This is a genomic window from Planomonospora sp. ID91781, assembly GCF_015711595.1.
Classification (GTDB): domain Bacteria; phylum Actinomycetota; class Actinomycetes; order Streptosporangiales; family Streptosporangiaceae; genus Planomonospora; species Planomonospora parontospora.
In genome coordinates this window covers 3,726,682-3,783,237 of the sequence record NZ_JABTEY010000001.1, presented here as the reverse complement: position 1 = coordinate 3,783,237, position 56,556 = coordinate 3,726,682, and the positions used below count along the sequence as shown (strand labels likewise).

Below are 56,556 nucleotides of genomic sequence, written 5' to 3'. Positions count from 1 at the left end.
TCCCGCCGCCTGACCCACCCCCCGTTTCACCCGTTCTCGTCGAAGTGGAGATCTCCCATGTCGTTTTCCGCCGCGCGCCGCGCCCTGGCCGTCACCGCCGGTGCCGCCGCCCTCACGCTCGGTCTGGCCGTACCGGCCCTGGCACACGTCACGATCAGCCCCGGCAGCGCCGAGCAGGGCGGCTTCACCAAGGTCGCCTTCCGGGTGCCGAACGAGCGCGACGACGCCTCGACCAGCAAGGTCGAGGTGACCTTCCCCACCGACCACCCGCTGGCCTTCGTCTCGGTCAAGCCGGTGCCGGGCTGGAAGGTCGAGGTGACCGAGGGCGAGCTGCCCAAGCCGGTCACCACCGAGTACGGCGAGCTGACCGAGGCCGTCACGAAGGTCACCTGGTCGGGCGGGAAAATCGGACCCGGCCAGTTCCAGGAGTTCGAGGTGTCGATGGGCAGGCTGCCCGCCGACACCGACCGGCTGGTCTTCCCCGCGACCCAGACCTACAGCAGCGGCGAGGTCGTGGCCTGGGACGACGAGCCGAAGGCCGACGGCTCCGAGCCCGAGCACCCGGCCCCGGTCCTGATGCTCACCCCGGCCGCCGCCGGGAGCGACGGGCACGGCGGCCACCCGGCCTCCCCGGGGGCGCACGCGACGCCGTCGGTCGCCCCGGCCGCCGTCGCCGCCGGCGCGCCGGCCGGCTCCTCCGACGGCACCGCCCGCCTGCTCGGCGGCGCCGGCCTGGCCGCCGGACTGGCCGGGCTCGCGGCAGGGCTGGTCGGCCTGCGCCGCGGGAGCCGTACGGCCCCCGCGGCCGGTCCGGAGGCGAAGCGCCCCTGAGACGGCGGTCCCGCGGAGGGCACGGCGCTCCGCGGGACCGCGCCGTCCCCGCCGGGGGCCTCAGGCTGCGCCGACCTCGTCGGGGTCCTCAAGCTGCGCCTTCCCCGCCGAGGCCTCAGGCGGTGACGTCCCTGCCGGTGAAGCGGGCCCAGGCGACCGAACCGAAGATCACGGTGTAGGCGGCGAAGACCAGCAGGCCCTGCCCCATCTCCGCGGTCGCCACCGGGTCGCGCAGGACCCCGTCGAACCCGCTCCACCAGTGCGTCAGCAGGTACGGCTGGAGCCCCGACAGCTGCGGGATGGCGCCGACGACCTGGGCGGCGATGACCAGCACCACGGTGGCGGCGATGGCCCCGACGGCCACCTCCGTCAGCGTCGACAGGGCCAGCGAGACGGCGGCCAGGGCGGCCATCCCCGCCGTGGCGTAGAGGACGACGACGCCGATCCTGAGCAGCCCCTCGGCGAAGGGGATCGTCGTGCCCGACAGTAGCGTGATCGGTCCCGCGGGGAACAGCGCCAGCCCGGTGAGCAGCGCGGACAGCGCCACCAGGGCGACCGCCGCCAGGCTGAAGAGGACCGCGCCCGCGTACTTGACGGTCAGCAGCCTGGTCCGGCCCGCCGGGGCGGTGAGCAGGTAGCGCAGCGTGCCGCCGCCCGCCTCCCCGGCGATGCCGTCCCCGGCGACCACCGCGACGGCCACGGGCAGCATCAGCTGCACCAGCAGCGCGAGCGCGGCGAAGGTGAGGAAGAGCCCGTTCCCGGCGATCTGTGCGAAGATCGCTCCTCCACCGCCGGCCTCGCCCTCGTCCGGGCCGCCGAACAGGCGCAGCGCCACGCCCAGCAGGACCGGCACGAGCGCCAGGACGGCGAGCATGGCGACGTTGCGCGGCCGCCGGAAGATCAGTCCGGTCTCCGAGACGAGCAGCCGCGACCAGGCCCGCACCGCGCCCGGCCGTCTCGCCGGCCCCTCGGTGACCCCGGCCGGAGCCCCGGCCCGCGTCCCGGCGGCCGGCCCGGCTCCCGCCCCGGTTCCCGGCCCGGTTCCCGTCTCGGCGGCCGGCCCGGCCTCCGTCGTCTCCGGCACCGCCCCGGCCGCCGTCCCCACCGCCGGATCAACCGCCGCGTCAGCCGTCGACATCGAAACCCTCCCCGGTCAGTCCCACGAACACGTCCTCCAGGCTCGGCCGGTGCACGGCCAGCCCGCGTACCGCGACGCCGCCCGCCACCAGGGCGGCGGTGACGCGCTCGGGCGGGAGCGCGCCGAGCGCCGCGCCGGCCTCCGCCGCACCGGTCCGGACCTCCGTCAGCCCGAGCCCGGCCAGTACGGCGGCGGCCGCGGCGGGGTCCGGCGTCTCCACCCGGACCCTGGCCTCCTCCCCCGCCCGGAGCTCGGCGACCGGGCCCTCGGCCACCAGCCGGCCGGCGCGCATGACGCCGACGTGGGTGCACATCTGCTCGATCTCGGCCAGCAGGTGGGAGGAGACGAAGACGGTCGTCCCGCCGGAGGCGACCTCCGCGACGAGCGAGCGCACCTCGCGGGTGCCCTGCGGGTCCAGCCCGTTGGTCGGCTCGTCGAGGATCAGCAGTTCCCTCGGGCCGAGCAACGCGGCGGCGATGGCGAGCCGCTGGCGCATGCCCAGCGAGTAGGCGCGGTAGCGCTTGCGGGCCGCCGCGGTCAGCCCGACCCGCTCCAGGGCCAGGCCGATCCGGCTCGCGGCGGTGCGCGGGTCGGCGGCCGGGTCGGCGGCGTCGTAGCGGCGCAGGTTCGCCTCGCCCGACAGGTAGGGGTAGAACGCCGGTCCCTCGACCAGCGCCCCCACCCGGGGCAGCACGGCGCCGATCCCGCCGGGCATCGGCGTGCCGAGCAGCTCCCAGGTGCCCGCGGTCGGGGCCACGAGCCCGAGCAGCATGCGGATCGTCGTGGTCTTGCCCGAGCCGTTCGGGCCGAGGAAGCCGAAGACCGAGCCGCGCGGCACGGCCAGGTCGAGGCGGTCCACGGCCACCTGCCCGCCGCGGAAGCGCTTGGTCAGTCCCCGGATCACGATCGCGTGGTCCGCCGAGGTCCCGGTCGGCGGGGACGGCGCGGCGCCTCCGCCGGCCGGGGCGGCCCCCTCCTCGCGGGCGGTCCGGCCGGTGCGGGCGGTCTCCTCCCCCGGGCCGGCGCCGGCCGTGCGGGGGGTCTGGTCGGTGCGGATGGTCACCACGGGTGCTCCTTCGGTCGTCCGGTCCTGAACGGGAGGCGGGGACGCCGCGACGGGCGCCCCCGGGGTCACGCTCACTTCCGGCCGGCCACCTCGACCAGCTTCTCGGGGGTGACCGCCCCGACGAGCAGGCGGCCGTCGTCGGTGAGCAGCGCGGAGACCAGCTTGGTCCGGATGACCTTGCCGTTGCCCCACGGCCCGCTGACCGGGGTGGCGGATTTCAGCAGGGCCTCGGCCACGGCGTCCGCGTCCCTGGCGGCCTCGGCCGCCTCGCCGCCGGGGGCCTGCTCCGGCCTGCCCTCCTGGAGGTCCCGCAGGGAGAAGGGGAGCACGGCGACCGCCGTCCAGCCCTTGCCGACGATCTCGGCCTCGCCCTTCATCTCCTCACTCTTGTCCTGCCGCTCCGTGAGCCCGGGGGCGAGGTCGGAGAGCGACTTCTCCTCGACCTCGGCTCCCGGCGGCGGGGTGAAGGCGAAGTTCTCCGGAGCGGGCGGGGTGAAGGTCACCGTGGTGAAGCCCACCTCGAAGGCCGGTTCGGCCGAGCCATCGGCGTAGACCTGGACCCGCAGCGGGGTCAGGGTCTCCCCGTCGAGCGCCAGCCTGATCTCCTTCACCAGGGACGAGGCGTCCTTGGGCGCGAGGGTGAGCTGGTAGGCGTCGCGGCCGGCGACCTTCTCGTTGCTGGTCACGCCGACCGCGGTGTCGGCGTCGGCCCGCTTGAGCAGTTCCTGCGCGATCTGCTGCGGCGTGGCCCCCTGGGGCAGCGCCCCGGTGGGCCCGGGGCCGTGCGTCCCCCGCCCGGGCCCGTGTCCGGCACCGTGCTCGGCGAGCTCCGCGGGGTCGGCCTTGACGCGGGTGGCCCTGTTCGCGTCGCTCTCCCAGAGCCAGGCCTGACCGCCTCCGACGATCAGGTCGGTCTCGCTCATCCGGCCGGGCAGCGCCAGGCGGACCTTGTCGGCGCCGCCGTACCAGACCTTCAGCTCGTGGGAGCCGGCGAGCAGCGCGGTGGGCGAGCTGCCGCCCGTCCCCGTCACCTGCGGCAGCCCCGGCAGGCCGAAGGAGGAGGTCTGCACGAGGGTGCCGGACATGGGCTTCAGCCCGGACTCGCTCGCCCGGACGGCGTCGGCGAGCAACTGCTCGGCGGTGCGCTCGGGCAGCGCCGGGTCCCCCTGGACCGCCGCGATGACCGGGCCCGCGCCGACGGCTCCCGCGACCACCGCGACCGCGGCGATCGGCACGCCCCACCTCACGGCGCGGCCTCTTCGGGCCCGCCGGTGTTCCTGCTCTGACATGTCACTCCCTTACGGTATGTCTTTCATGTCCGTCTGTGCCTTCACCAGCAGCCTGCACGGGCGGTCCTGTGCGGGAGCTGAGACGAGCTGAGAGCCTCCACAGGCTTCTCAGCCGCCTCTCAGCGGTGCTGGCCGAAGATGGGGCGGACGAAGAGGAGGCAGGGATGAGGGTTCTCGTCGTGGAGGACGAGCGGCGGATGGCCGCGGCGCTCCAGCGCGGGCTGCAGGCCGAGGGGTTCGCGGTCGACCTCGCGCACGACGGCGAGGACGGCCTGCACCTGGCCAGGCAGGGCGACTACGACGTGGTCGTGCTGGACATCATGCTGCCCAGGCTCTCGGGCTACAACGTCTGCAAGCAGCTCCGGGCCGAGGAGAACTGGGTGCCGATCCTGATGCTGTCGGCCAAGGACGGCGAGTACGACATGGCCGACGGCCTGGATCTGGGCGCCGACGACTACCTCACCAAACCGTTCTCCTACGTGGTGCTGGTGGCCAGGCTCCGGGCCCTGCTGCGGCGCGGCGCCGGACGGCGGCCCGCCGTGCTGCGGGCCGGGGACCTGTCGCTGGACCCGGCCCGGCGGAAGGTCAGCCGGGGGCGGACGCCGGTGGAGCTGACGCCCCGGGAGTTCGCCCTGCTGGAGTACCTGCTCCGGCGGCACGACGAGGTGGTGTCGAAGACCGAGATCCTGGAGCACGTCTGGGACACCTTCGACACCGATCCGAACGTCGTCGAGGTCTACGTGGGCTACCTGCGCCGCAAGATCGACGTGCCGTTCTCCCGTAACGCGCTGCAGACCGTGCGGGGAGCCGGATACCGGCTGGCCGGCGATGGCGGCTGAGCCCTCCGGAGCCCTCGGTGTTCCCGGTGCTCCCGGCGTTCCCGCTTCTCCGGGGGGTCCCGGATCCACCGGGTCTCCTCGCGGGGCCGCCCGCGGCGACGGGCGGAGGCGGGGCTCGGGCGCCCGCCGTACGGCCGGGTGGTGGCGGCGCAGGAGCCTGCGCTTCCGGCTGACCGCGGTCGCCTCGGCGGTGCTGGCGGTGGCGCTGGCCGTCTCCGCCTACGTGATGATGGGGGTACTGGCCCGGGCGCTGCTGGACCGGATCGACGAGTCGCTCTACCAGCGGGCCCGGGAGATGGTCTCGCTCGCCGACGCCGGGCGGCTGCCCGGCGAGCTGACCTCGCCCGACGGCACCCTGATCCAGGTGCTCGACGCCGCCGGGCGGATCACCCACGCCACCACCGGCACCGACCGGCTCGTGCCGCTGCTGGACGCCCGGGAGCGGGCCGCCTCGCTGGCGCAGGGCCGCGCGCGTTTCCTGGGCGGCGAGCCGTACGGGATCCCGCACCTGCTGCGGGTGCGGGTGCTCAGCGCGGACCGGGGGCAGACGGTGATCGCGGCGCGGGTCTTCAGCGAGGTGGAGACCAGCATCTCCACCGCCGGGCGGGTGCTGCTCGTCGGCACTCCCCTGCTGCTGGTGCTGCTGGCCGCGGTCAGCTGGGTGATCGTCGGCCGGACCCTGCGGCCCATCACCGCGCTGCGCCGCGGCGCCGAGGAGATCACCGGCACCGCCCGGTCCCGCCGCCTGCCGGTGCCCGAGTCGCGCGACGAGGTCTACAGCCTGGCCACCACGCTCAACGCCATGCTGGACCGGCTGGAACGGGCCGACGCCCGGCAGCGCTCCCTGGTCTCCGACGCCGCGCACGAGCTGCGCAGCCCGCTGGCCAGCATCCGGCTCCAGCTGGAGGTGGCGCTCGGCCACCCGGGCGGCGCGGACGACTGGAGGGAGACCGCCGAGGGCGTGCTGGAGGACACCACGCGCCTGACCCGGCTGGCGGAGGACCTGCTCGCGCTGGCGCGCCTGGACGAGCGGGGCGGCGCGCTCGCACGCCGCGAGCCGGTCAGGCTGGACGAGCTGGTCCCGCAGACCGTCGAGCGGTACGGCGCGGCGGTCACGGTGAGGATCGTCGGTGCTCCCGGCAGGCCCGGCGGCCCCGGTGGCCCCCGCGACCCCGGCAAGCCCGGCGACCCCGGTGCTCCCGGGGAGGCGGGACGGGCCGGTGCCCCGGCGTTCCCGGTGGCCCCGGCCGGCGTGCGGGGCGGCGGGGCGGACGGCGCGGCCGTCGTGGTGGCCGGGGACGCGCTGGACCTGGGGCGGGTGGTGGTCAACCTGGTCGACAACGCGCTGCGGCACACCGTCTCGCCGGTGGTGGTCGAGCTGCGCACCGAGGGCGCGGACGCGGTGCTGACGGTGGCCGATGACGGGCCCGGCATCCCCGAGGCCGACCGGGAGCGGGTCTTCGACCGGTTCACCCGGCTGGACAGCGCACGCAGCCGCGACGAGGGCGGGGCGGGCCTGGGTCTGGCGATCGTCCGCGAGACGGTCGACGCGCACGGCGGCGCGGTGCACCTGGAGGACGCCGCCCCGGGCCTGCGCGCGGTGGTGCGCCTCCCGCTCTCCTGACCAGGCGGGCGACCGCCGCGGCCCCGGCGCCCCCGCCGTGCGCCGTTTCCGCGCGCACCTGCACCGCACGGTCGACCAGACCCTCGGCCTGCCCGGCGACCCGCCCTGACCCCCTCCCGGCGCGGTGCTCGACGCGCTCCCGGCCGACCGGCGGGAGGCGGTGCCGGTCCGCTTCCTCCCGGCGGGCCACGGCCGGCCGGGAAGGCGTCCATAACAAATCGATTCACCCGAGTCAGGATCTTGCGGTAAACGGCCGGGCGGTCCACTATGGGTGCACCCCCTCCCCCCGGGAGAGCCCGCGAGAGGGGTCGGAGCCACCATCGCCGAGGCGTCCCCCCGCCTCGTGGTCGGGCCGCCCGCCTATCCCCCCAGGCGGGCGGCCCGCTTCCGTTCCGGCCGCCTCTCCCGCGCCCGCTCCCGGCCCGATCTCCCCGCCCGGGCTCCCGGCTCCGCGCCCGCTCCCCACCGGGCCCCGCTTCCGCCCGGCGGAGCCGCCCCCGGCCGCCTCAGGGAAGCTCGGCGAACCGCTCCACGTCCTCGATCTTCCCGGCGATGATGATCACGTCGCCGTAGCCGAGGACGGTGTCGGAGCCGGCGTAGGTGAACTCCTCGTGCTCGCCCTTGACGCAGACCACCGTCACGCCGTACTTGCGGCGCAGGTTGGTCTCCCCGAGCGGCACGCCGGTGTAGTCCCTCGGCGGGCGGGTCTTGACCAGGGCGTAGTTGGCGTCGACCTCCATGTAGTCGAGCATCCGCCCGTTGAGCAGGTGCGCCACCCGCTCCCCCATGTCGTGCTCGGGGAGGATCACGTGGTGGGCGCCGACCCGCTCCAGGATGCGCCCGTGGTCACGGCTGATCGCCTTGGCCCAGATGTCCTCGATCTCCAGCTCCACCAGCAGGGAGGTGGTCAGGATGCTGGACTCCAGGTCGGTGCCGATGGCCACCACGGCCCGGTAGAAGTCGGGCACGCCGAGCTGGCGCAGCGCCTCCAGGTCGGTGGAGTCGGCGGCGACGACGTGGGTGAGCCTGCCCGACATGCTCTGCACCACCTTCGGCCGGCTGTCGATCGCCAGCACCTCGGTGCCCCGCCGCACCAGCTCCGCCGCCAGCGAACTGCCGAATCGGCCGAGCCCGATCACCACGACCGGGTCGTTCCTCGTGTCAGGCAACGATCGTCCTCTCCTGGGGTTCACCGCGGGGATGGCGCCACGGGTCGCGGGCACGCCCTGCCCGGACCGGCGGGCACGGGTGCGCGGCCGGCGGCTCCCGTCGGGGCGGAGGCGGGCCCGTGGACACGCCCACCGTAGCGAACCCCGGAACCGTCCCGTACGGGGTGCGCCCGTACGGAGTACGTTCCCCGAGGCCGCCGGAGAAGTCGGCCCGCCGGACCGGTGCGCCGGTGACGGCGTGGACGGGGTCCCACGCGGCCCCGGCGGTCCCGGGGCGTCCGCCGGGCCGGCACCCGCACGATCCGGACGCATCGCGGAACCCCCGGATCCGGACCGACAGGTACGATCAAGGCATGACGGCCCCTGATCGCGGACAGGTGTGATGCGTTTCCGCATGCTGGGCCCGCTGGAGGTCCGGAACGGAGAGCGGGCGGCCGCGCTCGGCGGGGCCAGGCAGAAGTCGGCGCTCGCCCTGCTCCTGCTGCACGCCAACCGGACGGTGGCGACGAGCAGACTGCTGGACGCGCTCTGGCCTGCGGGACAGGCTCCCCCCTCGGCGCGCAAGATCCTGCAGAACGCCGTCTCGGGCCTGCGCGGGACCCTGGCCGGCGACGGGCGGGCGGCGGGCGGGGCGGTGCTGGTCACCCGTCCTCCCGGATACATGCTCACGGTCGATCCCGAGCAGGTCGATCTCCACGTGTTCGAGCGACTGGTCGCCCAGGGCCGTGCCCGGCTCGCCCGGGGCGAGTACGCCCAGGCCGCCGCGGCCCTCCGGGAGGCGCTCGACCTTTGGCGCGGCCCCGCGCTCGCCGACCTGGCCGAGACCGGCGTCTCCTGGCCGGAGCTGGCGGCGGTGGAGAACGCCCGGCTCGACGCGACGGAGGACTACTTCGAGGCGGCGCTGGCCTGCGGCCGGCATCACGAGGTGGTGCGCGAACTCGAGGCCGCGGTGCGGAGCGAGCCGCTGCGCGAGAGGTCCTGCGGCCACCTCATGCTCGCCCTCTACCGGTGCGGGCGCCAGGCGGACGCCCTGGAGACGTACGAGCGGACACGCACCGCGCTGGTCGAGGATCTGGGCGTCGATCCCGGCCACGAGCTGCGGGCGCTGCAGCGGGCGATCCTCAACCACGATCCCGCCCTCCGCCCGGCCGCGGCCGCCGGGCTCCCCGCTCCGGTCGAGGCGGCCGGGGCGGCGGGCGCCTCCCGGGACGGCACGGCCTCCGTGGAGGAGTGCCTGACCGCGCACTCGCTGCCCATCGTGGACCGCGAGTACGAGCTGGCCGTCGTCCAGGGGATGCTGGAGCGGGCCCGGCACCGGCGCAGGCCGCACCTGGTGACGGTGCTGGGCGGGCCCGGCCTCGGCAAGACCCGCTTCCTGATCGAGGTCGAGCGCCGGCTCGTCAGCCGGACGCAGAGCGCCCGCTATCTGGTGAGCCGGTGCCCGGCCACCGGCGTCACGATCCAGAGCCTGGGCGGCGCCCCCCGGCTGCCGGCCTCTGAGCTCACCCGCCTGGAGGGGATGCTGGCGGTGGACGGCGCCCAGGACGCCGCCCGCATGGCGGCGGTGTGGAAGGAGTTCCTCGCCGGGCACCCGCTGGACCTTCCGCTGGTCCTGGTCATCGATGATCTGCACCAGGGGCCGGACGCCCTGCTGGAGTTCGTGGACGGACTGGCCGCGGGTTCCGATCCGGTTCCCGTGCTGGTCGTCGCCGCCGCCCGCGCGGACCTGCTGGACCGCAGGCCCTGCTGGGGCGGCGGCGGGTCCGACTCCGCCGTGCTCACGCTGGACCGGCTCTCCGACACGGCGGTGGACCAGCTGCTCGACTTCCTGTGGCTCACCGGCGCGGTGGAGCCGCACGGCCCGCCCGGCGACCGGCGCGACCACCTGCGCGGACTGCTGCGGGCGGCCGTGCGGCCGCCGGAACCGCTGAGCCGTTGAACCCGGAGGGAGGGACCGTCCGGCCCGGCCGGCCTCCCCATGGCCGTCCCGGCGGCGACGGGTCCTACCGTTCGCGCATCTGCTCGATCAGCCGGGCGTAGCCGTCGGCGGCGTGACCGTCGGCGATCGCCCGTTCGACCATGGCCCTGGTCCGGCCGGGCGCGTCGGCGTCGACGCCCCGGATCCGGCTCTCGTGGATCAGGTGGCCGAGCGGCGACAGGTGGGTCTCCAGTGTCGCGTCGTGCGCCGCGTACTCGCCCGCGTCGATCTGCTCGGCCATGGGGGGCAGGAACGAGGCCACCCCGCCCAGCCAGCCGGTGGCGAACGGCACGAACGCGGTCGCCGGGATCTTCTCGGTGCCGACCAGCGCCGCGGCGTGCAGGAACCCGTTGAGCGTCGACCACATGATGTCCAGCAGGGCCACGTCGTACAGCGCCGGGATGCCGGTGTCGGGACCCAGGTATGTGGTGCCCCCGCCCAGCCGTTCCAGCACCGCCCTGCTCTCGTCGAAGAGCTCCTGCTCCCCGCCGTAGAGGATGACGGCCTCGGGCGTGCCGATGCCCTGCGGGGTCATCATGATCGCTCCGTCGAGGTAGCCGATCCCGTGCCCGGCGGCCCAGCCGGCCAGGCCGCGCGCCTCCTGCGACGTCCCGGAGGTCAGGTTGACCACCACCCGGCCGGCCAGCGCCGCGCTCACCGGCTCCAGGATCTCCCGTACCGCGTCGTAGTCGCGGACGCAGACGACGACCACCTGCCCGGCCGCGACCGCGTCGCCGACCGCGGCCGCGCGCACCGCACCCTGTGCGACGAGGTCGTCGCCCCTGCCCGCGGAGCGGTTCCAGACCGTCGTCGGGTGACCGCCGGCGAGGAACGCGCCGGCCAGGGCGGCGCCCATCATGCCCAGACCGAGGACGGTGACAGCTGGACGCTCACTGTTCATGTGCATGCTCCGAATCATTCGAGGGATCGCGGGAGGCCGGGCAGCCGCTCGGCGCTCGCCGGGACCGGGCCGGCGAGGCGGCCGGTCCCGAGGGCTCCACCCTGCACGGGCGTGTCCACCGGACGCCCACCGCTCCGTGCCGGCGCCCTCCGGCGACCGGTTACCGGTCCGTTACCGGCACGCACGGACCCCGGACCGGCACGCGCGTCCTCCGGCGACGTGTCCGTACGGGTCCACCGCGCCAGACCGGCTCCCGCCGGCGGACCGTTGCTCTCAGGCGGGGCGGGAGCCCTGTCGCAGCGCGGTGACGGCGGCGAGGGCGGCGCGGGCGGAGGAGGCGTCGTGGACGCGGAAGACCCGGGCGCCCTGCCAGGCGGAGACCGCCAGGGTGGCCATGGTCCCGGCGTGCCGCTCGTCGACCGGGAGCCCGCCCAGGGTCTCGCCGACGAAGTCCTTGTTGGAGACCGCGACGAGCACCGGCCAGCCGGTGGCGACCATCTCGTCCAGGCGGCGGCCCACCTCCAGGGAGTGGTAGGTGTTCTTGCCGAAGTCGTGGGCCGGGTCGATGAGGATCGACTCGCGGGCGACCCCGGCCGCGACCGCCCGCTCGGCCAGGTCCACGGTGTAGCCGATCACGTCGGCCACCACGTCGGCGTAGGCGATGCGGTGCGGGCGGGTGCGCGGGGCGACGCGCCCGGCGTGCGCGCAGACCAGGCCGATGCCGTGCGCGGCGGCGACCTCGGCGAGAGCGGGGTCCACGCCGCCCCAGGTGTCGTTGAGCAGGTCGGCGCCGGCCTGCGCCACCACCTCGCCGACCTCCGCGCGCCAGGTGTCGACGCTGACGATCAGATCGGGATGGCGTCCGCGGACCGCCGCGACCAGGTCGGCCACCCGGCGGATCTCCTCGGCCGGGTCCACCTCGTCGCCGGGGCCCGCCTTGACCCCGCCGATGTCGACGATGTCGGCGCCGCCGGCGACCGCCCGGTCCACCGCCTCCAGGGCGGCGTCGAACCCGTAGGTCCTGCCTTTGTCGAAGAACGAGTCGGGGGTGCGGTTGACCACCGCCATGATCGCGAACTCGCCGGGCCGGAACTCACGGCCGCGCAGACGCAAGATAGTCATCGGGACCGAGCCTACCGCCCGGTGCCGGAGAGGCCGGCGCTCCCACCTGCGCCGCCTCTGTGGGTTCTGCTGACAACCGACGTGCCAGGCGTTCCTAGGCGGCCGACCCACCCTCGGCCACGGTCAGGAACTCCTGCGCGATGGCGGGCAGACGCCGCCTCGCGTGGACGAGCGCGATCACCCGGCGGAGCGAGGGATCGAGCGACCGGACCACGAGTCCGGCCCGGACGGCCTGCTCGGCCGTCCCGCGGTACCAGAGCAGGGAGGCCGCGCCCGCCCGGACCGGCTCCAGCCGGTCGTCGCGCCCGTCGGTCTCCAGGGCCGCCACGGGGGCGACGCCGTACTTGGCGAACAGGGAGTCGAACTCCCTGCGCCGGATGCCGCCCGGAGCCGGGAGGACCAGCGGCATGCCGTCGAGCATGCGCACCGGCACCGGGTCGGGCAGGTCGAGGCCGGGCGGGGAGATCAGCACGATCTCCTGCCGCTCCAGCGGGTGGCTGATCAGGTCGGCGGGGACGGGCAGGTCCGTGAGGCCGAGGTCGGCCCGCTGGTCCCTGATGGCGCTGACCACGCCGTCCCGTCCGTCGCAACGGACGATGTGCACGCGCACCTTGGGGTGCTCCGCGCTGTAGGCGCGGAGGATGCGGCCCGCCACCCCCGGCTCGAGGCCGGGTGGGGAGGCGATGCGCAGTTCCGCCTCGGGCGACCGGCCCTGGGCGGAGAGCGCCTCGATCTCGTGGACGGCGTCGAGCGCCTCCCGGGCCAGCTTGACCACCCGGCGCCCCTGCGCCGTGACGATCACGCCGCGCCCGGAGCGGGCGAACAACGTCATCCCGAGCTCGCGTTCCAGATCCCTGATCGCACGGGAAAGCGCAGGTTGTGCGATGTACAGCGACCTGGCCGCATCGGTCATGGTGCGGTGCTCCGCCGTCGCGACCACGTAGCGGAGCTGCTGCAGATTCATGGCTCCGAAGCTAGGACACGGCGACCGGCCCGGTCCTGCACATCGCGGAGATCACCTCAGATGATTTCGGACGGTAGCCGAATACGGTCACATCCGTGACGAATGATAAATCAGTATGCTTACGCCCCAAATTCGACAGGGCATCAGGCCGACCGGCTCGATCGGACTCCTGGTGCACGGGGAGACACGGGGAGACAGAGTGACAGCCAGCGGGCAGTACCCTCCGCCGCCACCGCCGCCTCAGGGGCATCCGCATCCCGCCCCGCCCCCGCCCGGCCACCCGCCGCAGGGTCGGCCGTACCCGGCTCCTCCGCAGGGCCCGGCCGCCGGACAGGGCTACCCGCCTCCGCCGAACGCGCCCTACCCGCCCGCGGGACACCCGCAGGGACCTCCGCCCGGCCACGGGCACCCGCAGGGACCGCCGCCGGGCCAGGGGCGCATGCCGTACGGCCAGCCGCCCCCGCCGCCCGGCCCGCACCACCGGCAGCCCGCCCACCCGCCGCCCGCCTGGCAGCCGCCGCGGCGCAGCGGGGGCGGGGCCGGGATGGTGGTCGGCGTCGTCTTCGGTCTGCTCGCGCTGACCTTCACCGGGCTCGTGCTGGTCGGAGCGCTGATCAAGAGCAGCCGCGACTCGGTCTCGGTCTCGCCGGTCGCGATCCCCACCTTCACCCCGCCCGAGCGGTCCACGGAGCGGCCCACCGAGCGGCCCGGCGACGGCAGGAGCGACGAACCGGAGCCCCGCACGTCCCAGCCGTCCGCGGAGCCGTCGGAGACCTCCGAGACCTCGCAGCCCCGCCGGACCCTCAACACGAGCCTGAAGAACAACTCGCTCTACTCGAACCGGGGCCTGCCCCGGGTGAACTGCCCGGCGGGGTCCGGCAGCATCTACAGCCACAGCCAGCTCAAGTCACTGATCCTCAAGACCTCCCGGTGCATGGACAAGGTCTGGTCGAAGACCCTGCAGGACAGGGGCATCACCTGGCACCGCCCGGGGTACGCGATCACGTCGCGGCGGGGCCGCGGCGCCTGTGGCGACTTCCCGCAGGCCGGGAGCATCGTGCCGTACTACTGCCCGCGCAACACCACGATCTACGCCTCCACCACGGCGATGGCCAGGGGGTCGGGCAACGCGCTGGGCTACGGCCAGATCACCGACTGGCACGGCGCGATCATCAGCATGATGGCCCACGAGTACGGTCACCACGTCCAGCAGCTGTCGGGTCTGTCCAACACGTGGTGGCAGCAGACGCTCGAGTCGGGCAGCCGGAGCGGCAAGCTCGCGCTGAGCCGCCGGTTCGAGCTCCAGGCCACCTGCTTCGGCGGGATGTTCATGCGCGCGGCGGCGGCCAGCTACCCGGTCACCCCGGCCCGGCGCAACACGCTCTACTACTTCTACTCGCGGGTGGGCGACCACCCGGGCTGGCCCCGCGACCACGGCTCCCCGGCGAACAACAACCGCTGGTTCCGCCAGGGTTACGAGAAGAACAAGACCTTCCAGTGCAACACCTGGCTCGCCCCGTCCTCCACGACCTCATAGGTTAAACCTCCCTTCACCCGGAATTGCCCAGCTGTCTGTCATGCCCAGATATGGGGGCTAGAATCCAGGGCAATTCTGTGCAATTGGGGGACCTCGGCTGTCATGCCAGGTGGACCGGGCCAAACCATAGGAAGCGGTGTGACGATGCACCTTGGGCAGGACTCGGGGGATCTCACCGACGGGGGCGGGAAACGCCGCCCCCGCCGACGTGCGAGCCGGGCGGCAGGCCCCGGCGGCGCGCCCGCCGGGCACCCACCCGACACGCCGGGCGCGGCCGGTACGCCCGGCACGGCCACTACACCGGGCGCCGCCGCCGCGGCCGGTGCCACCGCCACCGCCACCGCTCCCGGCGCCTCCGCCGTCCCCGGCCCGCCGCCCACGACCCCGCCGCCCGCACCCGCGCCGCGGCCCCGGTTCGCCCGGCCTCTGACCACCGGGGCGCTCATCGGCTGGACCGCGCTCTCAGTGATCCTGCCCGGCGCGGCGCACCTGCGCGCCGGGCGGCGCCGCACCGGCTACATCCTGCTAGGTGCCTTCGGCGTGCTGCTGCTCCTGGGGCTGATCACCGCGATCACGCTCTCCGGCGAGGGCAACACCGGCCTCGCCACCCGGGACGGCTTCCTAGGCCTGGCCGCGAGCCTGGCCGGACTCGGCGCGCTCGGCTGGTTCCTGCTGGTGCTCGCCTCCTACATCACGCTCGGCCCCAGCAGGCTCAACGGCACCGGCCAGATCGTCTCCGGCATCGCCATCGGCACGCTCTGCGTGGCGGTCACGGCCCCGTTCGCGCTGGCCGCCAACACGGTGCTGACCGTCAAGGACACCGTCAACGCCATCTTCCAGACCGATCCGCAGGACCCCGCCGCGCCCACGTTCAAGCCCGAGGACCCCTGGGACGGGCGCGACCGGATCAACTTCCTGCTCATCGGCGGCGACGGCGCGGGCAACCGGGAGGGCATCCGCACCGACAGCATGAACGTGGCCAGCATCCACATCAAGACCGGCAACACCGTCATGTTCAGCCTGCCCCGCAACCTGCAGCACGTGCGCTTCCCGCCCACCAGCCCGCTCGCCAAGCAGTTCCCCAACGGCTTCATGCGCGAGCTGCCCAACGGCGGCCTGCTCAACGAGGTCTGGCAGTACGCCGAGGACCATCCGGAGGTCATGGGGCGCAAGCACCAGGGCCCCCGGGCGCTCATGGACGCCATCGGCTACACGCTCAACCTGAAGATCGACTACTACGCCCTGATCAACATGTACGGCTTCGCCCACCTGGTCGACGCCATCGGCGGGCTGAAGATCAAGGTGGAGCAGGACGTCAAGTACGGCGGCTCGTTCGGCACCGCCGGCACGATCAAGGCCGGCCACCAGACGCTCTCCGGTGAGGAGGCCCTCTGGTACGGCCGCTCGCGCGTCGGCAGCGACGACTTCTCCCGGATGGCCCGCCAGCGCTGCGTCATCGGCGCGTTCGCCCAGCAGGCCACCCCCGCCGTCGTCCTGACGAACTTCACCAAGATCGCGGGCGTGGCCAAGCGGATGGCCCAGACGAACATCCCGCGCGACATGCTGGAGCACCTGACCGACCTGGCCCTCAAGGTCAAGGACGCGAGGATCACCAGCCTCCAGTTCGTGCCGCCGGAGTTCTACACCGGCTCCCCCGACTGGCAGAAGATCCGCGCCGCGTCCGCCAAGGCGCTGCGCCAGTCGACCCAGCCCCGCCGGAACTCCCTGGCCGGCCGCGGGACGGCCACGCCCGGCGCGACCGGATCCTCCCCCACCCCGGTGCTCAGCGCGCCCGCCAGGCCGACGGCGAGCAAGAGCCCGACGGCCAACAAGAGCGCCCAGTCCCTCGACGAGCTCTGCGGCCTGTAGCCGCCGCGCCGTACGTCCCGGGCCCGGGCTCCCGCACGGGGGCCGGGCCCGGACGCACGGCGCCGCCCGGCCGTCGTGTCCGGGTCGCTCGGCGCATCCCGGGCCGTCCGGCGCATCCGGGCCGTCCGGCGAGAGCAGGCGGCCCGGCGTGCTCAGGCGGCCCGGGCGGTCCTCGGCAGCAGCGCGAACGCCCCCAGGTAGAGCAGGCCCGCCACGGCCAGCAGCGCCTGGTAGCCGATGACCAGCGCCAGGTACTCCAGGCAGCCGCCGACCATCGCGCCCAGCAGGTTGGCGCCGAACGCGGTCGTGCCGTCGGCGGAGTCGGCGAAGCGCTTGGCGAACACCACGTTGGCCGCGAAGATCGGCAGGAACGCCACCACCACGGCGACCACCGCCCGCGCCGGCACCGGCAGGCCCAGCAGCCAGGAGTCCGGCACCAGCCAGGCCAGCACCAGCCCGGCCAGCAGCACGCCGTACATGACGGGCAGCGACGGGGTGCGGAAGCGGCGCGTCACCTCCACCGCGGCCAGCACCGCGACCAGCACCCCGGCGAACACGATCGCGTTGACCACCCAGGTGGTGCCGAACAGCAGCGCGAACCCGGTCACGCTCTTGGTCTCCAGCAGCAGGAACGCCACGCCGAGCAGGAACAGGTCCGCGTAGGGGCGCATCCGGCGGTACGGCCCGGCGACCAACCGGACCGCGAGCAGGCTGACGATCAGGATCAGCAGCAGGGTGACGACGTAGATCTGCGGGATCGTCCGGTCCTTGAGGTAGAGGAAGGGCCGGTCGTCCCCCGAGGGCGGCGGGGTGGCGGCGGTCGCGCCGGCCCACTCGGCGCCGCAGGACTGGGCCCGCTCGGTGACCCCCGCGGTGATCACCGCCTGCTGCCCGGCCGTGCTCACCACGTCCACGCACGGCTTGTGCCCGAAGGCGGCCTGCACGGTCGAGGCGAGCCGGTCCACCAGCCAGCTCTCCCGGTAGTAGTTGTACATCGAGAAGGCGCCGCCGGGCTTGAGGTGCTCGCGGGCCGCCTCCATCGCCTCCCGGGTGAACAGGTAGCTCTCCAGCCGGAGCGAGCTCGCCCCGGAGACCAGGGTGAGCGAGTCGGGCAGGGCGAACAGGATCAGGTCGTACCTCTTCGCCGTCTGCTCCAGGAAGGCGCGGCCGTCGGTGATGTGGGTGGTGACGCGCGGGTCGGCGTAGGGCCGGTCCGGGTGGTGGGCCCCGCCCAGCTCGCGGAGCCGGGGATCGATCTCCACCGCGTCCACCCGCTTCGCCCCCTTGGACAGCGCGATCGCCACGTCGGTGCCGCTGCCCGCGCCCACGATCAGCACGTCGTCCAGCCGCCCGCCGGCCGCCCGCTCGTACGGCAGGGCGTACTGCCGCTCCCACTCCAGCCGGTTCACGGCCGGGACGGCCCGCTGGTGCGGGATCCCGTTGACCTGGATGTCCATCACCGGCACGCCCTCCTGCTCGAAGCGGCTGTGGGTCACCTTGTAGTACGGCGACCACAGGGCTCCGGCGGTCAGCGTCTCGACCGCCAGCGCCCCGACGACCACCAGCGACGGCACGGCCAGCGCGACCCGCGGCCAGAGCCCGCGCGGCCGGAGCAGGACGGCGTAGGCGAGCGCGGCGATGGCGCCCCACACCACCGGGGGCGCGCCGAGGAACGACAGCGCGGTGAACAGGCCGATGCCGGTCAGGCTGCCGACCAGGTCGTAGCGGTAGGCCTCCAGCCGGTCCAGCTCCGGGAAGCAGCGGCCGACCAGCTCGGCCGGGCCCATCAGCACGACCGCCGCGGCGACGAAGACCACCGGCAGGATCAGCCAGGGCGGCGGCCCGCCCGCGCTCAGGCTGGTCCAGTACAGGACGCCCTCGGTGTGCCGGTCCACGGTGACCGGGAACAGCAGGATGACGGCCACCAGGGCGGCCAGCGCGATCGGCGAGTAGTACGGCGGCCGGTCCGTCCGCCCCACCCGCAGGAAGCCCAGCCCGATGCCGAGGAACGAGCCGAGCAGCACGAAGTTGGTGAAGTAGCTCAGGTGGACGATGTTCGACCCGGTCCACCTGATCAGCGCCAGCTCCAGGAAGAGCATGAAGGCGCTGGCCACGACCAGCCTCGGCCGGGTGTCCAGCCAGTGCTCGGAGCGGGTGTCGGGACGGTGGGGTGGCGTGCTCTGCGCCGCGGCGGTCATGCCGTCCAAACGTAGTGATCCCGGCCCTCCCGCGGAAGGAGAACCGGCCGCGGTGATTTGCCAGGATTGACATGCAGACGCTGGTGGCGGGCGGTTTACGGGACTGGACGCGACCGCGGGGATGCAGGAACGTGGGGAGGTTCGCCGTCCTCGAAATCCCTTCAACCCTCGGTGGTGTGCAATGCGGGTCCTGATCCAGCTCCGCCCCTCTCCGGACGTCGTCGCGGCCGTGGCCGACCCCGGCCGGACCGCGGCCGCGGCCGACGTCGCCGACGGCCTGCCCGGAGTCCTGCTGGACCCCTCCTTCGCACCGGTGGCGGTGCCGCGCCCGGTCCCGCCCGCGGGCGGCGACCCGCTCTCGCTGAACCAGCCGCTGCGTTTCTCGCTCGCCGCGGAGGACGCCTCGGTCCTGGTCCGCGGGGAGATCTCCGACGACGAGGCCGCGGTCCGGCTGGCCCTGCTCCCGGCGCTCCGGCCCGACGTCGTCGGCGTCTTCGCCGACCCGGTGATCGAGTCCAACCTCACCTGCGGCGGCGACGCCCCGGTGGGCGACTGGCACGACGTGGCGCGGCTGCTGGCCGTGGACGAGCTCGCGGGCGAGGGACTGGACGGCGCGGGGGTCGCGCTCGCCGTACTGGACACCGGGATCAACGCCGCGCACGTCGCCCGCCACCTCGGCCGGGAGTTCACGCTGGACGCCGCGCGCAGCTGGAACCCGGCCGGGGTGACGGGCAAGGCCGGTGAGTTCGAGGTGGACCACGGCACGATGTGCGCCTTCGACACGCTCATCGCCGCCCCGAAGGCGACGCTGCTCGACGTCCCCGTGCTGCTCTCCCGGCGGCCGGGCGGCTCGGCCATCGACGGCCTGCTCTCGGACGCGGTCGCGGCCTTCGCCCACCTGCGCACGGTCCTGGAGGCCCAGCCGGAGGAGTCGCGGGCCCTGGTGATCAGCAACAGCTGGGGCTCGTTCTCCCCCCGCTGGGACTTCCCCGTCGGCAGCCCGGGCAACTACTCCGACAACCCGGCCCACCCGTTCAACCTGATCGTGGCCAGTCTGGACGCGGCCGGAGCCGACGTGCTGTTCGCGGCGGGCAACTGCGGGCGCGACTGCCGCGACGGCCGGTGCGCCTTCCCCGACCGGCCGATCGTCGGCGCCAACTCCCACCCCCGCGTCCTGTCGGTCGGCGGCGTCGACACGGGCGGCGAGCGGGTCGGCTACTCCTCGCAGGGCCCCGGCCGCCTGGAGGGGCGCAAACCGGACCTGTGCGCCTACACCCACTTCTCCGGCTCGAAGGCGTTCGGCGACGACCAGCCCGACTCCGGCACCTCGGCCGCCTGCCCGGTCGCCGCCGGACTGGTGGCCGCCGTCCGCACGCGGTGGTCCGCCTCCCGGCTCTCCCCCGCCCAGCTGCGCACCCTGCTCCGCCGCACCGCCGACGACCGCAGCACGGTGGGCTTCGACCACGACTACGGCTACGGCGTCGTCGACCCGCGGGGGATACTCGCCGCGCTGCGCCGCAGGAGCAAGGCCTGACGTGTGCTCTCCGGGCCGGACCGCAGAGGCAGGGCCTGACCTGCTCTCCGGGCCGGACCGGCGCCGCTCCCGGTCGCGGGCGGCGCCGCCGGGTCTTCCCGCCCCGCGGGCCGGTCCGCTCCCGGGCGGGCCTTCGCCTCCGGGCCGGAGACCCGCCCGGGCCCGCGTTTCGGTAGCGTCGGAGACATCGGCCCGGAGCCGGGCCCCTACGTCGCGGACGATCGGTGGTCTCATGCGGATGGTGACGGTGCGCCTGGCGGCCGGGGCGACGCTGGCGCAGGCCATGGAGGAGCTCGGGCTGCCGGAGGAGGAGGTCGACACCGGCTACGGCCTGGTGGCGATCGACCCGGCCCAGGGCCTGTACGGCCTGCGCGTGACGGAGGCCGGCGCCCGCCGGATGGACCCGGAGGCCGGGGGCGGTCCCTACTCCGACCCGCCCATCGAACCGTACGGCCCGCCGCGGTAGGACGGCGGACCGCCGCACGGCCGGTCCCGCACGGCCGGTCCGTCGCGGCCGGGCGGTGGACCGGCCACCAGCACGTCGCGGTGCGGCCGTGGGCTGCGAACCGTACGGCCCCCGACCGGCGGGCGGTCGGGGGCCGGGTGCGGTGCGGGGCCGGTCAGCCGTTCGTGACGGTGCTGAGCCTGGCGGCCTGCTCCTTCAGCGCCGCCGCGGCGGCGAGCACGGTCTCGGCGGCCCGGGCGGCGGACTGCCCGGACTCGGCGACCGCGACCATCCCGCGGGACATCTCCGTGCTGGTCGCGCTCTGCTCCTCCACCGTGGTGGCGATCAGCGTCTGCTGCTCCGCCACGGTGTTGATGAGCCCGGCGATCCCGGAGATCCCCTCGGCGGCCTGGGTGCTCTCCGCCTGGATGCCCTCGATCATGTCGGTGATCTGCGCGGTGGCCTCGGCCGTGCGGGCGGCCAGGTCCTTGACCTCGGACGCCACGACCGCGAAGCCCTTGCCCATCTCACCCGCGCGCGCGGATTCGATGGTCGCGTTCAGGGCCAGCAGCTTGGTCTGCTCGGCGATCTCGGTGATCAGCTTGGTGATGCTGCCGATCTGCCGGCTCGACTCCTGCAGCTGCTCCATCCTGCGGGTCGCGTCGCGCGCCGAGTCGGCGGCGGTCGTGGTGCTGGACGCCGCGCTGCTGACCCCCTGGGAGATCTCCCGGATGCTCTCGCTCAGCTCGGTGGAGCTGTGCGAGACGGTCTCCGCCCGGCTCGCGCTCTCCCCTGCCGTGCGGACGAGCTCCTCCCCGGCCTCGGTGAGGTGGGAGCTGGCCGTGGAGAGCTCCTGGCTGAGCTGGCTCAGGGCCTCCTCCGTGCGGACCTGCTTGGTGGAATCGGCCCACGTCAGGATGTACCCGCCGGGGATGCGGTCGTAGGTGGACGATCCGTGGGTCGTCTGGCCCTTGAAATCCATCACGTTGATCTTGGTGAACGGGAAGGATCTGGCCGCGCGGAGGTCCTTCTTCAGGACGTCGGCCAGCATGAGCAGCGCCTCGACCCCGTAGGTCGCCACGGTCTCCTGCATGAGCCGGTCGGCGGCCTGGTTGCGGTAGACGACCTCTCCCGCCTCGTCGACGATCAGCAGCACGGCCGGCGCCTTGTCCAGCGCCGTCATCAGCGAGTCCCGGGACTGCACCAGCGGGTGGACGTCAGCGGCCGCTCGGCGAGACCGCCAGAATTTCATCATCATCGCTCCTTATTCCCTCACAGCAGCAGATCGGCACGGCGGGACCGGACCTGAGGATCCGGCGGGACTCGCGGCCGGGAATTTCCGCCACCGCGCCACATGGCCGAGGCGGCGACGATGGCGGTAACGCGCGGCGGCTGTAGCAGTAGCGCGCGGTGGCGGTAACGCGGCGGTGGCGCGGGGTGGCGGTGGCGCGGGGTGGACGCCCGGACGCCGTTGCCGCGATCATCGTCCTGCCCCGAGTCCGTACGTCGTCCGCGTCACGAGGCCCGCGCCCCGTGCCGCGGGCCGGAGCCCGCACTGGAGGAGAACGTGTCCCGCAAGAACGTCCTGGCCGTCATCCCCCCGCAGGTCGGAGGCCGTGAGGCGGGATCCGCCCTGGCCGGGCTGCTCGCCGACCGCGCGCACGTCACCGTCGTGGAGTCCGCCGGGGAGGACCCGGGCGCCCTCGCCGCGGCCCAGGTGATCATCACCGCGCTGAGCCCGGTCGGCGCCGACCATCTGCGGGCGGCCCCGCTGCTGGAGCTCGTCCAGTGCGTCGGCCACGGGCACGACCACGTCGACCTCGCCGCCGCGGAACGGCACGCCGTCACGGTGTGCACCATCGCCTCCAGCGGGGCGGAGGGCAACAGCGTCGCCGAGCACGCCTTCGCCCTCATCCTGGCCTGCGCCAAGCGGATCGTGCCCGCCCACACCGCGCTCGCCGCGGGCGACTGGGCGCTGCCCCGCCTCCGCCCCCACCTGACCGAGCTGGCCGGCAAGACCCTGGGCATCGTCGGACTGGGCCACATCGGCCGCGACGTGGCCCGCAAGGCCGCCGCCTTCGACATGAACGTCCTCTACAGCTCCCCGCGCCGCGCGCCGCGCGACGTCGAGGAGCGCACCGGCGCGCGGTGGACCGGGCTGGAGGAGCTCCTGCGGGCGTCCGACGTCGTCACCCTGCACGCGCCGCTCAACGACGGCACCCGGCACCTCCTGGACGCCCGCCGCCTGGCCCTGCTCAAGCCCACGGCCGTCGTCGTCAACACCGCGCGCGGGCCGCTGATCGACCAGGACGCGCTCGCCGCCGCCCTGGAGGACGGCCGGATCGCCGCCGCGGGCATCGACGTGTTCGACCCCGAGCCGCCGCCGCCCGGCTCGCGGCTGCTCGGCGCGCCCAACGTCGTGCTCACCCCGCACGCCGGAGCCGTCACCCGAGAGACGCTCGTCCGCATCGCCCTGGCCGCCGTGGAGAACGTCCGCCGCCACCTCGACGGCGCGGAGCCCCACGACGTCGTGGCGGGGCCCGGCACCACGAGGTGATCCACCACTTCGACGGGATCGGGCCGGTCAGCCCGGCCGGCCGCGGTCCGGGGTCAGCCGCACCACCGTGTACGGCAGCACCGGGCTGGCGGCTCCGTACTGGAAGTTGACCACCAGCAGGTCGCGGCCGTCGAACGCCGCCGTGGAGGGGCCGTGCAGCCTCGGATCGGTGACCCGTGCCAGCAGCCTGCCCCGGCCGGAGCGGACATCGAGCCAGCCACACCGGTGCCGTACCCGGGTCCAGCCTCTGGTGAGCCCGTCGGCCCATCGGCCCGCCTTCGAGGTAACCGTCATGAACGTGCACCTACCCCGCAGGAAGGTGTCTCATTGTCACCCGGTCCGGCGCCGGTGGGGACCGGAATGCCCACCCGGTGTCCGGCGCCCGCCTGCACCGAGCGCATGCTGGGGGTGAGACGGACGGACACGAGGCGGTTCCGCTCGGTGAGGCTCTCTCGACGAGGCCGGGCGGTGCGGGCCGGGCGGTGGTGATGCGCGATGGAGAGCGAGAAGACGGTGCTCGCGGAGCGGGCCGTGGTGGGCAGGGCCGCCCGCAAGGTCGTTCCGCGCCGGGAGCACGCCGGATGGACGCCGCCCCGCAACCGCCCCGATCCCGTCGCCCGGCTGTCGGCGCAGGAAGCCGGCCGGTTGCCCTGGCTGCTGCCCGTACGGCACGCACGGATGGCGGAGTCGCCGCTGGCCTTCTTCCGGGGGAGCGCGGAACTGATGGCCGCCGATCTCGCGTGCACCCCGGTCACCGGCTTCACCGTGCAGCTGTGCGGTGACGCGCACCTGGCGAACTTCGGGACGTTCGCCTCCCCCGAGCGCCGGCAGGTCTTCGACGTCGACGACTTCGACGAGACGCTGCCGGGTCCGTGGGAGTGGGATGTGAAGCGGCTGGCGGCGAGTTTCGTGCTCGCGGCGCGCGACAACGGCTACGGGGACGCCGAAGGCCGCGAGGCGGCCGTGCGATCGGTGACCGCCTATCAACGGGCCATGGCCGGGTTCGCCGCCGCGGGTGTGCTGGACGTGTGGTACGCGCAGGTCTCGCTGCAGATGATCAAGGACAGGATCCCGCGCGGAAAGGACCGCAGACGGTTCGCCTCGGCTCAGGAGGAAGCCAGGAGGCAGACCAGCCGGCGCGTGCTGACCAGGCTCACCGAGGGGACCGGCGGGCGGCTGCGGATCAGAAGCGAGCCTCCGCTGCTCGTTCCGCTGCGGGAGATGGGCGAGCACGACAGGCGGGCGGCGTTCCGCCATCAGGTGGAGGAGAGTTTCGCCGGTTACCGGTCGTCGCTGTCGCACGACCGGCGGCATCTGCTGTCGCGTTTCCGGATGGTCGACGTCGCGTTGAAGGTCGTGGGGGTGGGCAGTGTCGGAACGCGCTGCTTCGTCGTCCTGATGCAGGGCCGTGAGCACGACGAACCGCTCTTTCTGCAGGTCAAGGAGGCGGGGGCGTCGGCGCTGGAGGCTCACCTGCCCGGTAGCGAGTTCTCCTGCGGCGGGCAGCGCATCGTGGAGGGTCAGCGGTTGATGCAGGCGAGCGGCGACATCTTCCTCGGCTGGTCCCGGGCGGCTCCGTCGCGGGACCACTACTGGCGGCAGTTCCGGGACATGAAGGGGGCGGCCGACATTCCGGCGATGGACTCGCGACGGCTCAGGCGCTACGCCGGCCTGTGCGGCTGGACGCTGGCGCACGGACACGCCCGCTCCGGTGACGCGACCGCGATCGCGGCCTACCTGGGAGCGGGCGACGCCTTCGCCGAAGCGCTGGGGGACTTCGCCGTGGCGTACGCGGACCAGGTGCGGCGGGACCACGCGGCCTTCGTCGAGACGCTGAGGAGCCAACGGAACACCGAGATCTCAGGAGAGACATGAAGAAGCCGATGGAGCCGCACGGCGCGACGCCCGCCGTGCAGGTGCTGCACTCGTCCGCCGACGTCTGGCGTGCAGGGCTCGCCATAGCGGCCGTCATCGCCGTGGTGCTCTTCCTCCGCTTCGTGATCGCCGACGCGGGTTCGCTGGTCGCCATGCTGGTGATGGCGTGGTTCCTCTCCCTGGCCATGGAGCCCGCCGTACGACGCCTGTCGCGGCGGATCCCCCGCGGCAGGGCCGCGCTGCTGGTGATGACGCTGTTCATCCTCGCCGCCGTGGTCTTCCTCGCCCTGTTCGGCAGCATGTTCGTGCAGCAGGTCGCGGCGCTGCTGAAGGCGCTCCCCGGAGTCGTCACCGGCGCCGTCGACTGGCTCAACGCCCGTCTCGGCACGCGCTACGAGATCTCCGACATCCTGGACTCCCTCAACCTGACCCCGCAGCAGGCCGCCGAGTACGCGCAGGGCGCGCTCGGCGGCGTGCTGAGCCTGCTGGGCACGGTGACCGGGGCGGTGTTCAACATGTTCACCCTGCTGCTGCTGACGTTCTACTTCTCGGCCGACGGGCCGAGGCTGCGCCGGTGGATCGCGCAACTGCTGCCCGGCCGTTCCCAGCAGGTCTTCATCAGCGTCTGGGACGTGTCCACGATCAAGACCGGCGGGTACGTCTCCTCCCGGCTCATCCTGGCCGCCGTCAACGGCACCGCCTCGGCCCTGGTGTTCCTGGCTCTCGGCATGCCGTCCTGGCTCGCCCTCGGGGCCTGGACGGGCCTGGTCGCCCAGCTCGTCCCCACCATCGGCACCTACATCTCCATCGCCCTGCCGGTGGTGGTGGGGCTGGTCTCGTCCCGGCCCTGGATCGGCCTGGCGGCGCTGGCCTGGGGCGTGCTGTACCAGCAGGTGGAGAACCTGACGCTGGAGCCGAAGATCAGCTCGCGGGCGGTGGACATCCATCCCGGAGTGTCCTTCGCGGCCGTGATCCTGGGGGCGTCGCTGTTCGGCGCGATGGGAGCGCTGCTGGCCATACCCGTGGTCGCCATGCTGCTCTCGCTGGTCGACACGTTCGTCACCCGCCAGGAACTGCAGGAGGCCGCGGCTCAGGAACGGCAGGAGGCCGCGGCCGCCGCACCGGCCCCGCCGGCGGAGGAGCGCGGATCGCCCCCGCCCGGATGACACGGCCTTCCACGCGTCCCGCTGCGCACCGGCCGGCCGCCGGCCTGTTTCATCCCTCGGCGGAGGCCTCCCAGTCGTGACAGGGCCGCAGCGCGTGATGGCGGTAGATCATGCCGACGGCCTCCGCCGCGGTCTGTGCGTACACGCCTTCTCCGGCGGGCCCGCACAGGCAGTCAGCCGACTCCTCGTGCCCGAGGACATCGTCGAGCGGCCGGATATGGACGACCTTGTGCACCACGTGCTCCTTCACCTCACCACGAACTGGATGCAGTTTAGGGGCATTTGTCCGTTTAGTGGTGACGGAGACCGCAGGAGCCGCCGCCTGCGGCGGCGCTCCGGTCGGCGGAGGAGGAAGTCGACACGGGGATGAGGCGGCCGATCCGGGAATGCGTTCCCTCGCGCGTCCTCGGCGCCACGGTCACGACCCGGGGGCGCGGGTGGGAGCCGGAGCTCCCACCCGCGCCCCCGGATGGACCGTGGGTCGCCTACGAGGTGGCGCGTCTGCTGAACGCCTTCATCTCCCTCCCGTGGACGGCCAGCGCGTAGATGACCAGGACGTCGACGGCGATGATGATCATCGACCAGAACGGGTAGGCGGGGAACCAGGCGAAGTTGACGAGCGCCTGGAGTCCGGCGAGGAAGATCCCGACCGCGCGCCCCCACGTCTTGCCCGCCATGACGGCGGCGCCGGCGAGGGCGACGACCACGCCCATGGCCAGGTGGAACCAGCCCCAGGCCGTGTAGTTGACGGGGATCGCCAGATCGCCCGCGGTGACGAGGTAGAAGTCGGTGTTGAAGATGCCGACCAGACCCATCAGGGCCTGGAGGGACCCCAGGACCAGCATCGTGATGCCAGCGAAGACCACCCAGCCGATCCAGTTGGTGGGTGCGGGCTCCGCCGTCACCGGGCGGACCTGCGCCATCTGGGTGTCCTGGCGCGCCTGGGACGACGTCACATGATCGCGCGACGCCTCCTGGGTCTGCCCGTAACGCGGATATTCCATGTTCGGCTCCCTCCGCACGGCAGAGTTTCCGGGATCGCCCGGGTAGGGCGTTCGCACATGTCCGGCGGCTCTGCCCGTGCGTTGTTCGGGGATTCAGCGGTTCGAGCGGCTCTGGTGCACGTTCGTCACCGCCCCTTACCCTTCCCTCTGTACCCGCGACTTTCGGCATGCTTCGCATATCGTGACAAATTTTGGCAAATCGGACATGGCTGCGGCTTGGGGTCGGATCCGCTTCCGCCGAGCGGCCCGGCCGGTGCCGTGAAGCCCGGTCAGTCCCCGCGGTAGCCGGGCAGCTGGCGGCGCTGGGTCACGGCCCCTATCCAGTGGAACAGATCCAGCAGGACCGCCACGGCGATCCAGAACCAGTCCCCTCCCCGGAGCCCGACACCGGGGATGTACATGATGACGTACATCAACGTGGCGAACGGCAGGAAGACCACGCCGAGCAGGGGCCAGATCCACGTGTCGAAGGCCGCGTTGACCAGAGCGGGGCGCGCCACCCAGATGATGAACACGGCGAGTCGCGGGAAGACCCCGGCGAAAATCGCGAACAAGCAGCCCATGGCACCCCGCCGAATGTGACGTCACCCACTGAAATGGACAAGCCGGATGGTCCCCCGGTCCGACACCGTTTACTCCCGGGGATCCGCACGACAAGGAAACCTTTTGATTTCCCGGGCTGCATTCCGCGGAAGGGTCCGGAAGGGCGCCGGAGCTGTCCGAAGGGTTACGGGGATCTCTCCCATGGATTCTTTTTGCCTGCTCGCGGTGATCACCTGATCGAGGAGAGGGGACCACCACAAGAGGGTTGGGGAGGGCCCCGGGGAAGCCGCCATCGCCGCGATCCTGCGGCGGGGGTCGATCGGAGCCGCACGTCGGACGGCCACCGTCGGCGGGCGGCCCCGCGAGAGGCGGGTGACGGCCCGTCCCGGGTCGTCACCGGACCGCTCCGCCTCGGCGACGGCGTTGCCCGGAAAAGACCGGCGGCTTTCTTTACCGGGAGACTCCCCCGGAAAGAACGGCGACGGGTTCACATATCCAGAACGGACCGACCGCCCTGTCCGGACGGCCCGTTCCCCTCATCGACGTGACAACCGATCGGAAGGAAGAAAACCCATGAGCAACCTCATCGCCATCTCCTATCCCGACGTCGCCACCGCCACCGCGGTACGTGATCGCCTGATCGACCTGCAGCGGCAGAACCTGATCACGATGGAGGACGTGGCCGTCGTCGAGCACCGGCCCGACGGGAAGATCAAACTCCACCAGAGCGTCGGCATGACCGGTCTGGGCGCGGCCAGCGGTGCGTTGTGGGGCAGTCTGATCGGCCTGCTGTTCTTCATGCCGCTGTTCGGCATGGCGCTGGGCGCGGCCGCGGGGGCGGCGGGCGGCGCGATGACCGACGTCGGCGTCAACAACGACTTCATGCGGCAGCTCTCCACCAAGCTGGAACCCGGCATGGCCGCGCTGTTCGTCCTGGTCGTGCAGAGCACTCCGGACAAGGTCATCCCCGCGATCAAGGAGTACGGCGGGCACGTCCTCCAGACGTCGCTCAGCCGCGAGGAGGAGACGCACCTGCGCGAGGCGATGGAGGGGATCGGCGCCCGTTAGCCGGAAACGACGTGGGCAGATCCGGCATGCCCTGGTCCGACGACGCCGGAACGGCGGGGCATGAAATCCGGGGCCCCGGTCCGTGACCGGTCCGGCCGCTACGGGAGCCAGCATGGAAACGGTGTCCGACCCAGGCGACGGCCACCGGTCGCCGGCCGGTGACGCCCACCGGGACTACACCGGCGCCGTCTACGGATCGCTGCTCGCCGCCTCCGTGGTGGTCGGCGCCGGAACACTCGGCAGGTTCCCCCAGCTGGAGATGATCGTCCTTCTGCTGGGCACCGGCATCGTGTTCTGGGCCACCCACGTGTACGCTCACCTGTTCGGTGCCCGTCTGGCCTCCCACGGCTTGAACATGGCCGATGTCCGCCAGGTGGGCACCGAGGAATGGCCGATCGTCAAGGCGGCCGTCCCTCCTGCCGTCGCGGTGGCCGTCGGCCCTCTGCTGGGTCTCGGGGCGCAGGGCACCGGATGGCTGGCTCTCACGGTCGCCGTGGCCGGTCAGGTCGGCTGGGCGGCCGTCGCCGCAGTGAAGATCGGCGCCTCACGTCGGATGGTGGTGGTCACGGGTGCGGTCAACCTGCTCCTCGGGCTGGTCATGGTGGCGTTGAAGGCCGCGCTCCATCACTGACCGCCTGCGGCGCCGGACGCTCCTCCTGCTCATGCGCAGGTCGGTCGCCGCCGGAAGCCGGGACGGGAGCGGACGTCTCCCATGAGGCCTGCGGGAACGGAGCCGGAGGGAGCCGGCCCGTCCGCGGTCTCGTTCAGAGTGGCCGATCAATGTGAGGTAGCTATGTGCAGATGGATGGCATACTGCGGAGACCCCATCCTCGCCGAGGAACTGCTGTTCCGACCGGTCCACTCGCTCATCGACCAGAGTCTGCATTCCCATCTCGGGGAGACGACCACGAACGGCGACGGGTTCGGCATCGGATGGTACGGCGAAGGCGAGGAACCCGCCGTGTTCAAGAGCATCGAGCCCGCGTGGAACGATCGGAACCTCCGCGAGATCGCGGGGCAGATCCGCACCTCCCTGCTGTTCGCGCACATCCGCTCCTCGACCGGCACCCCGGTGCAGCGCAGCAACTGTCATCCGTTCCGGTACGGCCGCTGGCTGTGGATGCACAACGGGGTCGTGGAGGGATTCCCCCGGCTCAGGCGTGACCTGGCGATGGCGGTCGATCCATCGCTGTATCCCGCCATCGAGGGCTCGACCGACTCCGAGCTCTTGTTCTTCCTGGCGCTCACCTTCGGGCTGACCGACGACCCACCGCGCGCGGTCGCCCGTGCCGCCGGCCTGGTGGAGGAAACCGCCCGGCGTCACGACGTCCCCCATCCCCTCCAGATGACCGTGGCCACGACCGACGGCGAGTCGGTATGGATGTTCCGCCATGCCAGTGCGGGCCGCGCCAGGTCGTTGTTCTACTCCACCGACATCTCCCAGGTGCGGCAGCTCCACCCGGAACTGGAGAGTCTGCGGCGGCTGGGGGCGGGAACCCGTTTCGTCGTCTCCGAGCCCCTCCGTGACCTCACCGGTGCGTGGAACGAGCTCCCCGAGAGTTCTCACGGGCTGATCCGCGGCGGAGAGATCGAAATTCACGCCTTCCTCCCGTTCTGGGAGGGCTGATGGGGTACCGGTCGGCGGTCGTCGCGGTGCACCCGGTCTCCGCAGCCGGAGCGGATGCGCGGCGCGCCGCCGGTGGGCGAGGTGGACGGTGACCAAGGCCCCCGCCTCCCGCGGCGCGGTCGGGTCCGCGCGGAGACCCCTGGCGCCGCTCGCCCTCGCCCAGTTCATCTGCAGCTTCGCGGGTTCGAACATGAACGTGATGATCAATGACATCAGCGAGGACCTGGACACGACGGTCAAGGGCGTGCAGGGCACGATCACGCTGTTCCTGCTGATCATGGCGGTGCTGATGATCCCCGGCAGCAAGCTGACCGACCGCTGGGGCCGCAAGCGGTGCTTCCTCGCGGGTCTCACGCTGTACGGGATCGGTGCCCTGGTCAGCACGTTCTCCCCCAACCTCGGGATGCTGGTCCTCGGCAACTCGGTGCTCGAGGGGGTGGGGACGGCGTTGCTGATCCCGCCCGTCTACATCCTCGCGACGATGGCGTTCGACGATATCCCCTCACGGGCCCGGGCCTTCGGTCTGATCAGCGGGATGGGAGGCGTCGGGGCGGCGGCGGGCCCGTTGATCGGGGGATTCATCGCCACGGCGATCAGCTGGAGGGCGGCGTTCCTCTTCCAGGCGGTGGTCATCGCGGTGATCGTGTTCCTCAGCCGCCGGATCGTCGATCCCGTGCCCCCGGATCCGGCACGCCCCTTCGACGCCGCCGGAGCCGTGCTGTCGGCGGTCGGCATGTTCTTCGTGGTGTTCGGGATCCTGCAGGCCGGCAGCGACGCCGTACTGATGGCGGCGTTCCTCGCCACCGGAGCCGCCTTCCTGATCTGGTTCTTCCTGCACATCCGCGCCCGGGAGCGCGCGGGGAAGGAGGCACTGCTGACGATGGGGCTGTTCCGCAACCGCACGTCCAACCTCGGCCTCGCCACCCAGAACATGCAGTGGCTGATCCTCATGGGGACGTCGTTCGTCGTCGCCGTCTTCCTCCAGACGGTCCGCGGGTACAACGCGATCGAAACGGGCGTCATCTTCACCGCGGCGACCGCGGGTGTCCTGCTCACGTCCCTGACCGCGGAGCGGCTCGCCCGGAAGCACTCGCAGAAGGCCCTGATCTCAGCGGGTTTCGTCATGACCGTGACGGGGATCGCGGTACTGCTCGTCCTGGTCGGCGCGTCGTCGAGAGTCGTCGCCTTCGCACCGGGGCTGCTGCTGATCGGCCTGGGCGTGGGCATGATGCTGACCCCGTCGGTCAATGTCGTGCAGTCGAGCTTCCCCGAGGCACTGCAGGGCGAGATATCCGGGTTGTCGCGAAGCATCTCCAACCTCGGCTCATCGTTCGGTACGGCGATCGCCGGCACGATCCTCGTCTCCGGGCTGGCCGAGGGGAACCGCTCCTACGCTCTGGCCATGGTCGCCCTGGCGGTCTTCGCCCTGGTCGGCCTCGCCGCCGCCGCCCGCCTTCCCGCCGGTTCGAGCTGAACCGGCTTTCCGAGCCGGCCGCCCGGCGTCCCCGTCCGTCCGCGCCGCAGGCCCCGGACGGACGGGGGCGGACGTCGGTCCGGCGGCCGGCGACGCCGGGCGCGACGGCCTATCGTCCGCCCGTTTCGGCCTGGTCGAGCTGCTCGTCGAGGGCGATGGCCGCGGCGATGAGCGCCAGGTGGGTGAACGCCTGCGGGAAGTTGCCGAGCTGCTCGCCCGACGGGCCGATCTCCTCGGCGAACAGGCCGACGTGGTTGGCGTAGGTGAGCATCTTGTCGAAGGCGTAGCGGGCCTGGTGCAGCCGTCCGGCGCGGGCGAGGGCCTCGACGTACAGGAAGCTGCACAGGTTGAAGGTCCCCTCGGAGCCGCGCAGCCCGTCCGGGGAGGCTGCGGGGTCGTAGCGGTAGACGAGGCTGTCGCTGACCAGTTCCCCGTCCATGGCGTCGAGGGTGCTCAGCCAGGCCGGGTCGCGGGGGGAGATGAATCCGACACGGGGCATGAGCAGCAGCGAGGCGTCCAGCACGTCGGTGGCGTAGTTCTGGACGAAGGCCTGCCGTCGCGGGTTCCAGCCACGGTCGATGATCTGGTTGAAGACGGTGTCGCGGACGCCCGTCCAGCGGACGAGGTCGGCGGGGCGGGAGTAGGCGGTGGCCATGCGGATGCCGCGGTCGAAGGCGACCCAGGTCATGAGGCGGCTGTAGGTGAACTCCTGGCGTCCGCCGCGGGTCTCCCAGATGCCCTCGTCGGGCCGGTCCCAGGTGTCGGCCAGCCAGTCCAGCAGGCCGCTGAAGGACCGCCAGCCGCGGATGCCCCCGATCTCCTGGGCCTGGGCCAGGGCGTCGGCGGCCTCGCCGTAGATGTCGAGCTGGAGCTGGTCGGCGGCCGCGTTGCCGGCCCGGACCGGCCCGGACTTCTGGTAGCCCTCCAGGTGGTCGAGGACCTCCTCGGTCAGATGGGGATCGCCGTCGATCCGGTACATGATCTGCAGCGGCTCGCCCGAGGCGGTGCCGCCCGCCTCGAGGCGCTCACGCAGCCAGGTGCGGAAGGCCTGGGCCTCCTCGACGAAGCCGAGGTCGATCAGGGCGCGGACCGACAGGGAGGCGTCGCGGATCCAGGTGTAGCGGTAGTCCCAGTTGCGTTCACCGCCGATCTGCTCCGGCAGGCCCATGGTGGCGGCGGCGATCGGCGCGCCGGTGGGCGCGTAGGTGAGCAGCTTGAGGGTGATCGCCGAGCGGTTGACCATGTCGCGCCAGCGGCCTTGGTAACGGGAGGCGCGCAGCCAGTCGTGCCAGAAGTCGCGGCAGGCTTCGATGCTGTCGCGGACCTCGCCGGCGGTCAGGGGGGCCACGGGGTGGTAGCCGCTGCTGTCGGCGGTCAGGACGACGGCGGCCGTCTCGCCGGCCTGCAGGGTGAAGTCGGCGACGACGTCGTCGCCGTCCGGGCGCAGGGTGAGGGGGGCGGTGGCCTGCACGTGGAGGTCCGTACGGGGGCCGTGGAAGAGGGCGGATCCGTCGTCGAGGAGGGTGAGGGTGTGCGGTGCCCGCCCGTAGTCGAAGCGGGGGCGGCAGACGAGCGTGAAGGGCAGGCTGCCGCGGACCACTCGGGCGACCCGCACCAGCCGGTGCCGGTCGGAGGCGGTGGCGGAGGGGTTCGGTTCCATGAAGTCGGCGACCTCGCCGACGCCGCCGGGCGCCATGAAGCGGGTGACGAGGATGGCGGTGTCGGGCAGGTAGAGCTGCCGGACGGTCGTTCCGGCGACGCGGTCCGCGTCGACGGCGAACCGGCAGTGCCCGCCGCGCTCGCTGTCGAGGAGGGAGGCGAAGATGCTCGGCGAGTCGAAGCGGGGTGTGCACCACCAGTCGATGGTGCCCGTGCCGGAGACGAGCGCGGCGGTCTGCAGGTCCCCGATCATGCCGTGGTCGGCGATCTGCGGGTAACCGTTCATCGGGTGGCCGTTCACTGAGTGGCCGTTCATGGATCCTCCGTTGTTCGCCGGACATGCCGGGCGACCGCCCCCGGACGCGTCGAGTGACCGTCACCGGGGGGACGGAGCAGCCGCCTTCAGGCTAACCCCTGGGTGTGCCGTGAAATCAGCCCGGGGGGAACGACCGGCCGCCTCTTCCACTCCACCGGTGATCACCGGATCGGGTCAGGGAACGGGATGCCGCGCCGCATCGCCGACCGATGACGGATTCCGCCGACGGTTCCCCGCTTCCTGGAACGCGAACGACATTCGGGGAGGATTGATGCGACAAGCGGTCTTCAAGGGGTATTCGTCCCGATATGACTTTCTCGCCTGGTTTTATGGCAGGAGGAGGGCGGGGCATGAGCCGGAACCGGTCGCTGCTCGGTGAAGGTCCCGAGGTCGCGGCCCGGCAGCTCGCGATGCTGCTGCTCGGTGGTTCGCTGCTGGTCGTCCTCATCCTCGCGGCGGCCCCGGCCGGCCAGCAGGTGCTCATCGGCATCATCGCCGCGGTCCAGCTGGCCCTGGCCGGGGCCGCGTGGATGCTGCCCTGGGGCAGGTGGCCGCCCTGGGCGCCGCTGGTCCCGGGCGTGGCCGAGATGGTCCTGCTGGGGATCGTCACCTGGGCGTTCACTCCTCTGGCGCTGGGCACCGCCCCGTTCTTCCTGCTGCTGTTCGTCTGGGCCGGCCTGCACCACCGCGTCGCGGTCATCCTCGGCCTGGCCGGGGTGGCGGTGGCGACCTACCTGGTGCCGGTCCTGGCCGCCGGCCGCGGCGTCCTTCCGGCGGTCGGCGCGATGGTGTTCCTGCCCGCCATGGTGCTCACCGGTGTGCTGCTGGCCCGCCAGACCGACCGCCACCACCGTGACCTGGCGGCCGTCCGCCGCGCCCATGACGAGGTCCAGCAGGCCGACCGATGGCGCGCGGCCCTGATCGCCACCCTGGCGCACGACGTGCGCTCGCCGCTGACGACGGTACAGTTCGCCCTGCAGACCCTGGACGAGGACGGCGACCTGCCCGGCGAGCAGCGCACCCAGCTCATCGCCGCGGCCCTGCGCCAGACCGAGCGCATCCGCCGCCTGGCCGGCGACCTGCTGGACGCCGAGCGCGTAGACGCCCACGGTGAGCTGCGTCTGGACCGCCGGCCGGTGGCGGTCCGCGCTGTCGCCCATCAGGCGCTGGAGTACCTGACCTGCCCGGTGTCCCTCGAGGTGGGCCAGGAGGTGGCCGTGGACGCCGACCCCGAGCGGCTGGGGCAGATCCTCGTCAACCTGGTCACCAATGCCGCCCGCTACGGCAGGCCTCCCGTCGTCATCAGCGCCGGGCCGGCCTCCGACGGCATGGTCGCCATCCGGGTGCGCGATCACGGCTCCGGCGTGCCGGAGGTCGTGCGGGGTGTGCTGTTCTCCCGGTTCAGCCACACCAACACGGTCCCCGACTCGGTCGGCCTGGGACTGTGGATCACCCGGGAGCTGGCCCGCGCCCACGGCGGCGACGTCACCTACAGCCCGGCCGATCCGGGAGCCCGGTTCACCGTGACCCTGCCCGCGGCCAAAAGCCGTTAGGGGCCCGGATCCGGGTGAGGCCCGGTGGCGGTCCGGCCACGGCACCCCGAGCCGCTTCCTAGCGCCGCCGGTACCGGGCGGCGAACAGGGCGGTGGCCAGCAGGAACTCGGCGATGTCGCCGCCGTAGTACATGACCTGGGCGGCCTGCCGTACGTCCGCGGCGTCCGCGGCGCCCGGAGGCAGGGCGGGGGCGTGGGCGTAGAGGTGCTTGGCGAGCCAGGCGTGGACCGCGGACGCCAGGATCAGGGCGGTGACCCGGACGGCCGTCCCGGGCCTGCGGGGGGCCGGGTCGGGACCGGCGACGGCCCAGGCGAACAGGTAGCCGGCCGCCAGATAGTGCAGGTGGACCGCGTGGTGGAGCAGAGGGCTGGTCAGGGTCGCCGCGTACAGCGGGGTGAGCATCACCAGCAGCGTTCCGCCGGTGTTGAGCACGGCGGCACCGGCCGGGTGGCCGGCCGCGTGCAGGACCGGCGAGCACAGCAGGCGGGCGACGCGGCGGCGGCGGGGCGCCGGCGCGGTGCGCAACAGCAGCGTGACCGGCGCCGCCATGACCAGGGCGAGCGGGGCGAACATGCTCAGCAGCAGGTGCTGGACCATGTGGGCGGTGGCGCCCGCCGGAGCCAGGGCGTGCGGGAGCGGGGAGACCGCCACGGCCAGCACGGTGCAGCCGGTCAGCCAGGAGGCGCTGCGCAGCCGGCTCCAGCCCCGGGGCCCGGTCGCCGCCCGCCGGGCGGCGACCAGGTAGACCGCGGCGCAGATGGCGATCGCCAGCAGCACCGGCAGGGACGCCTGCCACGCGCCGGGGTCCAGGTGAGCGGGGTCCAGGTGAGCGGGGTCCGGATGGGGGCCGTGGTGCGGTGGAGCGGGGTGGACGTCCGTACGGGCGGAGGCCGGGAGGGCCTCCTGCCGGCCGGGGGCCGGGAGGAGGAGCCGCATCAGGGGCGCCGGTCACCGGACGGGGTGCGGGTGTCCCCGGCGCGCCGGCGCCGGGCGCGCAGGGCCAGCGCGGCGCCGCAGGCCAGCAGCAGGACGGCGGCCAGGTTCCACACCAGGTCGTAGGGGCCCAGGTCGACGCCGTAGCGGATCTGGTGCACGCGCAGGACCTTGTGGTCGACCAGGCCGTCGAAGAGCTGGAAGCCTCCGGCGCCCATCAGGAAGCCGCCCCAGGCCGCCGGGGCGACCAGCAGCGCGCGGCGGCGCAGGTCGGACAGCCAGAAGAACCCGCCGACGACGGCCACCAGCTCGGCGGCGTGCAGCAGGCCGTCCGAGAGCAGCCCCACCTGGGGGGTGGCCCGGTCGTAGAAGTGGTGCCAGGCCAGGAGCTGGTGGAAGACCACCTCGTCGACGGCGGCCATGACGCCGACGCCGATGAGGGCGGCCGACAGCAGCGAGGGGCGCAGGGAGGCCCCCGCCCCGCCCGGAGCCGCCGCCGCGTCCCGTCGTGTCCCTCGTTCCGGCATGCCGGGCCCCTACCCGGATGGGCGGCGGCCACGCGACGCCCGCCGCCCGTCCGGGGCGGGGCCGGGATCCCGGGCATCCGTTATGATCTTGGGCTGTCCTCCGACCTCCGACCCCGGGAGCCCTCGTGCCCGTGCGCGAGCGTGTTCGCGCCGCCCTGGAGACCTCGCGCTTCCAGCAGGCCGTCATCGCGGTCATCGTGGTCAACGCGGCGACCCTGGGCCTGGAGACCTCGGCCGCGGTCGTCGGGCGGTACGGCACGGCGCTGTCGGTCGTCGACCACCTCGCGCTCTACTTCTTCACCGCGGAGCTGGCCGCGAAGATCTACGCGTACGGCCCGCGCTTCTTCCGCGACCCGTGGAACCTGTTCGACGCCTCGATCGTGACCGTCTCGCTGCTGCCCACCGCGGGCGGGCTCTCGGTGCTGCGGGCGCTGCGGATCCTGCGCGCGCTCCGGCTCATCTCGGTGGTGCCCAGCCTGCGCCGGGTGGTCACCGCCCTGCTCACCGCCGTGCCCGGGATGACCTCGATCGTGCTCCTGCTCGGCCTGGTGCTCTACGTCGCGGCCGTGATGGGCACGAAGCTGTACGGCGCCACCGCGCCGGAGTACTTCGGCGACCTGCCCACCTCGCTGTTCACGCTGTTCCAGATGATGACCGGGGACGCGTGGTCCGACATCACCCGCGAGGTGATGGCCGAGCACCCGGGGGCGTGGGTGTTCTTCGTGCTGTTCATGCTGGTGTGCACCTTCGTGGTGCTCAACCTGTTCATCGCGGTGGTGGTCAGCGCGATGGAGGAGGAGCACGCGGAGGAGTCGGCGCAGGCGACCGCGGAACTGGGCACCGCGGTGATGGCGGAGCTGGCCGCGCTCCGGGCCGAGGTGCGGGAGCTGCGCGACCGCGTTCCACCCGCTCCGGCCGCCGTGCGCCTCCCCGACGGCGCCGCGGCGCCGGGCGGCCCCGCCGGTCCGGCGGCTCCGGCCGGCCCCGCTGATCCGGCGGCCCCGGCCGGTTCCGGCAGGCCGGCCGCCCCGGCCGCCCCGGCCGCCGGGAGGCGGGCCTCCCGCAGGCGGCCCGCCCGCCGGTGACCGGGCCCGGGACGGGGACGCCGCCGGCCACCGGGGGCGGAGGGGAAGACCGCGTCCCGCCTCAGCGGGAGTAGAACTCCACGACCATCTGCTCGTCCACCGGCACGGCGATCTGCTCGCGCACCGGCCGGGAGACCACGGTGAAGCGCAGGTCGGCGTGGTCGACCGCCAGATAGGGGGCGGTCCGCTCGTCGGCGTAGACGCCCTCGGCCGCGGCGACGAACGGCTGCATGGCCCGGGAGCGCTCCCGCACCGCGATGACCTGGCCCGGCTTGACCAGGTAGCTGGGGATGTCCACCTTGCGGCCGTCCACGGTGATGTGGCCGTGCGTGACGTACTGCCGGGCGGCGTAGATGGACGGGGCGAGGCCCGCGCGCAGGACCAGGGAGGCCAGGCGGCTCTCCAGCAGCACCACCAGCTCGGCGCCGGAGCGGCCGGGGCTGCGCAGCGCCATGTCCCAGTAGCGGCGCATCTGCCGCTCGGAGACGTCGTAGTACCAGCGCAGCTTCTGCTTCTCCATCAGCCGCAGGCCGTAGTCACCGGTCTGCCGGCGGTTGGTCTTGCGGCCGTGCTCACCCGGCGGGTAGGGGCGCTCCTCGAAGTAGCGAACGGCCTTGCGGGTGAGAGGGACGCCGGCGCGCCTCGAGAGTCGCACCTTGGGTCCGGTGTAGCGCACAGTCACTCCATTGTGCTTAGGTATGCCTTACTGAGGTTAGCCTTACCTTAGACGAAACGATCGCAAGATCTCAAGGAGAGCCGGTCCATGCAGCAGCCCGTCACCGCGCCGCCCGCCCCCGAGCGGGTCCGCACCCTCGCCGCGGCCGCCGTCCCCAGCCACGTCTCCCTCGCGGGGACGGCCGCACCCGCGTGGTCCGCCCGGGGCGGGGTGGACCGCGCCGGGCGGCCGGTGCTGCTCGTCCTGCCGGGGGACCCGCTCCACGGGATGCGGGACGAGCCGGTGGTGACCGTGGACCTGACCGCGAGCCGCTCGCTCGGCGGGGTGGAGCTCTCCCGGGGCCTGCTGAAGGTTCAGGGCTGGGTGCAGGCCGTACCTGAGCGGGAGTTGCGCGAGACCGCGATCGCGATCGCCGACCGCTGCCCCGACGAGGCCCTGTTCGACGTGCTGGAGCGCCGGGAGGGCCCGCGCCTGCTCCGGGTGGACGTCGGCCGGGTGGTCTACCTGACCGGGCCGGAGTCGGGCGTCCTGGACGCGGAGGAGTATCTCGACGCCGCCCCCGACCCACTGACGGCCGAGGCCGAGCGCATGGTCCGCCACGTCAACGACGCCCACCGGGACCGGCTCTCGGCCGCGCTCGGCGCCCTGCTCTCCGAGCCCGCCGGCGACGTGTGGCTCTGGGAGCTGGACAGGTTCGGCGCCACCGTCCGCTCCGGCATCGAGGATCCCACCCTCATCCGGCTGCCCTGGCCCGCGCCGGTCGGCGACACCGCCTCACTCGAGCGCGCCCTGCACTGCCTGCTCTGCCACCGCTGACCCGCACGGCCCCGTACGGCGGGCCGCCGGGTCGGCCGAGCGGCCCGGAGCGCCTCCCGGGAACCGGCGGGGAGCCGCGGCCACGGCAGGCGCCCCCTGAGCGCCGGCCACTGTAGGTGATCCTGCTGCGACCAATAGTTATGGTAGAAGCCGGATGTGTTTCACCACAGGGGGACAGATGGCCACAAAGTGGTCCGTGCTCGGGGATGGTGGGAAATACGCCGCCCGGCAGGCGGCGGCGTTGTTCGCCCTGGCGGGGGTGCTGGCCGTCCTGGGGATCGCGGCGACTCCGACCGGCCGGCGCGGCCTGCTGGCGGTGATCGCCGGGGCCGACCTGCTCCTGGCCGCGGCGGCCTGGTGGTTCCCCTGGGACCGCCTCGACCCGCGCGCCCCCCTGGCGCTGAGCCTGCCCGCCCTGGCCGTGCTGTCCGTCTCCACCTGGGCGTTCGGCGGGACCGCGGCGGGCACGGCGCCGTTCTACATGATGCTGTTCGCGTGGGTCGGGCTGCACTTCCCCACCGCGGCCGTGCTGGCGCTGACCCCGCCGGCGACACTGGCCTACCTGGTGCCGCTGGTCGTCTCGGGCCGCGATCCGGTGGCGGTCTCCAGCGTCGTGGTGTTCGTCCCCACACTGGTGGGGGTGGGCGTGCTGATCGCCCGCCAGGTCGACCACCAGCGCCGCGACCGGGAGACCATCCGCCGCATGGAGCGCTGGCGGGCCGCGCTGACCGCCGCCCTGGCTCACGACGTGCGCTCCCCGCTGACCTCCGTCCAGTTCGCGGTGGAGACCCTGAACGAGGACGGCCCCGACCTGCCCGAGGAGCGCCGGGAAGCGATCGCCAGGGTCGCCATCCGCCAGGTCGACCGGATCCGGCGGCTGGCCGCCGACCTGCTGGACGCCGACCGGCTCGACAGCCACGGCACCCTCCGGCTGGACCTGCACCCGCTGGACCTGCGCGCCGCCGCCGAGAAGGCGGTCGGCTACCTCAGCGCCCCGGTGCGCGTCGAGGTCCCCGCCGGCCTCACGGTGCGGGCCGACCCGCAGCGGCTGGAGCAGATGCTGGTCAACCTCGCCACCAACGCCGTGCGCTACGGCGCCCCGCCGATCGTGGTCAGCGCCGCCCCCGCCGGGCGCGGGGACGGCGAGCTGCTCGCCGTACACGTCCGCGACCACGGCCCGGGCGTTCCCGAGGACAAGCGCTCCCTGCTGTTCTCCCGCTTCAGCGGCGCCGGCGCCACTCCCGGCTCGGTCGGCCTGGGCCTGTGGATCACCCGCGAGCTGGCCCGCGCGCACGGCGGCGACGCCTTCTACGCCCCGGCCGACCCCGGCAGCCGCTTCACCGTCACCCTGCCCGCCGCCGGGCGGGCGACGGCCGGGCCCGCCACCGGCCGGGTCGCCTGACCCGGCCGGGCGGACCTTCGCCCGCCCGGCCGGGCCCGGCGGAGACCGGTCGCCCTACTGCTGCGCGCTGGAGACGGCCAGCGGCTCACTCGGGGCCTTGGCCCTGCCCTTCTCCATCTCCTCGCCCAGTTCCTGGAGCCTCTTGCGGCCCATCGCCTTGCGCACCTCGGGGAACCACTCGTCCTCCTCCTCCTCGACGTGGTGGCGGACGTTCTCCATGAGGACGGTGACCTTCGCGTCGAACCGCTCGTCCCTCGGGTCCATGTCCTTCAGTTCGGAGAGCATCCAGACCACCACGTGGTGCTCCTCGACGCTCTCCAGGATGTGGTCGGAGGTCTCGGGAACCTCCGCGCGGGCGACCGGGTAGAAGATCTCCTCCTCGATGTAGGCGTGGGTGGTGAGCTCTTCGATGATCTGGTCGACGAGCTTCCGCTTCTCGTCGTAGGCCTCGTCACCGGCCTTCTCGAACTGCTTGAACAGCTTCTCGACCGTCTTGTGGTCTTCCTTCAGGAGCACGATGGCGTCCACGTTCCGCCTTTCTGCGATGTGGTCCCGGAGGGTCTTCCGGGGGGATTCCATGGAGTTGCGGGGGGTCGGGGAGACGACGGGGTCACGGGTTGAGCAGCACCTTGATCGCCCCGTCGCGCTTCTTCTGGAAGATCTCGTAGCCGTGCGGCGCCTGGTCCAGCGGGAGCCGGTGGGTGGCCAGGTCCATGACCCCCAGGGGATCGGACTCGTCGACGACCAGGGGCATCAGGTCGTTGGTCCACCTCCGGACGTGGGCCTGGCCCATGCGCATGGTGACGCCCTTGTCGAACATCCTCAGCATCGGCATCGGGTCGGCCATGCCGCCGTAGACGCCGCTGACCGAGATCGTGCCGCCGCGCCGTACGGCGTCGATGCACTGGTGCAGGGCGGCCAGGCGGTCCACGCCCGCGTTGGTCATCAGCGGTGCGGCGAGCGCGTCGGGCAGCAGGCCGGTGATGGTCTGGGTGAGCTTCGCGACGGGCGAGCCGTGGGCCTCCATGCCGACCGCGTCGATCACCGAGTCGGTCCCCCGGCCGCCGGTGAGCTCGCGGACCGCCTCGGGGACGTCGCGGACCGCCGAGGAGTCGATGATCTCGATGCCGTGCCTGCGGGCCATCTCGAGCCGCTCGGGCACGCCGTCAATCCCGATCACCCGGTGGCCCAGGTGCTTGGCGATCCGGGCGCTCATCTGGCCGATGGGGCCGAGGCCGAAGACCGCGACGCTGCCGACGTCGGGGATGTCGGCGTACTGCACGGCCTGCCAGGCGGTGGGCAGCACGTCCGACAGGAAGACGAACCGCTCGTCCGGCGGGCCGTCGGGCACCTTGATGGGCCCGAAGTGGGCCTGCGGGACCCGCAGGTACTCCGCCTGGCCGCCGGGGACCTCGCCGTACAGCCGGGTGTAGCCGAACAGCGCGGCGCCCATGCCGTGGTCGCGGACCTGGGTGGTCTCGCACTGGGCGAAGAGTTTCAGCCCGCACATGTGGCAGCGGCCGCAGGAGATGTTGAACGGGACGACGACCCGGTCCCCGGGCTCGATGTGGGAGACCTCGGAGCCGACCTCCTCCACGATGCCCATGGCCTCGTGGCCGAGGACGTCCCCGTCGCTGATGAACGGGCCCATGAGCTCGTACAGGTGCAGGTCGGAGCCGCAGATGGCGGTGGTGGTGACCTTGATGATCGCGTCGGTCGGCTCCTTGATGATCGGGTCGGCGACCTCCTTGACCCGTATGTCGCGCTTGCCGTGCCAGGTGACGGCCTTCATGGTCTGCCTCCTATCCGGATTCGACGGGGACCGCCCCCGGCGGTCCCCGCCCGGACGGCCCGTGCGCCGCCCGGGGTGGGCGGTCAGCGCAGCCGGGGCAGGACCTCCTTGGCGTAGAAGTCGAAGAACGCCTCCTGCTCGTCGCCGATCTGGCTGACGTACACCTCGTCGAAGCCCGCGTCGACGTACTCCCGGATCGCCTTGAGGTGGACCTCGGGGTCCGGGCCGCACGGCGAGCCCTTGCTCGCCTCCTCCTCGGTGACCATCTGCGCGAGCTGCTCGAAGTGCCGGGGAAGCGGCAGCAGCTGGGCGGCCTCGCCCTGGATGCCCTGGGTCGGCCAGAGCCGGTGCACGGTCTTGCGCGCCGTGGCCTCGTCGGCGGCGTAGCAGACCTTCAGCCCGCCTTGGACGGGCTTGCCCTGGCCGCCGGAGTCGTGGAACCGCTGCACGAACTCGGCCGACGGGCCGGTGCAGATGTAGCCGTCGGCGATGCGCCCGGCCAGCTCCACCGACTTCTCCCCGAACCCGGACATGTAGATCGGCGGCGGCGAGTCGGGCAGCGTGTACAGGCGGGCGGTGTCCACGTCGTAGTGGGTGCCGCGGTGCGTCACCAGTCTGCCGCTCCACAGCTCGCGCATGATCTCGACCGCTTCCTCGAGCATCTCCAGCCGCTCCTCGGCGGGGGGCCACCGCGAGTCGATGATGTGCTCGTTGAGCGCCTCGCCGGTCCCGACGCCGAGCCGGAACCGGCCGCCGGTCAGCACGGCGCTGGTGGCGGCCGCCTGGGCGATGATCGCCGGATGGATGCGGACCAGGGGGCAGGTGACCGCGGTGGTGATCGGCAGCGAGGTCGCCTCGGCGATCGCACCGATCACCGACCAGACGAACGGGCTCTGCCCCTGCTCGTCCAGCCAGGGGTGGAAGTGGTCGGAGATCCACAGGCTCTCGAACCCCGCCTGCTCGGCGAGCCTGGCCTGCCGCACCAGCTCCCTGGGGTCGTGCTCCTCGCTTGACAGGAAGTACCCGAACGTCGTCATATACCGCCTCCTCCACGGGATGAGCTGCACGGACCCTCTCCATACCCGTGCTGGGGAGGTCAAACGGAAGAGGGCAGCACGCCTCCTTGTGCCTTTCGCCCCGCAGGGGCGACACTGGGAGGACCAGGCGCATGAGCGGTCCGGGAGCCGCCGGGACCGCGATCGGCATGTCGCTGCTCTGGAGGCGTCCGTATGCCATTGCAGATCAGCGGGGAGCACTGCCGGGCCTTCACCGTCATCCGGATCGTGGGCGAGGTCGACAAGACCGCGGAGTCCCGCCTCCGCGAGAAGATCGACGAAGCGCTCGCGTCCGAGAGTCCCCGGCTGCTCTTCGACCTGTCGTCCATGAACTTCATCGATTCGTGCGGCCTGCGCCTCCTCGTCCAGGCCTCCAGCCGGGCCCACCGGTGCGGCGGCACCTGCGCCCTGTGCTGCCCGAAGCCCTCGACCCGCCGCCTGATGCGGCTGACCGGCCTCGACGCCGCGTTCGACGTGTACCCCACCCTCGGCGACGCACTCGCCGAGGCCCGGCCGGAGAGCCCGGCCACGGCGCGGCTCCCCTGACGTCCGGGCCGCCGCCCGCGGGGCGGGGCCGGCGCGGTTCGCCGGTTTGACCATCCTCCTCCGGGCATCTGGGGGATATGCGGGTAATCGTCATCGGCGCGACCGGGAACGTGGGCACGAGCGTGGTGTCCGCCCTGGCCGCCGACAGCAGCGTCACATCCATCCTCGGGCTGGCCCGCCGCCTGCCCGACTGGCACCCGGAGAAGACCGAGTGGCGGACGGTGGACGTCTCCACCGGTGATCTCGCGACGCACCTCGCGGGCGCGGACGCGGTCGTCCACCTGGCCTGGCTGTTCCAGCCGACCCGACGCCCGGTGACCACCTGGCGCAACAACGCGCTGGGCAGCATCCGCGTCTTCGAGGCGGTGGCCCGGGCGAAGGTCCCCGTGCTGGTCCACGCCTCCTCGGTGGGCGCCTACTCCCCCGGCCCGAAGGACCGCCCGGTCACCGAGGACTGGCCCACCCACGGCTGGCCCGGCGCCGCCTACGGGCGGGAGAAGGCCTACCTCGAACGGACGCTCGACGCGTTCGAGCGCGAGCACCCGGAGATCCGGGTGGTACGGCTCCGCCCCGGTTTCGTCTTCAAGCGGGAGGCGGCGACCGAGCAGCGGCGGCTGTTCGCCGGTCCGTTCCTCCCCCACCGGCTGGTGCGGCCCGGCCTCATCCCCTTCGTTCCCGACCTGCCCGAGCTCAGGTTCCAGGCGCTGCACGCCGAGGACATGGGCGAGGCCTACCGCCTGGCGGTCGTCAAGGAGGTGTCGGGAGCCTTCAACATCGCCGCCGACCCGGTGATCGACTCCGCGGTGCTGGCCGAGGTGCTCGGCGCCCGGCGGGTGCCCGTCCCCGGCTGGGTGCTGCGCGGCGCCGCCTCCGCCGCCTGGCACCTGCGCCTGGTGCCCGCCTCGCCGGACCTGCTCGACATGCTGTTCACCGTACCGATCATGGATGTCACCCGCGCCCGCACCGAGCTGGGCTGGACTCCCCGGCACTCCTCGGTGGACGCGCTGCGCGCGGTGCTGGAGGGGCTGCGCACCGCGTCGGGCATGGACACGCCGCCGCTGTCGCCGAAGACCGGCGGGCCGGCCCGGACCGGGGAGCTGGTGACCGGGATCGGCACCCGGCCGTAGGGTGCATCGCCCACGGCGGAGCCGTGGACGACGCCGTTGACGCGGGAGGAGACCGGCGTAGGGCATCGAATGCGCGAGGGGTAGCCTGACGGTTCGTGACGACGTTCCGGACCGGCGAGGCCGCCGCGTCGCTCGGAGTCAGCGCCGGCACCGTGCGCCGACGGGTGGACGCGGGCCGGTCGGCGGCCGCGCGGCCGGAACCTGACGAGGAGTCCTCCGTGCCGCTTCGGCGCCTTGCCCGCCGGGCCATCGCCCTGCCCGTCGCGCTCGCCGTCCTGACCGGCTGCGGCTCCGGCGAGCCGGCCGCCACCTCCACCGCGTCCGGCTCCGCCCCGGCGGCCGGCGGGGCCGCGGCGGAGGTGACGGTGTTCGCCGCCGCCTCGCTGACCGGCGCCTTCACCGAGCTCGGCGAGGCCTTCGAGGCCGCCCACCCCGGTGTGAAGGTGACCTTCAACTTCGGCTCCAGCGCCACGCTGGCCCAGCAGATCGCCCAGGGTGCGCCGGCGGACGTGTTCGCCGCGGCCAGCCCGGCCACCATGAAGACCGTCACCGACGCCTCCCTGGCCGCCTCCCCGACGGTGTTCGTGCGCAACAGGCTGCGGATCGCCGTCCCGGCCGGCAACCCCGCGGGCGTCGACGAGCTGAAGGACCTGGCGGACGCGAGGGTGAAGGTGGCGCTGTGCGCGGTCCAGGTGCCCTGCGGCGCCGCGGCGGTCAAGGCGCTGGACGCGGCCGGGGTCAAGGTCACCCCGGTCACCCTGGAGCGGGACGTCAAGGCCACCCTCACCAAGGTCGCACTCGGTGAGGTCGACGCCGCCCTGGTCTACGCCACCGACGTGCAGGCCTCCGGCGGCAAGGTGGAGGGCATCGACTTCCCCGAGGCCGAGCAGGCGGTCAACGACTACCCGATCGCCGCCCTGACCGGGGCCCCCGCAGGACCGGCGGCCCAGCGGTTCGTCGACCTGGTCCTCTCCCCGCAGGGCAGGGACGTGCTGACCGAGGCCGGATTCCAGGCGCCCTGACCCCGTCCGCCATCCCGGTGCGGACGCGGGAACGGCCGCCCACCGTGCGGTGGGCGGCCGTTCTCCTCGCCGTCTCCGTCGGGTCCTCCGGCGGATCCTCGCCGGATCGCCGCTGGATCCTTCCGGGTGATCAGACCCGGGAGGTGGCGCGGCGGCGGCTGAGCGCGACGCCCAGGCCGATCATGCCGAGGCCGAGGAAGAAGTGGAGCCAGTTGTCCGCGGTGTTGACCGGGACGAAGTTGGCCGAGCTGTCGTGCGGGATCAGCAGGCCGTACAGCCACAGCAGCAGGTAGACGGCGCCGCCGCCGATCAGGAAGTTGCGCGCCCCGGACCAGGTCCGGGAGAGCGCGAGACCCGCCACACCGAACAGCAGGTGGACGATGTTGTGCAGGATCGACACTTCGAAGATGCCCAGGAGCATCGCGTCGGAGTTGTGCCCGGCGAACTCGAGCTGGTCGACGTTGCTGGTGATGCCGGGGATGAAGCCCAGCACGCCGACGAGGAGGAACACGATCCCGACGACCCGTGCGGCGAGCTGCAGCTGCGAGCGGTCGGTGGCGTGAGTGTGCGGTGCGTCCATGACGTCTCCCACATGTGCGATCGGGACTGGTGCCCGCTCCTGCTACCCGCCCCCTGGACGTCTAGTCACCGGCCGCGGAAACACGGGTAACGATGACGACACGGCGCCGCTCCGGGGCCGGCGGATCTCCGTCGTCCCCGTGGCCACCCCCGCACCGCGGCCGGCGGACCACCGGCGGCCGCCTCCCGCACCGGGATCAGCGGATCACCGGCAGCCCCGCGACGAGCGCGGCGATCAGCCTCTTCAGCGTCGGCAGGAACGGCGGGCAGGCCGCGGCGATGTCCGGGTCCTGCGCGTAGAGCTCGACCAGCACGGGTGCCGGGTTGGCCACCGGGTAGAGCGTTCCGGCGAATCCGGCGGCCGCCCCGACCACTTCGAGCCCCTCGCCCGCGGTGAGGACGGGGTGCGCCCGCGCGACCTGCTCGCCGAGCCCGGCGACGACGCCCAGCACGGTCCGTTTGAAGACGCGGGCCGCCGGGACGGAGACGTTGTGCTCCAGGCTGGTCGAGATGTTGCCGAGCAGGTCGCACAGGAGCGGCCGCTCGGCGAGCGTCTCGGCCAGCGCGTCGACCACGGCCTCCGGCCCGGCGGCGTCCCGCAGCCGCGCGGTGACCGCCTCCGACCAGTCCAGCCAGCATTCGGCGGCCAGCTCGAGGTAGATCTCCTCGCGGGTGCCGAAGTAGCGCACCACGTTGGACTTGGCCAGGCCCACGGCCGCCGCGACCCCGCCGAGGCTGACGTCGCGCACGCCGGACCGGAGGGCGAGCTCGCGGGCGGCGGCGAGGATCGCCTCGCGCCGCTGCTGCTTGTGCTCCGGCCGTCTGGCCCGGACGAACGCCGGCTGTGTCATGTCCCCGCAAGCATACGACGGAGGTAAGAGGACACCGTTCTCTTGTTAAGAGTACGTCGTTCTGTTAGCGTCGGCCGCAGCGGACGGGCCCGCCACCCCGGCGGGCGTCTTCCCGCCCGTCCCCCCCGCGGGGACGCGCGGCGGCTCCGCGGACCGGCTCACGAACGGAGGGTGCACGTGGTCGAGGTGCGGTTGCGGGTGAACGGCGCCGACGCGTCGCTCGATCTCCCGCCACAGGTCAGCCTGCTCGACGCGCTGCGCGAGCGCCTCGGCCTGACCGGCACGAAGAAGGGCTGCGACCAGGGGGCCTGCGGCGCCTGCACGGTCCTGGCCGACGGTGAGCGGATCAACTCCTGCCTGGCCCTGGCCGTGCAGTACGCCGGCCGGGAGATCACCACGATCGAGGGGATCGCCGGCGACGGGCCCGGGCATCCGCTCCAGGCAGCCTTCGTCCGCAACGACGGCCTCCAGTGCGGCTACTGCACCTCCGGCCAGATCTGCTCGGCGATCGGGATGCTGGCCGAGCACGGCGCCGGGATGCCCAGCGCCGTCACCGAGCACCTCTGCGCGGACGGCGCCGAGCTCACCGACGACGAGATCAGGGAGCGGATGAGCGGCAACCTGTGCCGGTGCGGCGCCTACAACGGCATCGTCGACGCCATCCGGGAGTTCGCCGCGGCGGAGGCGGAGCGATGAGACCGTTCTCGTACGTGAGCGCCCCCGACGTCGCGACGGCGCTCCGCGCGGTCGCCGACGATCCCGGTGCGAAGTTCCTCGGCGGCGGGACGAACCTCGTCGACCTGATGCGCGCCGGGATCGAGCAGCCGGACACGGTCGTCGACATCACCTCCCTGCCCCTGGCCGAGATCGGGGAGCGGCCGGACGGCGGCGTGCGGATCGGCGCCCTGGTGCGCAACAGCCGCCTGGCCGCGCATCCGCTGATCCGGGCCCGCTATCCGGTGCTGTCCCAGGCGGTCCTCGCCGGGGCCTCGGCGCAGCTGCGGAACATGGCGACCGTCGGCGGGAACCTGCTCCAGCGCACCCGCTGCCCCTACTTCTACGACCGCACGGCCGCCTGCGACAAGCGGGAGCCGGGCAGCGGGTGCGGCGCGATCGGCGGGTTCAACCGCGGCCACGCCGTCCTCGGCGTGAGCGGCGCCTGCATCGCGGCCCACCCCTCGGACATGTGCGTCGCGCTGGCCGCGCTCGACGCCGTGGTCGAGGTGGAGAGCGTGCGCGGCGTCCGGCGCGTCCCCATGGCCTCCTTCCACCGGCCGCCCGGCGAGACCCCGCACGTCGAGACCGACCTGTCCCCCGACGAGCTCGTCACCGCGGTCGAGCTGCCGCCCTCGCCGACGGCGGCGAACTCGCGCTACCGCAAGGTCCGCGACCGGGCGTCGTACGCGTTCGCGCTGGTCTCCGTCGCCGCCGCGCTGGAGGTCCGCGACGGTACGGTGACCGGGGTCGGGCTGGCCCTCGGCGGCGTCGCCACCACGCCGTGGCGGGCCCGGCGGGCCGAACACGCCCTGCTCGGGGCGCCCGCCACGGAGGAGTCGTTCCGGCGGGCGGCCGAGGCCGAGCTCGCCCCCGCCACCGGCCTGCCGGGGAACGCCTTCAAGATCGAGATGGCCCGGCGGGCCGTCACGGCCACGCTGCGGCGGCTGCTCGCCGAGGGGAGCCCGGCATGACGTCCACCCCCACCGCTCCCACGCGGGCCCCGTCCCCGGTGGAGGCGGGAACCGGCCGCAGCGTCGGCAGGCCGCTGGACCGGGTCGACGGGACGGCCAAGACGACCGGCGCGGCCCGCTACGCGGCCGAGCACCCCCACCCCGGCCTGGCGCACGCCGCGCTGGTGCACGCGGCGGTCACCCGCGGCCGGATCACCGGCATCGACGCGGCCGGGGCCGAGGCCGTCCCCGGCGTGCTGGTCGTGATCACGCACGAGAACGCCCCGGCGATGAAGCCGCCGCCCCCGGTGAGCGTGCTGAACCTGAGCAGCCTCGCCTCCGGGTCGAGCGTCAACTACCTCAACACCGACGAGGTGCACTGGAACGGCCAGCCCGTCGCGGTCGTCGTCGCCGAGACGCCGGAGGCCGCCCGGCACGCCGCCGGCCTGGTCCGGGTCTCCTACCGGGAGCTGCCCGCCACCGTGGACTTCGCCGCCGAGGAGGGGAACGCCGTACCGCAGAAGAGCAGCGCGCTGCAGTCCGGCGGCGCCCGCAAGGGCGACGCGGAGGCCGCGCTCGCCGCCGCGCCCGTCTCGGTCGACCTGCGCTTCACCACGCCGCCGTACCACCACAACGCGATCGAACCGCACGCCACGACGGCGGTGTGGGACGGCGACCGGCTGACCGTCCACGAGGGCACCCAGAACATCACCTGGCTCCGCGACCACCTGGCCCTGCGGTTCGGCGTCCCGGTGCGGAACGTGCGGGTGGTCGCGCCGTACGTCGGCGGCGCGTTCGGCGGCAAGACCATGGTCTGGGCCGGCACCGTGCTGACGGTGCTGGCGGCGCGGGTGACCGGCAGGCCGGTGCGGATGGCGCTCACCCGGGAGGGCGTCTACCGCACGGTCGGCGGGCGCACCCCGTCGGCGCAGCGGGTGGCGCTGGGCGCCCGCGCGGACGGCGCGCTGACCGCGCTGATCCACACCAGCGTGACGCAGACCGGCCGGACCGGCGGCCTGCCCGAGCAGGTGACCTCCCAGTCGCGGCACCTCTACGCCGCGGAGAACATCCTGCTCCGGCAGAACCTGGTCGAGCTGGACGCGGTGCCGAACACGCCCATGCGCGCGCCCGGCGAGTCGATCGGGACCTTCGCGCTGGAGTCGGCCGTCGACGAGCTCGCCTGCGCGCTCGGCCTCGACCCGATCGAGCTGCGGATGCGCAACGAGCCGGAGCGCAACCCGGTCGACGGCAAGCGGTTCGCGCACCGGATGCTGCGCGAGGCCTACGCGCTCGGCGCGGAGCGGTTCGGCTGGTCCGGCCGGACGCCGGAGCCGGGCTCGATGCGCGACGGCGGGTGGCTCGTCGGCCTGGGCGTCGCCTCGGCGTACCACCCCTCGTGGCAGATGCCCGCCAACGTCACGGTCAGGCTCTCGGCCGACGGCTCCGTCGTGGTGCGCTGCGGCTTCCACGAGATGGGCATGGGCGGGGCGACCGCGCAGGCGCAGATCGCCGCCGACGCCCTCGGCGTGCCGTTCGAGGCCGTGCGGGTGGAGTACGGCGACTCGGACCTGCCCAGCGGGCCCGGCGCCGGCGGCTCCGCGCAGACCGCGAGCGTGGCGGCGAGCCTGCTGGCCGCGTGCGAGAAGCTGAAGGGCTCGCTGCTCGCCCTGGCCCGGCGCTCCGGCGGCTCCCCGCTGCGCGGCCGGCGGCCGGGCGACCTCGAGGCCCGCGACGGCGGGCTCTGGGCCGGGCCCGCGGGACCCGGTGAGACCTACACGGCGATCCTGGCCCGGGCGGGCCGGGACTCCGCCGAGGCCGCCGTCGGGTCCGACACCCGCGTCGGGAAGGTCACCGGGCAGCTCCGGTTCATGTCGAAGCTCCTGCGCGACCGGCGGCGCTGGGTGAAGGCCGCGTGCGGAGCGCACTTCTGCGAGGTGCGGGTCGACCCGGACACCGGGGAGGTCCGGGTCTCCCGCTGGCTCGGCGTCTTCGACGTCGGCAGGGTGGTCAACGCGAAGATGGTCGCCAGCCAGCTCCGCGGCGGCATCGTGATGGGCATCGGCATGGCGCTGTCGGAGGAGACGCTCGTCGACCCGCGCAACGGGCGGATCATGAATCCCGGCCTGGCCGACTACCACGTCCCGGTCCACGCCGACGTCCCGCCCATCGACGTGCACTGCCTGGACGTGCCCGACCCGACCATGCCCCTGGGCCTGATCGGCGTGGGCGAGGTGAGCGTCACCGGCGTGGCCGCCGCGATCGCCAACGCCGTCCGCCACGCGACCGGCAGACGCGTGCGCGACCTGCCCGTCACCCCGGACAAACTGCTCTGACGGCGAGGACGCGGGTGAACGCCTCCCGGTCCGGCGCCCGTCCCGGCCGGCCTCGCCGTCCCCGGCGGCGTCCGCCGGCTCCGCCCGGGAGGCGTTCGCGCACCCGCCGGGTCCGGGAGGTGACGCGGCCCGCCACACGGGCAGTGCCCTGGCATGGAGACCCAGACCTCCCTGCCGATCCCCGTCCCCGGCCCGCCGCGTCGCGCGGGCGCCGAGACGGCGTTCCCGGCCGGCGCGCCGACCGGGAACGTCCTCGTCGGAACGGCCTCGTGGACCGACAGGTCGCTGCTCGACTCGGGCTGGTACCCGGACGGGGTGTCGACGCCCGCCGAGCGGCTCGCCTTCTACGCGGCGCGGTTCCCGCTGGTGGAGGTGGACGCCACCTACTACCACCCCCCGTCGGTCAAGACCGCGGAGGCCTGGCGGGACCGCACGCCGCCGGGGTTCACCTTCAACGTCAAGGCGTTCTCCCTGCTGACCGGGCACCCCACCCGGGCGCGCTCGCTCTACAAGGACCTCCGCCTGCGGCTCGGCGACCCGGACGGCACCCTCTACCTGCGCGACGTCGGCCCCGAGATCGCCGAAGAGGTGTGGTCGCGCTTCCTCGGCGCGCTCGCGCCGCTGCACGAGGCCGGCCGGCTCGGCGCCGTCCTGCTGCAGTTCCCGCCGTGGTTCCCGGCCGGCGAGGGCAACCGGCGCCGGGTGCTGGAGTCCGTACGGCGCTGCGCCCCGATGCGCGCGTGCGTGGAGTTCCGCAACCGCACCTGGATGGAGGAGGGCGAGCGCGAGCGGACGCTCGGCTTCCTGGCCGAGCACGGCATCCCGTACGTCAGCGTCGACATGCCGCAGGGACACCCCTCGTCGATCCCGCCGGTCCTGGCCGCCACCGCGGACCTGGCCGTGGTCCGCTTCCACGGCCACTCGGACAAGTGGACGAGCAAGAAGATCGAGGAGCGCTTCGCCTATGTCTACTCCGAGGCCGAGCTGGAGCGCTGGGCGGCCCGGCTCCGGGAGTTCTCCGGGCAGGCCGGGACCGTCCACGTGCTGATGAACAACTGCTGCCGCGACAACGCCCAGCGCAACGCCGCCCGCCTCACCGACCTGCTGGGCGCCTCTCCGGCCGGGGAGCGGCGGTAGGCCGCCGCCGGCCACCGCCGTGCGGCGCCGCCCCGCAGGCCGGTCCTCACGAGGCGAGCGCGGCCTCGGCCAACTCACGCCAGTCCTGCCGCCGGCCGGCGCGGACCGCCTCGGCGAACGCGGCCTCCCCGAGGCGGCCGCGCGCCTCCGCGGCGATCCTGGAGGCGTCCGGCTGCGCGCGATCCGGGGTGCCGCGCACGGCGTCGCCCGCCGCGAGCAGCCGTACGGCCTGCTCGGCCCGCCCCTGGCGCAGCGCGAGGTCCGCGATCCCGATCAGCACCTCGGCGAGCATCGGCGGGAACTCCTGCTCCGCCGCCACGCGGAACGCCTCGGCCCGGTACGCGCGGGACTCCTCGAGATCGCCGGCGAGGTAGCCGTACATGTCCATGGCCTTGGCGCGGACCAGGCCGATCCGTTCCTCGTCGTCCAGCATCGCCCGCACCGTGGCCAGGTGCCGGCGCGCCTCGTCCGGCTCGCCGCGCCAGCGCGCCAGGTCCGCCTTCGCGATCGTCAGCTCGGCGACCGTGTCCGGCCAGGCGATCCCGTCCGCGTACCGCTGCGCGTCCGCCATGGCGGACGCGCTGGACCGCTCGTCGCCGAGCAGCCAGTACAGCTGCGCCTGCCGCGCCCGCACGCCGACCGCGTCCTCGGTCGCACCCAGCGCGGTCAGCGCCGCGACCGCCTCCTCGTAGTGCTCGCACGCACGGGCGAACTCCCCGCGCATGGCGAGCCGGTCGCCCAGGAAGGCCAGCGCCAGCGCGATCCCCCACCGGTCGCCCACCCCGCGGAACCCGGCCAGGGCGATCTCGGCGTCGAGGTCCACGTCGGTCTCGTCGCCGCCGAGCGTGAGCCGCAACCGGCCGCGAGCGAGCCTGGCCTGTGCGCTCACCCATGGATCGTCGCCGGCGATGAGCGGCTCGAACGCGGGCAGGAACTCCGCGGGCCCGCGCAGCATCGCCTCGAGCGGGACGACGAATCCGAGCAGGGGGTGGCGGTGCCCGCTGCGCTCGGCGAACCGGTGCGCCTTCTGGATCCACTCCCGCGCCTGGTACTGGTCGCCGCCGACCCCGGAGGACACGAACACCGTCACGATGGTGTACGCCATCGCCCGCACCCCGTCGGACACCTCACCGTCCAGCGAGGCCGCCGCGACGCTCAGCTCGGTGCCCTCCGCCCGGCGCCCGCTGAGGAACCAGTACCAGCCCGCGGCCGCGACCAGCCGCATCGCCTCCTCGGCCCATCCCTCGGCGATCGCCCCGCGCAGGGCCGCGTTGATGTCGTCCTGCTCGGCCTCGAGCACGGCCAGCCACTCCAGCTGCCCGGCCGTGCGCAGGTGCGGATCGGCCGTCTCGGCCAGCTCGGTGAAGTAGGCGAGGTGCGCCCGGCGCACCGGCTCGGTCTCCCCCGCCTCGGCGAGCCGGTGTCCCGCGTACTCCCTGATGGTGTTGAGCATCCGGTAGCGCGGCGCGCCCTCTCCGTCGGCGAGCAGCAGCGACTTCTCGATCAGCGCGGTCAGCACGTCGAGCACCTGCTCCCCGGCGAGCGCCCCGTGCCCGCACACCCGCTCGGCCGCCTCCAGGCTCACCCCGCCGGAGAACACCGAGAGCCGCCGCAGCACGCCGCGTTCGGCCTCGGTCAGCAGATCCCAGCTCCAGTCCACGACCGCGCGCAACGTCTTGTGCCGGGGGAGCACCGTACGGCTGCCGCCGGTCAGCAGGCGGAACCGGTCGTCGAGCCGGCGTGCCAGCTGGTCGACGGACATGGTGCGCAGCCGTGCCGCGGCCAGTTCGATCGCCAGCGGCATCCCGTCGAGCGCCCGGCAGATCCGCGCCATGGCCGACAGGGTGCGCGCGTCCGAGCCGACGTCCTTGCGCACCAGGTCCGCGCGGTCCCGCAGCAGCCGCACCGCGGGCGCGGACCCGTCCTCGGCGGGGTCCGCGCCCTCCGCGGGCAGCGCGAGCGGCTCGACCCGCCACAGCACCTCCCCGGTGATGCCGAGCGGTTCCCTGCTCGTGGCCAGGATCCGCAGGTTCCGGCACTCCCCCAGCAGCCGGTCCGCGAAAGCCGCGGCCGCCTCGATCACGTGCTCGCAGTTGTCCAGGACCAGCAGGACCGCGCGCTCCCGGAGCGCCGCGATGAGCCGCTCCGCCGGTTCGCCGCCCCGCGCACCGCCGAGCAGCCCCTGGTCGCGCAGGCCGATCGCGGTGAGGGCGGCCTGCGCCAGCTCGCCGCCCGCCCGCACCGAGGCCAGTTCGACCAGCCACGCCCCGTCCGGCAGTCCGGCGAGCATCGTCCGCGCGGTCTCCGCGGCCAGCCTCGTCTTGCCGGAGCCGCCCGGCCCGGTCAGGGTGACCAGCCGGTGCCCGACGGCCAGGGCGGCGAGGGCGGAGACGTCGTCGTCCCTGCCGACGAAGCTCGTCAGCTCGGCGCGCAGGTTCGTCCTGCGGTTCTCCGCCCGCTCGCCCAGCTCGCCCCGGAGCAGTGCGACGTGCAGCGCGGAGAGCTCGGCCGACGGATCGGCGCCCAGTTCCTCGGCGAGCCGCTCGCGCGTCCGCTGGTACACGGTCAGCGCCTCGGTCCCGCGCCCCGCCTCGGCGAGCGCTCGCATCAGGGCCGCCGCGAACCCCTCCCGCAGCGGGTACGCGGCGACCAGCCCGGTCAGCTCGGCGACCAGCTCCGAGCCGCGGCCGAGGCGGATGTCCGCGTCCACCCGGTCCCCGAGCGCGGTGACGCGGAGTTCCTCCAGCCGCGCGACCGCCGCGTCGAACGCGTCGCCGTCCCCCAGCGCGATGTCCGCCAGGGCCGTACCGCGCCACAACGCCAGGGCCGAGCGCAGCAGTTCCGCCCGCGCGGCGGGCTCGGCGGCGCGGGCCCGGCCCACCAGGTGCTCGAACCGGCACACGTCCACGGCGTCGGGAGCCACGGCCAGCCGGTATCCGCCGGAAGCCGCCTCGATCACGCCCTCCGGCAGCACCCTGCGCAGCCTGGACACCAGCGCCTGCAGGGCGTTCGCCTCGTCCGCGGGCGGCCGCCGCCCCCAGATCCAGTCCACCAGCCTCGCACGCGTGACGATCCGGCCGGGTTCGAGGGCGAGGGCGGCGAGCAGCGCGCGCAGCCGGGTCCCGGGCACCTCCACCACGGCCCCGTCACGGTTCCGGACCTCGAACGGCCCGAGCAGTTCAACTCGCACATCGGTCATTGTGCCGAATTCCGGCGACGTCCCGAGCCGGTCGCCGGGCCGCCCGGCACCGCGTACGCGGAAGCGTCGGAGCCGACCGCTGCTCAGGACGGAAACCCACTTTTCTCAATAAAGAACCATTTTTCACGAAATGCGCTCTGAGTAAGCCGCTCTCAAGCCGGGGCAGGCCGGGTGAAAGCAGCTCGTCGTACATACGAGGTGTCAGCGCGAACCCCTTTTCCGGAAGGACTCCTCCGATGAGCCGCACCTCCCGCTCACTCCTCGGCCTCGCCGCGGCGGTCGCGACGGCCGCCGCCGTGGTGGCGCCCGCCACCGCGGCGCGGGCCGCCACCGCCCGCACCGCGTGCGACGCCTCCCTCGTCGCCCCCGCCGGCAGCCTCATCGGCGGCCTGTGGCGCTCCAACGGCGGCCAGAGCAGCGTCTACGGCTGCCCCGTCACCAAGGAGTACGGCTACCCCGACA

At 73.5% G+C, this 56,556-nt stretch carries 51 protein-coding genes (2 of these 51 cut by a window edge); 28 read left to right on the top strand and 23 right to left on the bottom strand.

Annotated features, from left to right (window positions below; genetic code table 11):
• A protein-coding gene (locus HS048_RS17100) for an MFS transporter (protein ID WP_196467450.1) crosses the window boundary here: on the top strand, positions 1-13 show its 3' end. The gene continues 557 nt to the left of window position 1, outside the view; only the last 13 of its 570 coding nucleotides appear in the window; the start codon falls outside the window, past its left edge; it ends in the stop codon at positions 11-13.
• Positions 14-57: 44 nt separating this feature from the next.
• Positions 58-831 (top strand): YcnI family protein, encoded by a 774-nt coding sequence (locus HS048_RS17095; protein ID WP_196467449.1) that lies wholly within the window; start codon positions 58-60, stop codon positions 829-831.
• Positions 832-946: 115 nt separating this feature from the next.
• Here HS048_RS17095 and HS048_RS17090 read toward each other — a convergent pair whose 3' ends face one another.
• From HS048_RS17090 to HS048_RS17080, 3 genes are all read right to left on the bottom strand, one after another.
• Positions 947-1,969 (bottom strand): ABC transporter permease, encoded by a 1,023-nt coding sequence (locus tag HS048_RS17090; protein ID WP_196467448.1) that lies wholly within the window; start codon positions 1,967-1,969, stop codon positions 947-949.
• The gene (locus tag HS048_RS17085) at positions 1,956-3,035 is read right to left on the bottom strand and encodes an ABC transporter ATP-binding protein (protein ID WP_307832516.1); all 1,080 of its coding nucleotides are present in this window, start codon (positions 3,033-3,035) and stop codon (positions 1,956-1,958) included. The genes HS048_RS17090 and HS048_RS17085 overlap by 14 nt, the downstream gene beginning before the upstream one ends.
• 71 nt (positions 3,036-3,106) lie before the next feature.
• The gene (locus HS048_RS17080) at positions 3,107-4,270 is read right to left on the bottom strand and encodes a DUF2092 domain-containing protein (RefSeq protein WP_307832515.1); all 1,164 of its coding nucleotides are present in this window, start codon (positions 4,268-4,270) and stop codon (positions 3,107-3,109) included.
• A gap of 218 nt (positions 4,271-4,488) precedes the next feature.
• Between HS048_RS17080 and HS048_RS17075 the strand changes: the two genes are divergently transcribed.
• Together HS048_RS17075 and HS048_RS17070 are read left to right on the top strand one after the other, a co-directional pair.
• Entirely contained in the window at positions 4,489-5,163 is a 675-nt protein-coding gene (locus tag HS048_RS17075; protein ID WP_068893852.1) for a response regulator transcription factor, read from the top strand.
• On the top strand, positions 5,153-6,787 hold the full coding sequence (locus tag HS048_RS17070) for a cell wall metabolism sensor histidine kinase WalK (RefSeq protein WP_230880860.1): 1,635 nt from the start codon (positions 5,153-5,155) through the stop codon (positions 6,785-6,787). The genes HS048_RS17075 and HS048_RS17070 overlap by 11 nt, the downstream gene beginning before the upstream one ends.
• Positions 6,788-7,293: 506 nt before the next feature.
• On the opposite strand, the gene HS048_RS17060 is transcribed toward HS048_RS17070, so the two are convergent.
• Positions 7,294-7,956: a TrkA family potassium uptake protein gene (locus tag HS048_RS17060; RefSeq protein WP_191896762.1), complete on the bottom strand. Its 663-nt coding sequence runs from the start codon at positions 7,954-7,956 to the stop codon at positions 7,294-7,296.
• Between the two features lie 382 nt (positions 7,957-8,338).
• On the opposite strand from HS048_RS17060, the gene HS048_RS17055 reads away from it, so the two are divergent.
• Positions 8,339-9,895, top strand: coding sequence for a BTAD domain-containing putative transcriptional regulator (locus tag HS048_RS17055; protein WP_196467446.1), 1,557 nt, complete (start codon positions 8,339-8,341; stop codon positions 9,893-9,895).
• A gap of 64 nt (positions 9,896-9,959) precedes the next feature.
• Here HS048_RS17055 and HS048_RS17050 read toward each other — a convergent pair whose 3' ends face one another.
• The 3 genes from HS048_RS17050 to HS048_RS17040 form a co-directional block, all read right to left on the bottom strand.
• On the bottom strand, positions 9,960-10,841 hold the full coding sequence (locus tag HS048_RS17050) for an NAD(P)-dependent oxidoreductase (RefSeq protein ID WP_230880859.1): 882 nt from the start codon (positions 10,839-10,841) through the stop codon (positions 9,960-9,962).
• 267 nt (positions 10,842-11,108) lie between these two features.
• Positions 11,109-11,957, bottom strand: coding sequence for a dihydropteroate synthase (gene folP, locus HS048_RS17045; protein WP_196467445.1), 849 nt, complete (start codon positions 11,955-11,957; stop codon positions 11,109-11,111).
• Between the two features lie 94 nt (positions 11,958-12,051).
• Positions 12,052-12,921: a LysR family transcriptional regulator gene (locus tag HS048_RS17040; protein WP_068893856.1), complete on the bottom strand. Its 870-nt coding sequence runs from the start codon at positions 12,919-12,921 to the stop codon at positions 12,052-12,054.
• Between the two features lie 439 nt (positions 12,922-13,360).
• Between HS048_RS17040 and HS048_RS17035 the strand changes: the two genes are divergently transcribed.
• Together HS048_RS17035 and HS048_RS17030 are read left to right on the top strand one after the other, a co-directional pair.
• A complete protein-coding gene (locus HS048_RS17035) occupies positions 13,361-14,458 on the top strand; it encodes a neutral zinc metallopeptidase (protein WP_196467444.1) in 1,098 nt (365 codons plus the stop codon).
• A 144-nt stretch (positions 14,459-14,602) separates the two neighbouring features.
• Positions 14,603-16,327 carry an LCP family protein gene (locus HS048_RS17030; RefSeq protein ID WP_230881685.1) on the top strand — a complete coding sequence of 575 codons (1,725 nt, stop codon included), beginning with the start codon at positions 14,603-14,605 and terminating at the stop codon, positions 16,325-16,327.
• A 152-nt stretch (positions 16,328-16,479) separates the two neighbouring features.
• Here the strand turns inward: HS048_RS17030 and HS048_RS17025 are convergent, their stop codons facing one another.
• Positions 16,480-18,525 (bottom strand): spermidine synthase, encoded by a 2,046-nt coding sequence (locus tag HS048_RS17025; protein WP_196467442.1) that lies wholly within the window; start codon positions 18,523-18,525, stop codon positions 16,480-16,482.
• Positions 18,526-18,706: 181 nt separating this feature from the next.
• On the opposite strand from HS048_RS17025, the gene HS048_RS17020 reads away from it, so the two are divergent.
• Entirely contained in the window at positions 18,707-20,059 is a 1,353-nt protein-coding gene (locus HS048_RS17020; RefSeq protein ID WP_196467441.1) for a S8 family serine peptidase, read from the top strand.
• Positions 20,060-20,291: 232 nt separating this feature from the next.
• The gene (locus HS048_RS17015; protein WP_191896755.1) at positions 20,292-20,525 is read left to right on the top strand and encodes a hypothetical protein; all 234 of its coding nucleotides are present in this window, start codon (positions 20,292-20,294) and stop codon (positions 20,523-20,525) included.
• A 154-nt stretch (positions 20,526-20,679) separates the two neighbouring features.
• On the opposite strand, the gene HS048_RS17010 is transcribed toward HS048_RS17015, so the two are convergent.
• Positions 20,680-21,762, bottom strand: a complete 1,083-nt coding sequence (locus tag HS048_RS17010; protein ID WP_196467440.1) for a methyl-accepting chemotaxis protein — start codon at positions 21,760-21,762, stop codon at positions 20,680-20,682.
• A gap of 309 nt (positions 21,763-22,071) precedes the next feature.
• Between HS048_RS17010 and HS048_RS17005 the strand changes: the two genes are divergently transcribed.
• Entirely contained in the window at positions 22,072-23,061 is a 990-nt protein-coding gene (locus HS048_RS17005; RefSeq protein ID WP_196467439.1) for a 2-hydroxyacid dehydrogenase, read from the top strand.
• A gap of 27 nt (positions 23,062-23,088) precedes the next feature.
• On the opposite strand, the gene HS048_RS17000 is transcribed toward HS048_RS17005, so the two are convergent.
• A complete protein-coding gene (locus tag HS048_RS17000) occupies positions 23,089-23,355 on the bottom strand; it encodes a hypothetical protein (protein ID WP_196467438.1) in 267 nt (88 codons plus the stop codon).
• Between the two features lie 201 nt (positions 23,356-23,556).
• Between HS048_RS17000 and HS048_RS16995 the strand changes: the two genes are divergently transcribed.
• Positions 23,557-24,936 carry a DUF2252 domain-containing protein gene (locus HS048_RS16995; protein ID WP_196467437.1) on the top strand — a complete coding sequence of 460 codons (1,380 nt, stop codon included), beginning with the start codon at positions 23,557-23,559 and terminating at the stop codon, positions 24,934-24,936.
• Positions 24,933-26,102 (top strand): AI-2E family transporter, encoded by a 1,170-nt coding sequence (locus HS048_RS16990; protein WP_230880857.1) that lies wholly within the window; start codon positions 24,933-24,935, stop codon positions 26,100-26,102. Before HS048_RS16995 ends, HS048_RS16990 begins: the two co-directional genes overlap by 4 nt.
• 49 nt (positions 26,103-26,151) lie before the next feature.
• Here HS048_RS16990 and HS048_RS16985 read toward each other — a convergent pair whose 3' ends face one another.
• The 3 genes from HS048_RS16985 to HS048_RS16975 form a co-directional block, all read right to left on the bottom strand.
• Positions 26,152-26,337: a hypothetical protein gene (locus HS048_RS16985; protein ID WP_153054026.1), complete on the bottom strand. Its 186-nt coding sequence runs from the start codon at positions 26,335-26,337 to the stop codon at positions 26,152-26,154.
• A 250-nt stretch (positions 26,338-26,587) separates the two neighbouring features.
• A complete protein-coding gene (locus tag HS048_RS16980) occupies positions 26,588-27,106 on the bottom strand; it encodes a hypothetical protein (protein WP_196467436.1) in 519 nt (172 codons plus the stop codon).
• Positions 27,107-27,375: 269 nt separating this feature from the next.
• Entirely contained in the window at positions 27,376-27,660 is a 285-nt protein-coding gene (locus HS048_RS16975; RefSeq protein WP_196467435.1) for a hypothetical protein, read from the bottom strand.
• A gap of 562 nt (positions 27,661-28,222) precedes the next feature.
• Between HS048_RS16975 and HS048_RS16970 the strand changes: the two genes are divergently transcribed.
• The 4 genes from HS048_RS16970 to HS048_RS16955 all read left to right on the top strand — a co-directional run bounded on the left by HS048_RS16970 (position 28,223) and on the right by HS048_RS16955 (position 31,818).
• A complete protein-coding gene (locus HS048_RS16970) occupies positions 28,223-28,717 on the top strand; it encodes a DUF1269 domain-containing protein (protein WP_196467434.1) in 495 nt (164 codons plus the stop codon).
• Positions 28,718-28,838: 121 nt separating this feature from the next.
• Complete coding sequence (locus HS048_RS16965) at positions 28,839-29,348, top strand: hypothetical protein (protein WP_196467433.1); 510 nt, start codon at positions 28,839-28,841, stop codon at positions 29,346-29,348.
• A 174-nt stretch (positions 29,349-29,522) separates the two neighbouring features.
• Positions 29,523-30,344, top strand: a complete 822-nt coding sequence (locus HS048_RS16960; RefSeq protein WP_196467432.1) for a class II glutamine amidotransferase — start codon at positions 29,523-29,525, stop codon at positions 30,342-30,344.
• 88 nt (positions 30,345-30,432) lie between these two features.
• Complete coding sequence (locus HS048_RS16955; RefSeq protein WP_196467431.1) at positions 30,433-31,818, top strand: MFS transporter; 1,386 nt, start codon at positions 30,433-30,435, stop codon at positions 31,816-31,818.
• 109 nt (positions 31,819-31,927) lie between these two features.
• Here HS048_RS16955 and HS048_RS16950 read toward each other — a convergent pair whose 3' ends face one another.
• Positions 31,928-33,793 (bottom strand): glycoside hydrolase family 15 protein, encoded by a 1,866-nt coding sequence (locus HS048_RS16950; protein ID WP_230880856.1) that lies wholly within the window; start codon positions 33,791-33,793, stop codon positions 31,928-31,930.
• Between the two features lie 350 nt (positions 33,794-34,143).
• Here HS048_RS16950 and HS048_RS16945 point away from each other — a divergent pair, with 350 nt between their 5' ends.
• Positions 34,144-35,346: a HAMP domain-containing sensor histidine kinase gene (locus HS048_RS16945; protein ID WP_196467430.1), complete on the top strand. Its 1,203-nt coding sequence runs from the start codon at positions 34,144-34,146 to the stop codon at positions 35,344-35,346.
• 58 nt (positions 35,347-35,404) lie between these two features.
• On the opposite strand, the gene HS048_RS16940 is transcribed toward HS048_RS16945, so the two are convergent.
• The gene (locus tag HS048_RS16940; protein ID WP_196467429.1) at positions 35,405-36,283 is read right to left on the bottom strand and encodes a cytochrome c oxidase assembly protein; all 879 of its coding nucleotides are present in this window, start codon (positions 36,281-36,283) and stop codon (positions 35,405-35,407) included.
• On the bottom strand, positions 36,283-36,807 hold the full coding sequence (locus HS048_RS38530) for a DUF2243 domain-containing protein (RefSeq protein ID WP_196467428.1): 525 nt from the start codon (positions 36,805-36,807) through the stop codon (positions 36,283-36,285). Before HS048_RS38530 ends, HS048_RS16940 begins: the two co-directional genes overlap by 1 nt.
• A 131-nt stretch (positions 36,808-36,938) precedes the next feature.
• Between HS048_RS38530 and HS048_RS16930 the strand changes: the two genes are divergently transcribed.
• A complete protein-coding gene (locus tag HS048_RS16930; RefSeq protein ID WP_196467427.1) occupies positions 36,939-37,892 on the top strand; it encodes an ion transporter in 954 nt (317 codons plus the stop codon).
• 61 nt (positions 37,893-37,953) lie between these two features.
• Here the strand turns inward: HS048_RS16930 and rpsD are convergent, their stop codons facing one another.
• Positions 37,954-38,568, bottom strand: a complete 615-nt coding sequence (gene rpsD, locus HS048_RS16925) for a 30S ribosomal protein S4 (RefSeq protein ID WP_068893873.1) — start codon at positions 38,566-38,568, stop codon at positions 37,954-37,956.
• Between the two features lie 87 nt (positions 38,569-38,655).
• Here rpsD and HS048_RS16920 point away from each other — a divergent pair, with 87 nt between their 5' ends.
• Together HS048_RS16920 and HS048_RS16915 are read left to right on the top strand one after the other, a co-directional pair.
• Positions 38,656-39,384 (top strand): DUF2470 domain-containing protein, encoded by a 729-nt coding sequence (locus HS048_RS16920; protein WP_068893874.1) that lies wholly within the window; start codon positions 38,656-38,658, stop codon positions 39,382-39,384.
• Between the two features lie 178 nt (positions 39,385-39,562).
• Positions 39,563-40,786 carry a sensor histidine kinase KdpD gene (locus HS048_RS16915; protein ID WP_196467426.1) on the top strand — a complete coding sequence of 408 codons (1,224 nt, stop codon included), beginning with the start codon at positions 39,563-39,565 and terminating at the stop codon, positions 40,784-40,786.
• Between the two features lie 54 nt (positions 40,787-40,840).
• Here HS048_RS16915 and HS048_RS16910 read toward each other — a convergent pair whose 3' ends face one another.
• The 3 genes from HS048_RS16910 to HS048_RS16900 all read right to left on the bottom strand — a co-directional run bounded on the left by HS048_RS16910 (position 40,841) and on the right by HS048_RS16900 (position 43,615).
• Positions 40,841-41,314: a hemerythrin domain-containing protein gene (locus HS048_RS16910; protein WP_196467425.1), complete on the bottom strand. Its 474-nt coding sequence runs from the start codon at positions 41,312-41,314 to the stop codon at positions 40,841-40,843.
• An 82-nt stretch (positions 41,315-41,396) separates the two neighbouring features.
• Complete coding sequence (locus tag HS048_RS16905; protein WP_068893876.1) at positions 41,397-42,578, bottom strand: zinc-dependent alcohol dehydrogenase; 1,182 nt, start codon at positions 42,576-42,578, stop codon at positions 41,397-41,399.
• Between the two features lie 83 nt (positions 42,579-42,661).
• Positions 42,662-43,615: an LLM class F420-dependent oxidoreductase gene (locus tag HS048_RS16900; RefSeq protein ID WP_191896733.1), complete on the bottom strand. Its 954-nt coding sequence runs from the start codon at positions 43,613-43,615 to the stop codon at positions 42,662-42,664.
• A 192-nt stretch (positions 43,616-43,807) separates the two neighbouring features.
• On the opposite strand from HS048_RS16900, the gene HS048_RS16895 reads away from it, so the two are divergent.
• From HS048_RS16895 to modA, 3 genes are all read left to right on the top strand, one after another.
• Positions 43,808-44,179 (top strand): STAS domain-containing protein, encoded by a 372-nt coding sequence (locus HS048_RS16895; protein ID WP_196467424.1) that lies wholly within the window; start codon positions 43,808-43,810, stop codon positions 44,177-44,179.
• A 77-nt stretch (positions 44,180-44,256) separates the two neighbouring features.
• Positions 44,257-45,306: an NAD-dependent epimerase/dehydratase family protein gene (locus tag HS048_RS16890; RefSeq protein WP_196467423.1), complete on the top strand. Its 1,050-nt coding sequence runs from the start codon at positions 44,257-44,259 to the stop codon at positions 45,304-45,306.
• 218 nt (positions 45,307-45,524) lie between these two features.
• Positions 45,525-46,328: a molybdate ABC transporter substrate-binding protein gene (modA, locus tag HS048_RS16885; RefSeq protein WP_196467972.1), complete on the top strand. Its 804-nt coding sequence runs from the start codon at positions 45,525-45,527 to the stop codon at positions 46,326-46,328.
• Positions 46,329-46,458: 130 nt separating this feature from the next.
• On the opposite strand, the gene HS048_RS16880 is transcribed toward modA, so the two are convergent.
• Both HS048_RS16880 and HS048_RS16875 read right to left on the bottom strand, forming a co-directional pair.
• Complete coding sequence (locus HS048_RS16880) at positions 46,459-46,908, bottom strand: DUF4383 domain-containing protein (protein WP_068893880.1); 450 nt, start codon at positions 46,906-46,908, stop codon at positions 46,459-46,461.
• 196 nt (positions 46,909-47,104) lie between these two features.
• Complete coding sequence (locus HS048_RS16875; RefSeq protein ID WP_068893881.1) at positions 47,105-47,758, bottom strand: TetR/AcrR family transcriptional regulator; 654 nt, start codon at positions 47,756-47,758, stop codon at positions 47,105-47,107.
• A 171-nt stretch (positions 47,759-47,929) separates the two neighbouring features.
• Between HS048_RS16875 and HS048_RS16870 the strand changes: the two genes are divergently transcribed.
• From HS048_RS16870 to HS048_RS16855, 4 genes are all read left to right on the top strand, one after another.
• Positions 47,930-48,454 carry a (2Fe-2S)-binding protein gene (locus tag HS048_RS16870; protein ID WP_373868878.1) on the top strand — a complete coding sequence of 175 codons (525 nt, stop codon included), beginning with the start codon at positions 47,930-47,932 and terminating at the stop codon, positions 48,452-48,454.
• Positions 48,451-49,446: a xanthine dehydrogenase family protein subunit M gene (locus HS048_RS16865; protein ID WP_068893883.1), complete on the top strand. Its 996-nt coding sequence runs from the start codon at positions 48,451-48,453 to the stop codon at positions 49,444-49,446. Before HS048_RS16870 ends, HS048_RS16865 begins: the two co-directional genes overlap by 4 nt.
• Positions 49,443-51,758, top strand: coding sequence for a xanthine dehydrogenase family protein molybdopterin-binding subunit (locus HS048_RS16860; RefSeq protein WP_196467422.1), 2,316 nt, complete (start codon positions 49,443-49,445; stop codon positions 51,756-51,758). The genes HS048_RS16865 and HS048_RS16860 overlap by 4 nt, the downstream gene beginning before the upstream one ends.
• A 153-nt stretch (positions 51,759-51,911) precedes the next feature.
• Positions 51,912-52,895, top strand: coding sequence for a DUF72 domain-containing protein (locus tag HS048_RS16855; RefSeq protein WP_084007879.1), 984 nt, complete (start codon positions 51,912-51,914; stop codon positions 52,893-52,895).
• A 46-nt stretch (positions 52,896-52,941) separates the two neighbouring features.
• Here the strand turns inward: HS048_RS16855 and HS048_RS16850 are convergent, their stop codons facing one another.
• Positions 52,942-56,094 carry a BTAD domain-containing putative transcriptional regulator gene (locus HS048_RS16850; protein ID WP_196467421.1) on the bottom strand — a complete coding sequence of 1,051 codons (3,153 nt, stop codon included), beginning with the start codon at positions 56,092-56,094 and terminating at the stop codon, positions 52,942-52,944.
• A gap of 236 nt (positions 56,095-56,330) precedes the next feature.
• Here HS048_RS16850 and HS048_RS16845 point away from each other — a divergent pair, with 236 nt between their 5' ends.
• Positions 56,331-56,556, top strand: the 5' end (the start) of a protein-coding gene (locus HS048_RS16845; protein WP_196467420.1) for an LGFP repeat-containing protein. It continues 377 nt past the right edge of the window; 226 of the gene's 603 nt are visible here — the first part of the coding sequence; it begins with the start codon at positions 56,331-56,333; its stop codon lies off the right edge, out of view.

Coding starts and splice junctions, on each gene's coding strand:
- HS048_RS17095 (WP_196467449.1), top strand. CDS start 58: ATGTCGTTTTCCGCCGCGCGCCGCGCCCTGGCCGTCACCGCCGGTGCC.
- HS048_RS17090 (WP_196467448.1), bottom strand. CDS start 1,969: ATGTCGACGGCTGACGCGGCGGTTGATCCGGCGGTGGGGACGGCGGCC.
- HS048_RS17075 (WP_068893852.1), top strand. CDS start 4,489: ATGAGGGTTCTCGTCGTGGAGGACGAGCGGCGGATGGCCGCGGCGCTC.
- HS048_RS17070 (WP_230880860.1), top strand. CDS start 5,153: ATGGCGGCTGAGCCCTCCGGAGCCCTCGGTGTTCCCGGTGCTCCCGGC.
- HS048_RS17055 (WP_196467446.1), top strand. CDS start 8,339: ATGCGTTTCCGCATGCTGGGCCCGCTGGAGGTCCGGAACGGAGAGCGG.
- HS048_RS17050 (WP_230880859.1), bottom strand. CDS start 10,841: ATGCACATGAACAGTGAGCGTCCAGCTGTCACCGTCCTCGGTCTGGGC.
- folP (WP_196467445.1), bottom strand. CDS start 11,957: ATGACTATCTTGCGTCTGCGCGGCCGTGAGTTCCGGCCCGGCGAGTTC.
- HS048_RS17040 (WP_068893856.1), bottom strand. CDS start 12,921: ATGAATCTGCAGCAGCTCCGCTACGTGGTCGCGACGGCGGAGCACCGC.
- HS048_RS17035 (WP_196467444.1), top strand. CDS start 13,361: ATGCCGTACGGCCAGCCGCCCCCGCCGCCCGGCCCGCACCACCGGCAG.
- HS048_RS17030 (WP_230881685.1), top strand. CDS start 14,603: ATGCACCTTGGGCAGGACTCGGGGGATCTCACCGACGGGGGCGGGAAA.
- HS048_RS17025 (WP_196467442.1), bottom strand. CDS start 18,525: ATGACCGCCGCGGCGCAGAGCACGCCACCCCACCGTCCCGACACCCGC.
- HS048_RS17020 (WP_196467441.1), top strand. CDS start 18,707: ATGCGGGTCCTGATCCAGCTCCGCCCCTCTCCGGACGTCGTCGCGGCC.
- HS048_RS17015 (WP_191896755.1), top strand. CDS start 20,292: ATGCGGATGGTGACGGTGCGCCTGGCGGCCGGGGCGACGCTGGCGCAG.
- HS048_RS17010 (WP_196467440.1), bottom strand. CDS start 21,762: ATGATGATGAAATTCTGGCGGTCTCGCCGAGCGGCCGCTGACGTCCAC.
- HS048_RS17000 (WP_196467438.1), bottom strand. CDS start 23,355: ATGACGGTTACCTCGAAGGCGGGCCGATGGGCCGACGGGCTCACCAGA.
- HS048_RS16995 (WP_196467437.1), top strand. CDS start 23,557: ATGGAGAGCGAGAAGACGGTGCTCGCGGAGCGGGCCGTGGTGGGCAGG.
- HS048_RS16990 (WP_230880857.1), top strand. CDS start 24,933: ATGAAGAAGCCGATGGAGCCGCACGGCGCGACGCCCGCCGTGCAGGTG.
- HS048_RS16980 (WP_196467436.1), bottom strand. CDS start 27,106: ATGGAATATCCGCGTTACGGGCAGACCCAGGAGGCGTCGCGCGATCAT.
- HS048_RS16970 (WP_196467434.1), top strand. CDS start 28,223: ATGAGCAACCTCATCGCCATCTCCTATCCCGACGTCGCCACCGCCACC.
- HS048_RS16960 (WP_196467432.1), top strand. CDS start 29,523: ATGGCATACTGCGGAGACCCCATCCTCGCCGAGGAACTGCTGTTCCGA.
- HS048_RS16950 (WP_230880856.1), bottom strand. CDS start 33,793: ATGAACGGCCACTCAGTGAACGGCCACCCGATGAACGGTTACCCGCAG.
- HS048_RS16945 (WP_196467430.1), top strand. CDS start 34,144: ATGAGCCGGAACCGGTCGCTGCTCGGTGAAGGTCCCGAGGTCGCGGCC.
- HS048_RS16940 (WP_196467429.1), bottom strand. CDS start 36,283: ATGCGGCTCCTCCTCCCGGCCCCCGGCCGGCAGGAGGCCCTCCCGGCC.
- HS048_RS38530 (WP_196467428.1), bottom strand. CDS start 36,807: ATGCCGGAACGAGGGACACGACGGGACGCGGCGGCGGCTCCGGGCGGG.
- HS048_RS16920 (WP_068893874.1), top strand. CDS start 38,656: ATGCAGCAGCCCGTCACCGCGCCGCCCGCCCCCGAGCGGGTCCGCACC.
- HS048_RS16915 (WP_196467426.1), top strand. CDS start 39,563: ATGGCCACAAAGTGGTCCGTGCTCGGGGATGGTGGGAAATACGCCGCC.
- HS048_RS16905 (WP_068893876.1), bottom strand. CDS start 42,578: ATGAAGGCCGTCACCTGGCACGGCAAGCGCGACATACGGGTCAAGGAG.
- HS048_RS16900 (WP_191896733.1), bottom strand. CDS start 43,615: ATGACGACGTTCGGGTACTTCCTGTCAAGCGAGGAGCACGACCCCAGG.
- HS048_RS16895 (WP_196467424.1), top strand. CDS start 43,808: ATGCCATTGCAGATCAGCGGGGAGCACTGCCGGGCCTTCACCGTCATC.
- HS048_RS16890 (WP_196467423.1), top strand. CDS start 44,257: ATGCGGGTAATCGTCATCGGCGCGACCGGGAACGTGGGCACGAGCGTG.
- HS048_RS16880 (WP_068893880.1), bottom strand. CDS start 46,908: ATGGACGCACCGCACACTCACGCCACCGACCGCTCGCAGCTGCAGCTC.
- HS048_RS16875 (WP_068893881.1), bottom strand. CDS start 47,758: ATGACACAGCCGGCGTTCGTCCGGGCCAGACGGCCGGAGCACAAGCAG.
- HS048_RS16865 (WP_068893883.1), top strand. CDS start 48,451: ATGAGACCGTTCTCGTACGTGAGCGCCCCCGACGTCGCGACGGCGCTC.
- HS048_RS16860 (WP_196467422.1), top strand. CDS start 49,443: ATGACGTCCACCCCCACCGCTCCCACGCGGGCCCCGTCCCCGGTGGAG.
- HS048_RS16855 (WP_084007879.1), top strand. CDS start 51,912: ATGGAGACCCAGACCTCCCTGCCGATCCCCGTCCCCGGCCCGCCGCGT.
- HS048_RS16850 (WP_196467421.1), bottom strand. CDS start 56,094: ATGACCGATGTGCGAGTTGAACTGCTCGGGCCGTTCGAGGTCCGGAAC.